This window comes from Enterobacter sp. AC1, from assembly GCF_050434705.1.
In the GTDB taxonomy this organism is placed as follows: domain Bacteria; phylum Pseudomonadota; class Gammaproteobacteria; order Enterobacterales; family Enterobacteriaceae; genus Enterobacter; species Enterobacter cloacae_L.
This window is the reverse complement of sequence record NZ_JBNDIZ010000002.1, coordinates 865,074-922,744: the sequence shown is the minus strand read 5'-3', so window position 1 is coordinate 922,744 and position 57,671 is coordinate 865,074. Positions and strand designations below refer to the sequence as shown.

54 protein-coding genes (2 of these 54 cut by a window edge) are annotated in these 57,671 nt (G+C 55.5%); 18 read left to right on the top strand and 36 right to left on the bottom strand.

What is annotated here, in order from left to right; translation table 11 throughout:
* From mnmA to M2433_RS09235, 6 genes are all read left to right on the top strand, one after another.
* Nucleotides 1-851, top strand: the 3' portion of a protein-coding gene (gene mnmA, locus M2433_RS09260) for a tRNA 2-thiouridine(34) synthase MnmA (RefSeq protein ID WP_429057020.1). Its footprint begins 262 nt before the window's first position; only the last 851 of its 1,113 coding nucleotides appear in the window; its start codon lies beyond the left edge, outside the window; the stop codon is at nt 849-851.
* Nucleotides 852-878: 27 nt separating this feature from the next.
* Nucleotides 879-1,508, top strand: a complete 630-nt coding sequence (gene hflD / locus M2433_RS09255) for a high frequency lysogenization protein HflD (RefSeq protein ID WP_013097081.1) — start codon at nt 879-881, stop codon at nt 1,506-1,508.
* 19 nt (nt 1,509-1,527) lie between these two features.
* Entirely contained in the window at nt 1,528-2,898 is a 1,371-nt protein-coding gene (gene purB / locus M2433_RS09250; RefSeq protein WP_429057018.1) for an adenylosuccinate lyase, read from the top strand.
* Between the two features lie 123 nt (nt 2,899-3,021).
* On the top strand, nt 3,022-3,693 hold the full coding sequence (gene phoP, locus M2433_RS09245) for a two-component system response regulator PhoP (RefSeq protein ID WP_025911763.1): 672 nt from the start codon (nt 3,022-3,024) through the stop codon (nt 3,691-3,693).
* On the top strand, nt 3,694-5,157 hold the full coding sequence (gene phoQ, locus M2433_RS09240; RefSeq protein WP_063430339.1) for a two-component system sensor histidine kinase PhoQ: 1,464 nt from the start codon (nt 3,694-3,696) through the stop codon (nt 5,155-5,157).
* A gap of 91 nt (nt 5,158-5,248) precedes the next feature.
* On the top strand, nt 5,249-6,370 hold the full coding sequence (locus M2433_RS09235) for a JmjC domain-containing protein (protein ID WP_429057015.1): 1,122 nt from the start codon (nt 5,249-5,251) through the stop codon (nt 6,368-6,370).
* Between the two features lie 91 nt (nt 6,371-6,461).
* On the opposite strand, the gene pepT is transcribed toward M2433_RS09235, so the two are convergent.
* Nucleotides 6,462-7,685 (bottom strand): peptidase T, encoded by a 1,224-nt coding sequence (pepT, locus tag M2433_RS09230; protein WP_429057012.1) that lies wholly within the window; start codon nt 7,683-7,685, stop codon nt 6,462-6,464.
* 237 nt (nt 7,686-7,922) lie between these two features.
* On the opposite strand from pepT, the gene potA reads away from it, so the two are divergent.
* Genes potA through potD form a run of 4 tightly spaced genes read left to right on the top strand, consistent with a single transcriptional unit; the run spans nt 7,923 to nt 11,731 of the window.
* A complete protein-coding gene (gene potA / locus M2433_RS09225; protein ID WP_429057172.1) occupies nt 7,923-9,071 on the top strand; it encodes a spermidine/putrescine ABC transporter ATP-binding protein PotA in 1,149 nt (382 codons plus the stop codon).
* Nucleotides 9,055-9,912 (top strand): spermidine/putrescine ABC transporter permease PotB, encoded by an 858-nt coding sequence (gene potB, locus M2433_RS09220; protein ID WP_429057009.1) that lies wholly within the window; start codon nt 9,055-9,057, stop codon nt 9,910-9,912. Before potA ends, potB begins: the two co-directional genes overlap by 17 nt.
* Nucleotides 9,909-10,700: a spermidine/putrescine ABC transporter permease PotC gene (gene potC / locus M2433_RS09215; RefSeq protein WP_429057007.1), complete on the top strand. Its 792-nt coding sequence runs from the start codon at nt 9,909-9,911 to the stop codon at nt 10,698-10,700. Before potB ends, potC begins: the two co-directional genes overlap by 4 nt.
* Entirely contained in the window at nt 10,697-11,731 is a 1,035-nt protein-coding gene (gene potD, locus M2433_RS09210) for a spermidine/putrescine ABC transporter substrate-binding protein PotD (protein WP_429057004.1), read from the top strand. Before potC ends, potD begins: the two co-directional genes overlap by 4 nt.
* A gap of 47 nt (nt 11,732-11,778) precedes the next feature.
* Here potD and M2433_RS09205 read toward each other — a convergent pair whose 3' ends face one another.
* Entirely contained in the window at nt 11,779-13,008 is a 1,230-nt protein-coding gene (locus M2433_RS09205; RefSeq protein WP_429057001.1) for an EAL and HDOD domain-containing protein, read from the bottom strand.
* 237 nt (nt 13,009-13,245) lie between these two features.
* Between M2433_RS09205 and M2433_RS09200 the strand changes: the two genes are divergently transcribed.
* Nucleotides 13,246-15,177, top strand: coding sequence for a methyl-accepting chemotaxis protein (locus tag M2433_RS09200; RefSeq protein WP_429056998.1), 1,932 nt, complete (start codon nt 13,246-13,248; stop codon nt 15,175-15,177).
* A 45-nt stretch (nt 15,178-15,222) separates the two neighbouring features.
* On the opposite strand, the gene cobB is transcribed toward M2433_RS09200, so the two are convergent.
* The 5 genes from cobB to lolC are packed head-to-tail and all read right to left on the bottom strand — an operon-like array spanning nt 15,223 to nt 20,161.
* Entirely contained in the window at nt 15,223-16,044 is an 822-nt protein-coding gene (cobB, locus tag M2433_RS09195; protein ID WP_047348973.1) for a Sir2 family NAD+-dependent deacetylase, read from the bottom strand.
* 14 nt (nt 16,045-16,058) lie between these two features.
* The gene (gene nagK / locus M2433_RS09190; RefSeq protein ID WP_429056995.1) at nt 16,059-16,970 is read right to left on the bottom strand and encodes an N-acetylglucosamine kinase; all 912 of its coding nucleotides are present in this window, start codon (nt 16,968-16,970) and stop codon (nt 16,059-16,061) included.
* 53 nt (nt 16,971-17,023) lie between these two features.
* Complete coding sequence (gene lolE, locus M2433_RS09185) at nt 17,024-18,268, bottom strand: lipoprotein-releasing ABC transporter permease subunit LolE (RefSeq protein WP_429056993.1); 1,245 nt, start codon at nt 18,266-18,268, stop codon at nt 17,024-17,026.
* A complete protein-coding gene (gene lolD, locus M2433_RS09180) occupies nt 18,268-18,969 on the bottom strand; it encodes a lipoprotein-releasing ABC transporter ATP-binding protein LolD (RefSeq protein ID WP_047061583.1) in 702 nt (233 codons plus the stop codon). Before lolD ends, lolE begins: the two co-directional genes overlap by 1 nt.
* Nucleotides 18,962-20,161 (bottom strand): lipoprotein-releasing ABC transporter permease subunit LolC, encoded by a 1,200-nt coding sequence (lolC, locus tag M2433_RS09175; protein ID WP_047348976.1) that lies wholly within the window; start codon nt 20,159-20,161, stop codon nt 18,962-18,964. Before lolC ends, lolD begins: the two co-directional genes overlap by 8 nt.
* 256 nt (nt 20,162-20,417) lie before the next feature.
* Here lolC and M2433_RS09170 point away from each other — a divergent pair, with 256 nt between their 5' ends.
* The 3 genes from M2433_RS09170 to ldtC all read left to right on the top strand — a co-directional run bounded on the left by M2433_RS09170 (nt 20,418) and on the right by ldtC (nt 26,201).
* Complete coding sequence (locus M2433_RS09170) at nt 20,418-21,491, top strand: acyltransferase family protein (RefSeq protein ID WP_429056989.1); 1,074 nt, start codon at nt 20,418-20,420, stop codon at nt 21,489-21,491.
* Between the two features lie 149 nt (nt 21,492-21,640).
* Nucleotides 21,641-25,087: a transcription-repair coupling factor gene (gene mfd, locus M2433_RS09165; protein ID WP_429056987.1), complete on the top strand. Its 3,447-nt coding sequence runs from the start codon at nt 21,641-21,643 to the stop codon at nt 25,085-25,087.
* 148 nt (nt 25,088-25,235) lie between these two features.
* Nucleotides 25,236-26,201, top strand: a complete 966-nt coding sequence (ldtC, locus tag M2433_RS09160; RefSeq protein ID WP_429056985.1) for a L,D-transpeptidase LdtC — start codon at nt 25,236-25,238, stop codon at nt 26,199-26,201.
* A gap of 73 nt (nt 26,202-26,274) precedes the next feature.
* Here the strand turns inward: ldtC and bhsA are convergent, their stop codons facing one another.
* Nucleotides 26,275-26,532 (bottom strand): multiple stress resistance protein BhsA, encoded by a 258-nt coding sequence (gene bhsA, locus M2433_RS09155; RefSeq protein ID WP_025758152.1) that lies wholly within the window; start codon nt 26,530-26,532, stop codon nt 26,275-26,277.
* 244 nt (nt 26,533-26,776) lie between these two features.
* Here bhsA and comR point away from each other — a divergent pair, with 244 nt between their 5' ends.
* Nucleotides 26,777-27,412, top strand: a complete 636-nt coding sequence (comR, locus tag M2433_RS09150) for a TetR family copper-responsive transcriptional repressor ComR (RefSeq protein WP_134349848.1) — start codon at nt 26,777-26,779, stop codon at nt 27,410-27,412.
* 59 nt (nt 27,413-27,471) lie between these two features.
* On the opposite strand, the gene M2433_RS09145 is transcribed toward comR, so the two are convergent.
* The 22 genes from M2433_RS09145 to yceD form a co-directional block, all read right to left on the bottom strand.
* On the bottom strand, nt 27,472-28,011 hold the full coding sequence (locus tag M2433_RS09145; RefSeq protein ID WP_008500779.1) for a glycine zipper 2TM domain-containing protein: 540 nt from the start codon (nt 28,009-28,011) through the stop codon (nt 27,472-27,474).
* Nucleotides 28,012-28,204: 193 nt separating this feature from the next.
* Nucleotides 28,205-29,509 carry an NAD(P)/FAD-dependent oxidoreductase gene (locus M2433_RS09140; RefSeq protein ID WP_047348982.1) on the bottom strand — a complete coding sequence of 435 codons (1,305 nt, stop codon included), beginning with the start codon at nt 29,507-29,509 and terminating at the stop codon, nt 28,205-28,207.
* Nucleotides 29,510-29,746: 237 nt separating this feature from the next.
* Nucleotides 29,747-30,289, bottom strand: coding sequence for an alpha/beta hydrolase YcfP (gene ycfP / locus M2433_RS09135; RefSeq protein ID WP_008500781.1), 543 nt, complete (start codon nt 30,287-30,289; stop codon nt 29,747-29,749).
* A 34-nt stretch (nt 30,290-30,323) separates the two neighbouring features.
* Nucleotides 30,324-31,349, bottom strand: coding sequence for a beta-N-acetylhexosaminidase (nagZ, locus tag M2433_RS09130; protein WP_429057169.1), 1,026 nt, complete (start codon nt 31,347-31,349; stop codon nt 30,324-30,326).
* 11 nt (nt 31,350-31,360) lie between these two features.
* Nucleotides 31,361-32,185, bottom strand: a complete 825-nt coding sequence (thiK, locus tag M2433_RS09125) for a thiamine kinase (RefSeq protein WP_429056980.1) — start codon at nt 32,183-32,185, stop codon at nt 31,361-31,363.
* Complete coding sequence (lpoB, locus tag M2433_RS09120) at nt 32,166-32,813, bottom strand: penicillin-binding protein activator LpoB (RefSeq protein ID WP_047348984.1); 648 nt, start codon at nt 32,811-32,813, stop codon at nt 32,166-32,168. Before lpoB ends, thiK begins: the two co-directional genes overlap by 20 nt.
* A 10-nt stretch (nt 32,814-32,823) precedes the next feature.
* The gene (locus tag M2433_RS09115; protein ID WP_047348985.1) at nt 32,824-33,198 is read right to left on the bottom strand and encodes a YcfL family protein; all 375 of its coding nucleotides are present in this window, start codon (nt 33,196-33,198) and stop codon (nt 32,824-32,826) included.
* A 1-nt stretch (nt 33,199) separates the two neighbouring features.
* Nucleotides 33,200-33,559 carry a purine nucleoside phosphoramidase gene (gene hinT / locus M2433_RS09110; protein ID WP_006809243.1) on the bottom strand — a complete coding sequence of 120 codons (360 nt, stop codon included), beginning with the start codon at nt 33,557-33,559 and terminating at the stop codon, nt 33,200-33,202.
* A gap of 257 nt (nt 33,560-33,816) precedes the next feature.
* Entirely contained in the window at nt 33,817-35,250 is a 1,434-nt protein-coding gene (gene ptsG / locus M2433_RS09105) for a PTS glucose transporter subunit IIBC (RefSeq protein ID WP_429056975.1), read from the bottom strand.
* A 297-nt stretch (nt 35,251-35,547) separates the two neighbouring features.
* Nucleotides 35,548-36,342, bottom strand: a complete 795-nt coding sequence (locus M2433_RS09100) for a metal-dependent hydrolase (RefSeq protein WP_429056973.1) — start codon at nt 36,340-36,342, stop codon at nt 35,548-35,550.
* Nucleotides 36,343-36,352: 10 nt separating this feature from the next.
* Nucleotides 36,353-37,357 carry a DNA polymerase III subunit delta' gene (gene holB, locus M2433_RS09095; protein ID WP_429056970.1) on the bottom strand — a complete coding sequence of 335 codons (1,005 nt, stop codon included), beginning with the start codon at nt 37,355-37,357 and terminating at the stop codon, nt 36,353-36,355.
* Nucleotides 37,354-37,995, bottom strand: a complete 642-nt coding sequence (tmk, locus tag M2433_RS09090; protein WP_429056968.1) for a dTMP kinase — start codon at nt 37,993-37,995, stop codon at nt 37,354-37,356. The genes holB and tmk overlap by 4 nt, the downstream gene beginning before the upstream one ends.
* Nucleotides 37,985-39,007: a cell division protein YceG gene (gene yceG, locus M2433_RS09085; RefSeq protein ID WP_429056965.1), complete on the bottom strand. Its 1,023-nt coding sequence runs from the start codon at nt 39,005-39,007 to the stop codon at nt 37,985-37,987. Before yceG ends, tmk begins: the two co-directional genes overlap by 11 nt.
* A gap of 2 nt (nt 39,008-39,009) precedes the next feature.
* The gene (pabC, locus tag M2433_RS09080; protein WP_429056962.1) at nt 39,010-39,819 is read right to left on the bottom strand and encodes an aminodeoxychorismate lyase; all 810 of its coding nucleotides are present in this window, start codon (nt 39,817-39,819) and stop codon (nt 39,010-39,012) included.
* A 120-nt stretch (nt 39,820-39,939) separates the two neighbouring features.
* Nucleotides 39,940-41,181, bottom strand: coding sequence for a beta-ketoacyl-ACP synthase II (gene fabF / locus M2433_RS09075; RefSeq protein ID WP_429056959.1), 1,242 nt, complete (start codon nt 41,179-41,181; stop codon nt 39,940-39,942).
* Nucleotides 41,182-41,272: 91 nt separating this feature from the next.
* Nucleotides 41,273-41,509 (bottom strand): acyl carrier protein, encoded by a 237-nt coding sequence (gene acpP / locus M2433_RS09070; protein ID WP_003857954.1) that lies wholly within the window; start codon nt 41,507-41,509, stop codon nt 41,273-41,275.
* A 154-nt stretch (nt 41,510-41,663) separates the two neighbouring features.
* Entirely contained in the window at nt 41,664-42,398 is a 735-nt protein-coding gene (fabG, locus tag M2433_RS09065) for a 3-oxoacyl-ACP reductase FabG (RefSeq protein WP_010429699.1), read from the bottom strand.
* Nucleotides 42,399-42,410: 12 nt separating this feature from the next.
* A complete protein-coding gene (gene fabD, locus M2433_RS09060) occupies nt 42,411-43,340 on the bottom strand; it encodes an ACP S-malonyltransferase (RefSeq protein WP_429056956.1) in 930 nt (309 codons plus the stop codon).
* Between the two features lie 15 nt (nt 43,341-43,355).
* Nucleotides 43,356-44,309 (bottom strand): beta-ketoacyl-ACP synthase III, encoded by a 954-nt coding sequence (locus tag M2433_RS09055; protein WP_047348994.1) that lies wholly within the window; start codon nt 44,307-44,309, stop codon nt 43,356-43,358.
* A 6-nt stretch (nt 44,310-44,315) separates the two neighbouring features.
* A complete protein-coding gene (plsX, locus tag M2433_RS09050; protein WP_063955808.1) occupies nt 44,316-45,350 on the bottom strand; it encodes a phosphate acyltransferase PlsX in 1,035 nt (344 codons plus the stop codon).
* A gap of 80 nt (nt 45,351-45,430) precedes the next feature.
* Nucleotides 45,431-45,604, bottom strand: coding sequence for a 50S ribosomal protein L32 (rpmF, locus tag M2433_RS09045; protein ID WP_003857964.1), 174 nt, complete (start codon nt 45,602-45,604; stop codon nt 45,431-45,433).
* A gap of 16 nt (nt 45,605-45,620) precedes the next feature.
* Nucleotides 45,621-46,142, bottom strand: coding sequence for a 23S rRNA accumulation protein YceD (gene yceD, locus M2433_RS09040; protein ID WP_014883375.1), 522 nt, complete (start codon nt 46,140-46,142; stop codon nt 45,621-45,623).
* 140 nt (nt 46,143-46,282) lie between these two features.
* Here yceD and M2433_RS09035 point away from each other — a divergent pair, with 140 nt between their 5' ends.
* On the top strand, nt 46,283-46,867 hold the full coding sequence (locus tag M2433_RS09035; RefSeq protein ID WP_429056951.1) for a Maf family protein: 585 nt from the start codon (nt 46,283-46,285) through the stop codon (nt 46,865-46,867).
* Nucleotides 46,868-46,954: 87 nt separating this feature from the next.
* On the opposite strand, the gene rluC is transcribed toward M2433_RS09035, so the two are convergent.
* Entirely contained in the window at nt 46,955-47,902 is a 948-nt protein-coding gene (rluC, locus tag M2433_RS09030) for a 23S rRNA pseudouridine(955/2504/2580) synthase RluC (RefSeq protein ID WP_059311031.1), read from the bottom strand.
* 572 nt (nt 47,903-48,474) lie between these two features.
* On the opposite strand from rluC, the gene rne reads away from it, so the two are divergent.
* Nucleotides 48,475-51,627, top strand: a complete 3,153-nt coding sequence (gene rne, locus M2433_RS09025; RefSeq protein WP_429056948.1) for a ribonuclease E — start codon at nt 48,475-48,477, stop codon at nt 51,625-51,627.
* 41 nt (nt 51,628-51,668) lie between these two features.
* Here rne and M2433_RS09020 read toward each other — a convergent pair whose 3' ends face one another.
* Entirely contained in the window at nt 51,669-52,571 is a 903-nt protein-coding gene (locus tag M2433_RS09020) for a LysR family transcriptional regulator (protein ID WP_429056946.1), read from the bottom strand.
* Between the two features lie 145 nt (nt 52,572-52,716).
* Here M2433_RS09020 and M2433_RS09015 point away from each other — a divergent pair, with 145 nt between their 5' ends.
* The gene (locus M2433_RS09015; RefSeq protein WP_429056943.1) at nt 52,717-53,931 is read left to right on the top strand and encodes an MFS transporter; all 1,215 of its coding nucleotides are present in this window, start codon (nt 52,717-52,719) and stop codon (nt 53,929-53,931) included.
* 74 nt (nt 53,932-54,005) lie between these two features.
* On the opposite strand, the gene flgL is transcribed toward M2433_RS09015, so the two are convergent.
* From flgL to M2433_RS08995, 4 genes are all read right to left on the bottom strand, one after another.
* Nucleotides 54,006-54,959 (bottom strand): flagellar hook-associated protein FlgL, encoded by a 954-nt coding sequence (flgL, locus tag M2433_RS09010; RefSeq protein WP_429056941.1) that lies wholly within the window; start codon nt 54,957-54,959, stop codon nt 54,006-54,008.
* 14 nt (nt 54,960-54,973) lie between these two features.
* Complete coding sequence (gene flgK / locus M2433_RS09005) at nt 54,974-56,611, bottom strand: flagellar hook-associated protein FlgK (RefSeq protein WP_429056938.1); 1,638 nt, start codon at nt 56,609-56,611, stop codon at nt 54,974-54,976.
* 75 nt (nt 56,612-56,686) lie between these two features.
* On the bottom strand, nt 56,687-57,640 hold the full coding sequence (flgJ, locus tag M2433_RS09000; protein WP_047349003.1) for a flagellar assembly peptidoglycan hydrolase FlgJ: 954 nt from the start codon (nt 57,638-57,640) through the stop codon (nt 56,687-56,689).
* Nucleotides 57,640-57,671, bottom strand: the 3' end of a protein-coding gene (locus M2433_RS08995; protein WP_029740346.1) for a flagellar basal body P-ring protein FlgI. It continues 1,066 nt past the right edge of the window; the window shows 32 of its 1,098 coding nt (coding positions 1,067-1,098); its start codon lies off the right edge, out of view — the gene reads right to left on this strand; the stop codon is at nt 57,640-57,642. Before M2433_RS08995 ends, flgJ begins: the two co-directional genes overlap by 1 nt.

Below are 57,671 nucleotides of genomic sequence, written 5' to 3'. Positions count from 1 at the left end.
TTGAAGAGTACAAAGCCGGCCGCACGCCAAACCCGGATATTCTGTGCAACAAAGAGATCAAATTTAAAGCCTTCCTGGAATTCGCCGCGGAAGATCTGGGCGCAGACTTTATTGCGACCGGCCACTACGTGCGTCGTGCAGATGTGAATGGCAAAAGCCAGCTGCTGCGCGGCCTGGACGGCAACAAAGATCAAAGCTACTTCCTCTATACGCTGAGCCACGAGCAAATCGCCCAGAGCCTGTTCCCGGTCGGCGAGCTGGAAAAACCAGAAGTGCGTAAAATTGCTGAAGAGCTTGATCTCATCACCGCAAAGAAAAAAGATTCCACCGGCATCTGTTTTATTGGCGAGCGCAAATTCCGCGATTTCCTGGGTCGTTACCTGCCTGCACAGCCGGGTAAAATTGTTACCGTCGACGGCGAAGAGATTGGCCAGCATCAGGGGCTGATGTACCACACCCTGGGTCAGCGTAAAGGTCTGGGTATCGGCGGGACCAAAGAAGGTAGCGAAGATCCGTGGTACGTTGTCGACAAAGATGTCGAAAACAATGTTCTGATTGTTGCTCAGGGTCACGACCATCCGCGTCTGATGTCCGTTGGCCTTATCGCGCAACAGCTGCACTGGGTCGATCGTGAGCCGCTAAAAGGCACGCTGCGCTGCACGGTGAAAACGCGCTACCGTCAGACCGACATTCCTTGCACCGTTACCGCGCTCGATGACGATCGCATTGACGTGCGTTTCGACGAGCCGGTCGCCGCCGTCACCCCGGGTCAGTCTGCTGTCTTCTACAGCGGTGAAATCTGCCTGGGCGGCGGGATCATTGAACAGCGCCTGCCGCTGCCCGCTGTTTAACACGATTGCACACATAAAGGAGACCGTGTGGCGAAGAACTACTATGACATCACCCTGGCACTGGCAGGAATTTGCCAGTCAGCCCGTCTGGTGCAACAGCTGGCACATCAGGGTCACTGCGACGCTGATGCCCTGCACGTTTCACTCAACAGCGTTATCGACCTCAACCCCGGCTCAACCCTGGGTGTGTTCGGCGGCAGTGAAACCAATCTTCGTCTCGGTCTTGAAACCCTGCTTGGCGTGCTCAACGCCAGCAGCCGTCAGGGGTTAAACGCAGAGCTGACCCGCTACACGCTAAGCCTGATGGTGCTGGAACGTAAGCTGAGCGCGGCGAAAGGCGCGCTCAACACCCTGGGCGATCGCATAGCCGGGCTGCAGCGTCAGCTCGACCATTTTGACCTGCAGTCCGAAACGCTGCTGAGCGCCATGGCCGGCATTTATGTTGACGTCATCAGCCCGCTGGGCCCGCGTATTCAGGTTACCGGCTCCCCTGCTGTGCTGCAAAGCCCACAGGTACAGGCAAAGGTACGCGCTTCTCTGCTGGCAGGGATCCGCGCCGCCGTGCTGTGGCATCAGGTTGGCGGTGGCCGCCTGCAGTTAATGTTTTCTCGTAATCGCCTGACTACTCAGGCAAAACAAATTCTTGCTCATTGTTAACCTCCCGGAGTTGCGAATTATGGAATTATCCTCACTGACCGCCGTATCCCCTGTCGATGGACGCTACGGCGATAAAGTCAGCGCGCTGCGCGGGATCTTCAGCGAATATGGTTTGCTGAAGTTCCGTGTTCAGGTTGAAGTACGCTGGCTGCAAAAGCTGGCCGCCCAGGCAGCAATCAAGGAAGTTCCTGCTTTTGACGCCCAGGCAAACGATTACCTCGATAAAATCGTTGCCGACTTCAACGAAGAAGATGCTGCGCGCATTAAAACCATTGAGCGCACCACCAACCATGACGTAAAAGCGGTTGAGTATTTCCTGAAAGAGAAAGTGGAAAGCGTTCCTGCGCTGCACGCCGTGTCTGAATTCATTCACTTTGCCTGTACCTCTGAAGACATCAATAACCTGTCTCACGCGCTGATGCTCTCCACCGCGCGCAAAGAAGTCGTGCTGCCATACTGGCGTAAAATCATCGACGCGGTGAAAGCGCTGTCCGTGGAATACCGCGATATCCCGCTGCTTTCCCGTACCCACGGTCAGCCAGCCACCCCATCCACGATGGGTAAAGAGATGGCGAACGTGGCGTACCGTATGGAGCGTCAGTACCGTCAGCTGGAGCAGGTTGAGATCCTCGGCAAAATCAACGGTGCGGTCGGTAACTATAACGCCCACATCGCCGCGTACCCGGAAGTGGACTGGCACCAGTTCAGCGAAGAGTTCGTGACCTCGCTGGGCATTCAGTGGAACCCGTACACCACCCAGATTGAGCCGCATGACTATATTGCGGAGCTGTTTGACTGCATCGCGCGCTTCAACACTATTCTGATCGACTTCGATCGTGACGTGTGGGGCTACGTCGCGCTGAACCACTTCAAACAGAAAACCATCGCCGGTGAGATCGGCTCGTCAACCATGCCGCACAAAGTGAACCCAATCGACTTCGAAAACTCCGAAGGCAACCTGGGTCTGGCAAATGCCGTGCTGCAGCATATGGCAAGCAAACTGCCGGTATCCCGCTGGCAGCGCGACCTGACCGACTCCACCGTGCTGCGTAACCTGGGCGTGGGCATTGGCTACTCGCTGATCGCTTACCAGTCCACCCTGAAAGGCGTGAGCAAACTGGAAGTGAACCGCGATCGTCTGCTGGACGAACTGGATCACAACTGGGAAGTTCTGGCAGAGCCGATTCAGACCGTGATGCGTCGTTACGGTATCGAAAAACCGTATGAAAAACTGAAAGAGCTGACCCGCGGCAAGCGCGTTGACGCCGAAGGGATGAAGCAGTTTATTGACGGTCTGGCCCTGCCAGAAGAAGAGAAAACGCGCCTGAAAGCGATGACCCCGGCGAACTACATTGGCCGCGCCATTACCATGGTCGACGAGCTGAAGTAACGTCCCCTCCCCCCTTTCCGCCCGGAAAGGGGGTTGCTTTTCCCCGGTTTACTCAATGTTTATCCCCACAGCAACATAATCAGCGTTAAACTATTCATACTATTAATTCTGGGAGAAAAGATGATGCGCGTACTGGTTGTTGAGGATAACGCATTGCTACGCCATCACCTGAAGGTTCAGCTTCAGGAGATGGGACATCAGGTGGACGATGCTGAAGATGCAAAAGAAGCCGATTATTATCTCAATGAACACCTGCCGGATATCGCCATCGTCGATTTAGGGTTGCCTGATGAAGACGGCCTGTCGTTAATTCGTCGCTGGCGCAGCCATGATGTTTCCCTGCCGGTTCTGGTTCTGACCGCCCGTGAAGGCTGGCAGGATAAGGTCGAAGTGCTCAGTGCGGGTGCAGACGATTACGTCACCAAGCCGTTTCATATTGAAGAGGTGGCGGCGCGCATGCAGGCGCTGTTACGCCGCAACAGCGGGCTGGCTTCACAGGTTATTTCCATCCCGCCTTTCCAGGTCGATCTCTCCCGCCGGGAATTATCAATCAACGACGAAGTGATCAAGCTAACCGCCTTCGAATACACCATCATGGAAACGCTGATCCGTAACAGCGGCAAGGTGGTGAGCAAAGATTCGTTAATGCTCCAGCTTTATCCTGACGCCGAACTGCGCGAGAGTCATACCATCGATGTGCTGATGGGACGACTGCGTAAGAAAATTCAGGCGCAGTACCCACAGGATGTGATTACCACCGTCCGTGGCCAGGGCTACCTGTTCGAATTACGCTAAATGAGACGGATTTTGCGCCATATCTTGCCCCTCTCGCTGCGGGTACGTTTTTTACTGGCAACGGCCGCCGTTGTGCTGGTACTGTCGCTTTCGTACGGCATGGTCGCCCTGGTGGGCTACAGCGTCAGCTTTGATAAAACGACCTTTCGCCTGTTGCGTGGTGAAAGCAATTTGTTTTATACCCTGGCGAAGTGGGAAAACAACAAAATCACCGTCGAAATGCCGGAAAACCTCAACCAGCAGAGTCCTACCCTGGCCCTGATTTATGACGAAAAGGGCAAGTTGCTCTGGGCACAGCGGGATATTCCCTGGCTGGTCAAAAGCATTCGTCCGGAGTGGCTTAAAACTAACGGATTTCACGAAATTGAAGCCGATCTCAACACCACCAGCTCGCTGATCCGTGAAGATCGCTCCCTGCAGCAAAAGCTGAACGAGATCCGCGCGGATGATGCCGAAACGGAAATGACGCACTCCGTTGCGATTAACCTCTATCCGGCGACGCTGAACATGCCGCAGCTGACCATCGTGGTGATCGATACCATTCCGGTCGAGCTGAAGCATTCTTATATGGTCTGGAGCTGGTTCATTTACGTTCTGGCTGCGAATCTGCTGCTGGTGATCCCGCTGCTGTGGGTCGCGGCGTGGTGGAGCCTGCGGCCCATTGAATCGCTGGCGAAAGAGGTTCGCGAGCTGGAGGAACATCATCGCGAGAAGCTTAATCCGGAAACCACCCGCGAGCTCACCAGCCTGGTGCGTAACCTCAACCGTCTGCTGAAAAGCGAACGTGAGCGCTATGATAAATACCGTACCACCCTTACCGACCTTACCCACAGCCTGAAAACGCCGCTGGCCGTCATGCAGAGTACCCTGCGGTCAATGCGCAGCTCAAAGCTGAGCGTCGATGATGCCGAGCCGGTGATGCTGGAACAGATCAGCCGTATTTCACAACAAATTGGCTATTATCTGCACCGCGCCAGTATGCGTTCAGGCAGCGCGCTGCTGAGCCGCGAGCTGCACCCGGTGGCACCGCTTCTGGATAACCTCACCTCCGCCCTCAACAAGGTGTATCAGCGTAAAGGGGTAAACATCAGCCTCGATATCTCGCCTGAGATAAGCTTCGTCGGTGAGAAAAATGATTTCATGGAAGTGATGGGTAACCTGCTGGATAACGCCTGCAAATACTGCCTTGAGTTCGTGGAAGTGTCGGCTCGTCAGACGGATAACGAACTGCATATCATCGTGGAGGATGATGGCCCGGGGATCCCGCGCAATAAACGTGATGTGGTGTTCGACCGCGGTCAACGCGCCGATACGTTGCGTCCCGGCCAGGGCGTTGGGCTTGCCGTCGCCCGTGAAATTGTCGACCAGTACGACGGAAAAATCGAAACCAGCGAAAGTTTGCTGGGCGGGGCCAGAATGGAGGTCATTTTTGCTCGCCAGCAGCCCACATCGAACGATAGTTAACCCGTTATGTGAAAAATGCGAGGATCTCGCAGCCGGGGGGCCGAGCTTCCGTTATAATCCGAGTCAGTAAGAGCCTGCGGAATAAAAAAATATGGATTATCACTTAACACTTAACTGGCCCGAGTTTATTGAACGTTACTGGCAAAAGCGCCCGGTGGTTCTTAAACGCGGGTTCAGCAATTTTGTCGACCCCATCTCGCCTGACGAACTGGCCGGTCTGGCCATGGAAAACGAAGTCGACAGCCGTCTGGTCAGCCACCAGGACGGGAAATGGCAGGTTAGCCACGGTCCTTTCGAAAGCTACGATCACCTCGGTGAAAACAACTGGTCGCTGCTGGTGCAGGCGGTCAACCACTGGCATGAGCCCACCGCCGCATTAATGCGCCCGTTCCGTGCCCTGCCCGACTGGCGAATGGACGATCTGATGATCTCCTTCTCCGTGCCGGGCGGCGGCGTAGGTCCACATCTGGACCAGTACGACGTGTTTATCATCCAGGGGACGGGCCGCCGCCGCTGGCGCGTGGGCGAAAAAGTGCCCATGAAACAACACTGCCCGCATCCGGACCTGCTTCAGGTTGATCCTTTCGAAGGGATCATCGACGAAGAGCTGGAGCCGGGCGATATTCTCTACATTCCGCCGGGATTCCCTCACGAAGGTTACTCGCTGGAAAACTCGCTCAACTACTCCGTCGGCTTCCGTGCGCCAAGCGGCCGCGAGATGATCAGCGGGTTTGCCGATTACGTTCTGCAACGTGAGCTGGGCAGCTACCGTTACAGCGATCCGGATGTGCCTGCGCGCGAGCATCCGGCAGATATCCTGCCCGACGAGCTGGATAAGCTGCGCGGCATGATGCTGGATCTGATCAACGAGCCGGAACATTTCAGACAGTGGTTTGGGGAGTTTATCAGCCAGTCTCGTCATGAGCTTGACGTTGCGCCGCCAGAGCCGCCGTATCAGGCCGACGAGATTTATGATGCCCTTCAGCAGGGCGATAAGCTGGTGCGTCTTGGCGGGTTGCGCGTGCTGCGCATTGGTGAAGAGGTCTTCGTTAACGGCGAGAAGCTGGATTCCCCGCACCGTCCGGCGCTGGAAGCGATTGCCAGCCATCTGGTGTTGACTGCCGAGACCTTTGGCGATGCGCTGGAAGACCCGTCCTTCCTCGCGATGCTGGCCGCACTGGTCAACAGCGGGTACTGGTTCTTTGAGGACTGAGTCACCTTAACGCCCGGTGGCGCTTCGCTTACCGGGCCTACAATTTGAACGTAGGCCGGGTCAGGCGCAGCCGCAACCCGGCTTAAAACGGCTACCGCTTCGCAGTTAACTCCGCTATTCGCACAATCACCTTCACCGCCTTTTCCATGCCTTCGAGGGTGACGAATTCATGCTTACCATGGTAGTTATATCCCCCGGTAAACAGGTTCGGGCACGGTAATCCCATGAATGAAAGCTGCGAACCGTCGGTTCCGCCGCGAATCGGTTTTAATAACGGTTCAATGTCGCAGTCGCGCATGGCCTGCTGGGCGATATCAAGAATATGCGGATGGGCCATCACCTTCTCACGCATATTGTAATAGCTGTCTTCAATGATCAGCTCGATATAGCAGTCAGGGTGTAACCCTTTGCCCACCTTCTTCGCAATTTCCATCATCTTGCGCTTGCGCGCCTCAAAGGCTTTGCGATCGAAATCGCGAATGATGTAGTGCATCTGCGCACTGTCCACGGTGCCTTTGATGCTGGTCAGGTGATAGAAACCTTCATACCCTTCCGTCTGTTCAGGGCTCTCTTCCGCCGGGACCTCCGCATGAATTCGCGACGCCAGCGACAAAGCGTTCACCATCACGCCTTTCGCCGAACCGGGGTGAACGTTGTTGCCGACAATTTTGATCGTGACGGACGCGGCATTGAAGTTTTCATACTCCAGCTCACCGACACCGCCGCCGTCAACGGTATACGCCCACTGCGCGTTGAAAGCTTCCACGTCGAAATGTTTCGCGCCTTTACCGACCTCTTCGTCCGGCGTAAAGGCCACGCGTATATCCCCGTGCGGGATATTTTTCTCTTTCAGCACGGCCAGCGCCGTCATGATTTCGGCTATACCGGCTTTGTCATCGGCACCCAGCAGCGTTTTTCCGTCGGTGGTGATCAGCGTCTGGCCCAGCAGCTGGTGCAGCACCGGGAACATCACGGGAGAGAGCACTTCGTCACCAATGCCCAGCGCAATGTCGCCGCCGCGGTAGTTTTCAACAATCTGCGGGTTCACATGCTTACCGCTAAAATCCGGAGAGGTGTCGACATGGGAGATAAAGCCAATCGCGGGAATGTCGCCCGGGACATTCGCCGGCAGCGTTGCCATCACAGTGCCTTTCTCGCTTAAGGTGACGTTGACCAACCCCATGGCGTCAAGCTGCTCTTTAAGCAGGTTTAATAGCTTCCACTGGCCTTCGGTGCTCGGCACCTGGCGAACACCCGGTTTAGATTGGGTATCCAGCGAAACGTACTGTAAAAAACGCTCAAGTAATTTATCCATGCAGTCACCCTCACTTTTTGTGACAACATTATCAATAAGCATCAAAACGCAAATATTGCGTCAGGTCACTTTTATCCCGCAAACGAGAATATTTTCCGTTTATATCGTTATACGTAAATAAATGTAGCTTATGAATCAGTGACAAGGATTGGCGATCGCGGGGGATTGCCGTAGAATGTCCGCCCTCATTACGAGTCACCAAGGTGGTTACACACAAACCCCGCTTCAGTCTGCTGCCTGAGGCGTCTATATGGGACAGCGCAAAAATTGAATACACAATCCCGTTCACGTTCGCCGCTGGTGAAACTGGAACGAATTCGTAAAAGTTTTGATGGTAAAGACGTCATTTCCGACCTCAATCTCACCATCAATGACGGTGAGTTTCTTACGCTGCTTGGCCCCTCTGGCTGCGGCAAAACAACCGTACTGCGCCTTATCGCCGGGCTGGAAAGCGTCGATAACGGCCATATCTATCTTGAAAACCAGGACATCACGCGGGTTCCCGCAGAAGATCGCCACGTCAATACCGTCTTTCAGAGCTATGCCCTGTTCCCGCACATGACCGTGTTTGAGAACGTGGCGTTTGGCCTGCGGATGCAAAAAACTCCGGCGAATGAGATCGAACCACGCGTCACCGAAGCCCTGCGTATGGTGCAGCTTGAAACGTTTGCACAGCGTAAACCCCATCAGCTTTCCGGCGGTCAGCAGCAGCGTGTGGCCATCGCCCGCGCCGTGGTCAACAAGCCTCGCCTGCTCTTGCTGGATGAATCCCTCTCCGCGCTGGATTACAAGCTGCGCAAGCAGATGCAGAACGAACTCAAGGCCCTGCAGCGCAAGCTCGGCATTACCTTTGTCTTCGTCACCCACGACCAGGAAGAGGCCCTGACCATGTCCGACCGCATCGTGGTGATGCGTGACGGCAAAATCGAGCAGGACGGCACGCCGCGTGAAATCTACGAAGAGCCGAAAAACCTGTTTGTGGCCAGCTTCATTGGTGAAATCAACCTCTTCAACGCTACGGTGATTGAACGCCTGGACGACCAGCGCGTGCGGGCCAACGTTGAAGGTCGCGAGTGCAATATCACGGTGAATTTCCCGGTCGAAAAGGGACAAAAGCTTAACGTCCTGCTGCGTCCGGAAGATCTGCGCGTCGAGGAAATTCATGGCAATACCGAGGCCGAAGGGTTAATCGGCTATATCCGCGAGCGCAACTACAAAGGGATGACGCTGGAGTCCGTTGTTGAGCTGGAAAACGGCAAGATGGTGATGGTCAGCGAGTTCTTTAACGAGGATGACCCTGACTTCGACCACTCTCTCGACCAGAAAATGGTTATCAACTGGGTAGAAAGCTGGGAGGTTGTGCTGGCTGATGAAGAACACAAGTAAATTCCAGAATGTGGTGATCGCCACGATCGTCGGTTGGCTTGTGCTGTTTGTCTTTTTACCCAACCTGATGATCGTCGCCACCAGCTTCCTGACCCGCGACGATACAAACTTCGTTAAGCTGGTCTTTACGCTGGACAACTACGCGCGCCTGCTCGATCCGCTCTATTTTGACGTGCTGCTGCACTCGCTCAATATGGCGCTGATTGCCACCGTTGCCTGCCTGGTACTGGGCTATCCTTTCGCGTGGTTTCTGGCGAAACTACCGCAGAAGGTTCGCCCGCTGCTGCTGTTTTTACTGATTGTGCCGTTCTGGACCAACTCGCTAATTCGCATCTACGGGCTGAAAATTTTCCTTAGCACCAAAGGCTATCTCAACGCCTTTCTGCTGTGGCTGGGGGTGATTGATACCCCAATACGCATCATGTTTACCCCGAGCGCGGTGATTGTGGGTCTGGTCTATATCCTGCTGCCGTTTATGGTGATGCCGCTCTACTCCAGTATTGAGAAACTGGATAGACCGCTGCTGGAAGCGGCAAAAGATCTGGGTGCCAGCAAGCTTCAGACGTTTATCCGCATTATCATCCCGCTGACCATGCCCGGCATTATCGCGGGGTGTCTGCTGGTGATGCTCCCGGCGATGGGCCTGTTCTACGTGTCTGACCTGATGGGCGGCGCGAAAAACCTGCTGATTGGGAATGTGATTAAAAGTCAGTTCCTCAACATTCGCGACTGGCCGTTCGGATCCGCAACCAGCATTACGCTGACGGTGGTGATGGGTTTGATGCTGCTGGTCTACTGGCGCGCGTCACGGCTGCTGAACAAGAAGGTGGAACTCGAATGATCGGTCGACTGCTTCGCGGCGGTTTTATGACCGCCATTTACGCTTACCTTTATATCCCGATTATCATTTTGATCGTGAACTCGTTTAACAGCTCGCGCTTCGGCATCAGCTGGCAGGGCTTTACCACCAGCTGGTACAGCCTGCTGATGAACAATGACAGCCTCCTTCAGGCGGCGCAGCACTCGCTGACGATGGCGATTTTCTCCGCCACCTTCGCCACGCTGATTGGCTCACTGACCGCCGTGGCGCTGTATCGCTACCGCTTTCGCGGTAAACCGTTCGTCAGCGGCATGCTGTTTGTGGTGATGATGTCACCGGACATCGTGATGGCCATTTCGCTGCTGGTGCTGTTTATGCTGCTGGGCGTGCAGCTTGGCTTCTGGTCGCTGCTGTTCTCGCATATCACCTTCTGCCTGCCGTTTGTAGTGGTAACGGTCTTTGCGCGCCTGAAAGGATTCGACGTGCGCATGCTGGAGGCGGCGAAAGATTTGGGTGCCAGCGAGATGACCATCCTGCGCAAAATCATCCTGCCGCTGGCAATGCCCGCCGTCGCGGCGGGATGGCTACTCAGCTTCACGCTGTCGATGGATGACGTGGTGGTCTCCTCCTTCGTGACGGGCCCGAGCTACGAAATTCTGCCACTGAAAATTTACTCGATGGTAAAAGTCGGCGTCTCGCCTGAGGTGAACGCGCTGGCGACCATTCTGCTGGTGTTCTCGCTGGTGCTGGTCATTGCCAGCCAGCTTATTGCTCGTGATAAAACAAAATCTCAGGGGACAATGAAATGAAAAAAATGCTCGCCGCTGCGGCACTGGTACTTGGCATGGGTGTCGCACACGCCGATGACGGCAAAACGCTCTACTTCTACAACTGGACCGAGTATGTGCCGCCGGGCCTGCTGGAACAGTTCACGAAGGAGACGGGTATCAAGGTTATCTACTCGACCTACGAGTCGAATGAAACCATGTACGCCAAGCTGAAAACGTACAAAGACGGCGCGTACGATCTGGTCGTTCCTTCCACCTATTTTGTCGACAAAATGCGCAAAGAGGGGATGATTCAGAAGATCGATAAAACGAAGCTAAACAATTTTTCAAATCTCGATCCAGAGATGCTTAATAAACCGTTCGATCCCAATAACGACTACTCCATCCCGTATATCTGGGGCGCGACCGCGATTGGCGTCAACGGCGATGCCCTCGATCCGAAAACGGTCACCAGTTGGGCCGACCTGTGGAAACCGGAATACAAAGGGAGCCTGCTGTTAACCGACGATGCGCGTGAAGTGTTCCAGGTCGCGCTGCGCAAACTGGGCTACTCGGGCAACACGACGGATCCAAAAGAGATTGAAGCGGCGTATAACGAGCTGAAAAAGCTGATGCCTAACGTGGCGGCGTTCAACTCAGATAACCCGGCAAACCCGTATATGGAAGGCGAAGTGAATCTGGGGATGGTGTGGAACGGCTCCGCGTACGTGGCCCGCCAGGCCGGCACGCCGCTTGAGGTGGTCTGGCCGAAGGAAGGTGGGATCTTCTGGATGGATAGCCTCGCCATTCCTGCCAATGCGAAAAACGTAGATGGTGCGATGAAGCTGATTAACTTCCTGCTGCGCCCGGACGTGGCGAAACAGGTTGCCGAGACGATTGGCTACCCGACGCCAAACCTGGCCGCGCGCAAGCTGCTGAAGCCGGAAGTGGCGAACGATAAATCACTTTATCCGGATGCCCAGACCATCAGTAAAGGTGAATGGCAGAATGACGTCGGCGACGCCAGCCGCCTCTACGAAGAGTATTACCAGAAGTTAAAAGCAGGCCGATAAACGGTATCGCGCTCTTCCTCACGCCGCCTGTACGGCGTGAGGAAGGATTAACTGGCCGCATTCTCCCCAGCCCAGATCGTTGCCCTTCTCATAGCCTCCACCACATCCTCATCGGACAGACCCAGCGCCTGACGGATTCGGGTCGCCTCGTCCCACTGCTGCTGTTCATAGTAACGGCAAAGGCTAATCATATCGGCTAACCGTCCCTCCTGATGGCAAAGCGCGTTGCTCACGCTCTGCGGCACCGCAATTTGCTTCATCAGCTCTGCCATCGGCAGCTCAAGCAGGGTATCGAGCAGTGAAAACAGGCCGCACATGAATGCATTTTCAGCCAGCGTCGGTTCGTTGATGGTCTCTGCAATCAGCTCGCAGAACTTACCGCGCATCATGCTCAACGGGTAAAGCTCGCTGACGGTATCATTGCCCGCGCTTGCCAGGACCACGACGGCAACAAACCGCCTCAGCTGGTTTTCTCCGAGGTATCTGAGCACCTCACTCAGGGTTAACTTGCTGAAATTACAGGCACCGATATGCTTAAATGCGGTGTGCTTCATGTAGCGCATGATTTTCCAGGACAGCGTCAGATCGGTTTTTATCAACGACTCGATAATCCGAAAATCAGGTTTATTGCGCCCAACTTCCATTTGCAGGCGGAAAATCGCCAGCTGGTTTTGCGATAGCCGTTTATATTTAATAACCTCCGGACGGCAGAAAAAATAGCCCTGAAAAAGAGAAAAGCCTTCTTTTCTGTATTGTTCGAATTCCTCTTTAGTCTCAATTTTTTCAGCGAGATATTTAATATGCCCGGTCAGATTATTACGTTCTTTCAGATACGTTTTAATTTGCGCTAAGGAATAATTTCTGACATCGAATTTCAGTATCGAAATATAGGGTAAAAAAGCATCCCATTCCGGCGCAAGGGTGAAATCATCAAGGGCAAACTGATAGCCGTGCGCATTCATCTCCTTGACGGCCTGCAGCAGCTCAGCCCCCGGCACCGCATCTTCAAGGATCTCAATGACCACGCTGTCCTTATCGAGCGCTTCACCGCTGCGGTCGATGACCATTCTTGACGGGAAATTAATAAACGACGTATGTGCCCCGGCGATGCGCTGGGACGGCACGCATAAAAACTGGTCCGATATCATTCTGGATGTGGCATATTCCGCCGATACATCTGGAAAACGGTTTGTCATCCCATCTCTGAAAAGCAGCTCATAGGCCACCGTCTTCATCTCAGGGTTAAAAATGGGTTGTCGCGCGATAAATCCGTACATATCCCATCCTCCTCTACAACTTTATATTTATTAGCATCCTCTTTCTACACTACGATAACGAGCATTATCGAGCGCTATTTTGATTGAATGCACAAAATAAAAGCATCCACACTAATTAACGGGATTTAATATTATGGAATTTAAATTAAATATATCCGGCACTCTACAGAAAGAGGACGAAATATCCGATAAGTACTGAGTGCCTGCCCGACATGCACGCCATTACGGGAGATGAGAATGAAAGACGCCATGGTCCGAAAGCAAAAAATAAGAGTCAAGACGTTGATGCTATTGTCCATTTTCCTCACCGTGACGGTGGGCTTTACGGCAACCATCGGGTTTATGATGTGGCAGTGGATGGCGCAGCAGGAGGTTCTGGCCAAAAAGCATATTCGCCAAATTGCCGAGGTGCAATCGTTGCAGGTCAGCAAACAGCTGGATTCTGCCCTGGCTGCCGCCCGGGATATGGGCAACAGCGCCCTGTCGCTGCGGGAGGCGGGCGTGACCGATCGTCAGAGCCTCAATCAGTTACTCATCCACTATCTCTCGGCTCACCCACAGTTTCTCTCCATGTCGATGGCCTTTGAGCCCAACGCGTTCGACGATAAAGATGCCACCCTGGCCGGTCAAAGCGGTGAAGATCCTGCCGGGCGTTACGCCCGCTACGTTGACCGCGACGCCTCCGGCAAACCGGCATTACACCTGCTGACGGACATCGAAACGCCCGGCAGTGGAGATTACTATCTGCTGCCGAAACAACGGCATAAAGACGTGATCATCGAGCCCTATATTTACCCCTACAACGGCGTAGACGTGATGCTCACCTCGATTGCTGCCCCCATCATGCGTGACGGCCAGTTCCTGGGGTCGGTCACCTCTGACTTCTCTCTGGCTACGCTGCAATCCACGATCGGGGCGATTAAACCGTGGAACGGCACAGGCTACGCTCTGCTCCTTTCAGCCGGTAACAACGTGGTGTCCAGCCCGGACAAACGAGCAGCAGGCAAGCCTTACGCAGATAAAATTGCGGGTCATGAGGTCATCCGGGCACACGATCCGTTGCTGAAGGAAGAGGTGTTTATCACCTGGCAGGAGATCGCCGTCGGTAATAGCCAGACGCCGTGGAAACTCGCCATTGTCACGCCGGTCAGCGAAGTGATGGCCGAAGCGCGCGCATTTTTACTGAAAGCGATTGTCCTGATGGTGTTAAGCATCGTTGCGGTGAGCCTGGTGATGGCCCAGATCTTTACCCGCAAAGTTGACCGTCCGGTTGGAGGGGAACCTTCGGAGGCCGCCGGGATCGCCCTGGCCGTTGCCCGGGGCGATCTGAACAACACCATCCCGGTTCGCTCCGGGGACACCCACAGCATTTTTTATGCCCTGCACACCATGCAGACGCAGCTCAAGCGCATCGTCGACAACATCAGCGAAGCCAGCCATTCCGTGCACGGCGGTACCAGTGAAATTTCGGCGGGCAACCTAGACCTCGCCTCACGTACCGAAGAACAGGCGGCGGCGATTGTTGAAACGGCAGCCAGCATGGAGGAGATTTCGGTCACGGTGAAGAATAACGCCGACAACGCGCACAAGGCCACCACGCTGACCGATCGCGCCGCGAGCCTCGCCGGGCATGGCGAAACGCTGGTGAACGACGTAGTCGTTGTGATCGGAGAGATTGATGAGAGCGCGCGTAAGATCGGTGAGATTAACAGCATCGTCGACGGTATCGCCTTCCAGACCAATATTCTGGCGCTGAATGCTGCCGTTGAAGCGGCGCGCGCGGGCGAACAGGGGCGCGGTTTTGCGGTGGTGGCAGGCGAAGTCCGCAATCTTGCCCAGCGAAGCGCCAACGCGGCAAAAGAGATCTCTCAGCTGATTGCTGAGTCCTCAGGCCGCGTCAGCAAAGGCGTTGAGCTGGTCAATGAAACCGGCGTGATGATGAAGCAGGTGATTGAGGCGGTGTCGCATGTGCATCTGGTCATCAACGATATCGTTCAGGCGCTGGACGAGCAGAATCGGGGGATTAGCCAGGTCAGCACCGCCGTGAATCAGATGGACAGCACCACCCAGCAGAACGCCTCGCTGGTTCAGCAGATCTCTGCGGCAGCGCTCTCACTGGATGAGCAGGCTAAATCGCTGGAGAAAACGCTGGCGTTCTTTCATTCATAAATAATAAGGCACCCGCAGGACGGGTGCCTTTTTACGTGATTGCCGTTACAGCCCTTTCAGCAGCTTGTCGACAAACTCCGGAACGACCGCGCTTGCCAGGCCATAGTGCTTCTCTTCAAACTCGCTGCCCACCTGGCTGGGCTCCAGATTAAGTTCTACCGTATGCGCCCCGTGCAGGCGCGCTTCGTGAACAAACCCCGCAGCCGGGTATACGTGGCCAGATGTGCCAATGGCGATGAATACGTCGGCCATGGCCAGCGCGCTGTAGATCTCATCCATGCCCAGCGGCATTTCGCCAAACCAGACCACGTGCGGTCGCAGGCGCGACGGGAACTGGCAGCAGTGGCATTTATCCTCTGGCAGCACGTCCTCTTTCCAGTCCAGCACCTGACCGCTCCAGGCGCAGCGAACTTTGAGCAGCTCGCCGTGCATATGGATGATGTTTTTGTTGCCGGCACGCTCGTGCAGGTTGTCGATATTCTGCGTCACCAGCAGAAAACGATCGCCCAGCGCCTCTTCCAGCTTCGCCAGCGCCAGATGCGCGGCATTCGGGGCAATCTCTGGCTGGAGAAGCTGGCGACGGCGGGCATTGTAGAATGCCTGCACGAGATCCGGATCGCGGGCAAAGCCTTCCGGCGTGGCGACATCCTCCACGCGGTGCTCTTCCCACAACCCGTCCGCCGCGCGGAAGGTTCGAATTCCTGACTCGGCGGAGATCCCCGCCCCGGTCAGCACCACCACTCTGGGTTTATCCATCGCTTCTGGCATCATTCTGTCTCTGAAAAAGATCCGCTGGCGCAAGCGCTCACGTAAGCGGCGTTTATTTTTGCGAAAACGGCTGAGTCGACCCTGGCGACGCGACAGCATAGAAACCTCGTAAACTAATCGGTGAGATGAAGGAATGCGGCTCCGCGCATGCCTCCTGCGTCCCCGTGTCGCGCGCGTTCAATACGCGGCACGCGGGCAACCGGCAATAAATGTCGGGGCAACCGCCCGGACAACCGTTCCGTAATCGCGGTAAAGTTTGAAAGCCCTCCCCCTATCACGAGCAGATCCGGGTCGACGATGGTGAGAATATTTCCCAGACATACCGCCAGCAGATCCAGATAGCGCTCGACGTGCTCACGCGCCTGCGCATCACCTTGCTCCCACAGGGTAATGATTTGAGGGGCCTCAAGTTTCTGATGATAGAAGTGTTCGTAAAGCCATGCAAACCCGCGGCCTGAAAGATAGTTTTCAATACAGCCGTGCTGGCCGCAGCCGCAGCGGGTCAACGGAAAATCACGCCCGACGACGTCCAGCGCGTCCACCGGCAGGCGGATATGGCCAAACTCCCCGGTGATGTAGCTGCGCCCGGTGATGGGCTTCCCCTTGATCACAATCCCCCCGCCGACGCCGGTGCCGAGGATCAGCCCCATCACCAGCGGATAACGACGGAATTCATCATCCCAGGCTTCAGAAAGCGTAAAGCAGTTGGCATCGTTGTCTAAACGCACGTCGCGTTCAAGGAGGGCAGAGAGATCGGCGCGCAGCGGTTTGCCGCTGGCAGCAGGCACGTTGGCGGCATACAGCGTGCCGTCGTCGGTTTCGGGCATCCCCGGAATGCCAATGCCGACGCTGCCTTTAACGCCAAAGCGTTCATCAGCCTGCGCCACCAGCGCGGCAATGGCGGTTAAAAACGCGTCGTAGCTTTCGCGCGGCGTGGGAACGCGGGTTTCCCACTGCAGTTTGAGGTCTTTATCAAACACGCCGAGCGCAATCTTGGTGCCGCCAATATCAAATCCGTAATACATAACGCATTCCTCTTTTAACCTGGCGGCCCGAAAGCCGCTAGATCATGACGTAATTACTGGCCACTTAATACCCTCGCCGGATCAATTCGGCTTGCGCGACGCGCCGGATACCAGCTTGCCAGCAGACTCAGTAAAAGTGCTGTCACCAGCACATAAAAAACGTCCAGCCAGTGCAGTTCAGACGGCAGGAAGTCAATAAAATAGATATCACCCGACAGGAACTGGTGGCCGATAAGCTTTTCAATCCCGTTGATGATTGGGGTCAGCTGCAGGGAAACCACCACGCCAATCACCACGCCGCACAGGCTGCCGAACAGGCCCGCCAGCAAACCGTACCAGACGAAAATGGCGCGAATAAGGCCGTCTTTTGCCCCAAGAGTACGCAGCACGGCGATGTCACCGCTCTTGTCTTTGACCGCCATCACCAGCGTCGAGACGATATTAAAGCACGCGACGCCGATCACCAGCACCATCGCAAGATACATAATGGCGCGGATCATCTGGATATCACGGTACATATAGCCGTAAGTGCCGATCCAGCTCTTGATGTAGACGTAGTTATTGGTCACGCTGCCCGCGTCACGTACCAGTTTGTTGGCGTTAAAGACGTCGTTCACCTTGATGGCAATGCCCGTCACGCTGTCGGCCATGTCGAGATACTGGCGCGCATCCTCCATCGGCACCATCGCAAAGCTATGGTCAAGCTGACCGCTCAGCTGAAGAATACCGGTGACGTGCAGGCGCACGCGTTTAGGCTGCTGCAGTTTGTGATCGGCGCTGGCGTTCGGGATCATGATTGACACCCAGTCGCCCTGCTTCACCTTCAGCGCATCCGCGACGCCTTTACCCATGATGATTTGCTGCTCGCCAGCCTTAAAGTTCGCCCACGCGCCGTTCTGCACATATTTCGGCAGCGCGCTCAGGCGTTCTTCCTGGACGGGATTCACCCCTTTCACCTGAATGGCACGCAGGTTTACCCCGCTCTCCACCAGCCCGGTAAAATTAATGTAGGGCGCAGCAGCGGCGATGCCCGGGACCTTTTCCACTTTGGTCAGGGCGTCGCTCCAGTTGCTCCAGGGCTGGTTAACCGGCTCGATTTCACCGTGCGGCACCACCGCCAGAATGCGGTTATTCAGCTCGCGCTCGAAGCCGTTCATGGCGCTCAGGCCCACAATCAGCACTGCCACACCCAGCGCGATACCGATGGTCGAAATGACGGAGATCAGCGACACCATGCCGCCGCGACGGCGACCGCGGCTAAAGCGTAGCCCGATGAGTAACGATAACGGTGAAGCCATTACTCCGCTCCCATCAGAGTCAGTTCTGCATTCAGATGGCCGTCGCGCATCTCAAGCTGGCGCCCCATGCGTTTTGCCAGCTGCAGATCGTGGGTTACGACCAGAAACGCGGTGCCCTGGGAGGCGTTCAGCTCGCCCAGAAGCTGGAAAATACTGTCCGCATTGCGCGCATCCAGGTTACCGGTAGGCTCATCCGCCAGCACCAGACGCGGGTTGTTCACCAGCGCACGGGCAATCGCCACGCGCTGACGCTCGCCGCCGGAAAGCTCCGACGGACGGTGGTTACCGCGATGGCCCAGCCCTACCGCTTTCAGCATGTCGCTGGCGCGGGCGTTAATTTCTGCCGGCTTCTTTTTGCCAATCAGCAGCGGCATCGCCACGTTTTCCAGCGCCGTGAAATCCGGCAGCAGGTGATGGAACTGGTAGATAAAGCCCAGCTCGCGGTTACGCAGCTCGGCCTTCGCCGCGGAGGACATTTTGCTCATCGGCTGGCCGGAGAAAATCACGTCGCCGTTGGTTGGGGTATCCAGCCCGCCCAGCAGGTGTAATAAGGTACTTTTGCCGGAGCCGGAGCTACCGACAATCGCCATCATCTCGCCTTCGCCCACGCTGAAGCTCACATTGTGCAGCACGTCGGTCTGCACAGAGCCTTCCTGATAGCGTTTGGACAGGTTGTCGCATTGCAACAGGATCTTATTCATAACGTAAAGCCTCAGCGGGTTGAGTGGCGGCAGCGCGCCAGGAAGGATAAAGCGTAGAAAGCAGCGCAATGGCCATCGCGGCCAGCGCAATACCGACCACCTGCAGCGGCTCGATAGCCACCGGCAGCGCCGCGCCATCGAGCAGCGCGCCAATGATCGGCATTAAGTTATTAAGCTGGCTGGCAAGCAGCGCGCCCAGCGCCGCCCCGAGCAACGCCCCGATAATCCCGGCGCTCGCGCCCTGCACCATAAAGACCGCCATGATCTGGCGCGGCGTGAGCCCCTGGGTTTGCAGAATGGCGACTTCGCCCTGTTTTTCCATGACCATCAGGCCCAGCGAGGTGATGATGTTAAAGGCAGCTACGGCCACGATCAGGCTCAGCAGCAGCCCCATCATGTTTTTTTCCATACGTACGGCCTGGAACAATTCGCCTTTACGCTCGCGCCAGTCCTGCCATTTCGTGCCGTCCGGCAGCTTTTGCTGGCTGAGCGTATCGACCTTCAGCGGCGCGTCGAGCCACAGGCGCCAGCCGGTGATATTCCCCGCCGGATAACGCATCAGGCGTGATGCGTCCTGGATGTTAACCAGCATCTGGTAACCATCGACTTCGCTGTTGGCAGCAAAGGTACCAATTACGGTGAACAGACGCTGGCTTGGCAGGCGCCCCATCGGCGTAAACTGGCTGGCTGAAGGCACCATCACGCGCAGCTGATCGCCACGGTTGACGCCAAGCTGGCCGGCAAGCTGTTCACCCAGAATAACGTTGTATTTTCCGGCTTCGAGATCGGTCTGCTTCACGTTAACCAGGTATGGCGTCAGCGGATCGTTTTGCGCCGGGTCGATACCCAGCATCACGCCGACCGCCACGCTGCGGGCACTTTGCAGCACCACGTCGCCGGTCGTCAACGGCGCAACGCGCGTGACGCCCTGTAACTTCGCCGCGCTTTCCGGCAGCTGCTGCGGGTTAACCGAACCGTTGGTAGATGAGAGTACGGCCTGCGGCATCAGCCCCAGGATGTTGTTTTGCAGCTCGCGCTCAAAGCCATTCATGACGGAAAGCACCGTCACCAGTGCCATCACGCCAAGCGTGATGCCAATAGTCGAAAGCCAGGAGACAAAGCGACCGAAGCGGTCCGCGGCGCGCCCACGCATGTAGCGTAAGCCTATAAAGAGTGCGACAGGTTGATACATGAAATCCGTCTGTTTGCTGATAGCAGACCCACGAGTATATAAGCGAATCCGTTAAGCGTAAATGACTGAAACCGTAAGCTTTGGTAATCATTTTTCCGAAAAATTCAGATAAATCAGGGTGCTAATAGCTGAAAGTGCACCTCGCAACCTCCACCTTTTCCGAAAAACCTCCTGATACAGACTGTTACCCATTACATCCTGGTTTCGTTTTAGAACAATTGCTCGTTCGTTTATGGCAATAAGGTAGTTGCGAACAATGAAGCAAAAAGCATTATGGATTAACCAGATAAAAGGGCTGTGCATCTGCCTGGTGGTTATCTATCATTCGGTCATCACGTTTTATCCGCATCTGATCGGGCTACAACATCCGCTCTCCGGCCTTCTCGCCAAATGCTGGGTCTACTTTAACCTCTACCTCGCACCGTTCCGTATGCCGGTCTTCTTCTTTATTTCTGGCTACTTGATCCGTCGCTATATTGACGAGGTGGGCTGGCGCACCAGTCTCGACAAACGCGTCTGGAGCATTGTCTGGGTCCTGGCGCTGTGGGGCGTCCTGCAGTGGCAGGCGCTGAGCCATCTGAACGCCTGGCTGGCACCGGAGCGTGAGCTTGCTACCTCGTCGAACGCGGCCTATGCCGACTCGTTCTCAGGATTTGTGCGCGGGATGCTCACCGCCAGCACCAGCCTGTGGTATCTGTATGCCCTGGTGGTCTACTTCACGCTGTGTAAACTGCTGAGCCGCTGGAAGCTGCCGGTACTGGGACTGCTGGCGCTGGCAAGCATCGCGATCAACTTCCTGCCGCTGCCGTGGTGGGGAATGAACAGCGTGGTACGCAACATGATCTACTACAGCCTTGGGGCGTGGTATGGCGCAGAGCTGATGGCATGGATGAAAAGCGTCAACCTGCGCCGCATCTGGCTGGCGACAGCCGCTTTCGCTGCCGTCTCGGTGGTGCTGTGGTTTGCTAACGTTCCGCTGCTGCTCTCCTTGTTGTCGATTGTGCTGATCATGAAGCTGTTCTACAGCCTCGAGCAGCGCTATGCCGTTCATCCGCACAACCTGCTTAACGTGATTGGCTCAAACACCATTGCGATCTATACCACCCACCGCATCTTAATCGAGGCCTTTAGCCTGTTCCTGATTGGCGAGGTGAATGCCGCCTACTGGCCGGTCTGGGCTGAGCTGTCTTTAATTCTGGTCTACCCGTTTGCCAGCCTGCTTATCTGTACCCTTGCCGGGCTTGGGGTGCGTAAACTCTCCACCGCGCTGTTTGGGGACATTTTCTTCTCTCCTCCCTCAACGCTAAGTCTGTCACCGACCACCCGTTAATGCCCTCTCCGCCCCCGCTTCGGGGGCGGATTGCCCCGCCGTGCGGTTCCGATTTGCTTATGCAAAACGATCGAGGATAATAAAGACATTGCGTATCAGTGATATGCCCCAATACTGTTGGTATATCCATAAGAGACTCTGACATAGCCATGCCTGAACACTATCGTTATTCCTTGCCTGCCAAAGCGGGCGACCAGCGCCAGCTGGGTGAACTCACGGGCGCGGCATGCGCCACGCTGGTGGCGGAAATCGCCGAACGCCATCCTGGCCCGGTGATACTGGTTGCCCCGGATATGCAAAACGCTCTGCGCCTGCACGACGAAATTCGCCAGTTCACCGATAGCCTGGTGTTCAGCCTGGCCGACTGGGAAACGCTGCCGTATGACAGCTTCTCTCCACATCAGGAGATCATCTCCTCGCGCCTGTCGACGCTCTATCAGCTGCCGACCATGCAGCGCGGCGTGCTGATTGTACCGGTGAACACCCTGATGCAGCGCGTCTGTCCGCACAGCTACCTGCATGGCCACGCGCTGGTGATGAAAAAAGGCCAGCGCCTGTCCCGTGATGCCCTGCGCGCGCAGCTTGACGGTGCCGGCTATCGCCACGTCGATCAGGTGATGGAGCACGGGGAATACGCGACCCGCGGCGCGTTGCTTGACCTTTACCCAATGGGCAGCGACCAGCCGTATCGTCTGGACTTTTTCGATGATGAAATCGATAGCCTGCGCGTATTCGACGCCGATACGCAGCGCACGCTGGAAGAAGTGGAGTCCATCAATTTACTGCCCGCGCACGAGTTCCCGACGGACAAAACCGCTATCGAACTGTTCCGCAGCCAGTGGCGCGACAGGTTCGAGGTGAAGCGCGACGCCGAGCATATTTACCAGCAGGTCAGCAAAGGCACGCTTCCTGCCGGGATCGAATACTGGCAGCCGCTGTTCTTCAACGAGCCGCTGCCGGCTCTTTTCAGCTACTTCCCGGCGAATACGCTGATTGTTAACACCGGCGATATCGACGCCAGCGCCAGCCGCTTTGAAGGCGAAACCCGCGCCCGCTTTGAAAACCGGGGCGTTGACCCGATGCGTCCGTTGCTGCCGCCGGAAGCGCTGTGGCTGCGTACCGACGAGCTCAACGCCGAGCTGAAGCGCTGGCCGCGTATGCAGCTTAAAACCGATTCGCTTGCCGATAAGGCCGCCAACACCAACCTCGCCTTCCGGACGCTGCCGGACCTCGCCGTTCAGGCACAGCAGAAATCACCGCTGGATAATTTGCGCAAGTTCCTGGAATCCTTTACCGGCCCGGTAGTGTTCTCCGTTGAGAGTGAAGGCCGTCGTGAAGCGCTCGGTGAACTGCTGGGGCGTATTAAGGTTGCGCCGAAACGCATCCTGCGTCTCAGCGAGGCGACCGGAAACGGTTGTTACCTGATGATTGGCGCCGCCGAGCACGGGTTTATTGATACGCTCAACAACCTGGCGCTGATTTGCGAAAGCGACCTGCTGGGCGAGCGCGTCGCGCGTCGCCGTCAGGACAGCCGTCGAACCATCAATCCGGACACGCTGATCCGTAACCTGGCCGAGCTGCACCCGGGCCAGCCGATTGTTCACCTGGAGCACGGCGTTGGCCGCTATCAGGGGATGACCACGCTGGAGGCGGGCGGCATCAAAGGTGAATACCTGATGCTGACCTACGCCAACGATGCCAAACTGTACGTTCCGGTCTCCTCCCTGCATCTCATCAGCCGCTATGCGGGCGGTGCCGAAGACAATGCGCCGCTGCACAAGCTGGGCGGCGACGCCTGGGCGCGCGCGCGCCAGAAAGCCGCGGAAAAAGTGCGCGACGTGGCGGCCGAGCTGCTGGATATCTACGCCCAGCGCGCGGCTAAAGAGGGCTTTGCCTTTAAGCATGATAAAGAACAGTACCAGCTGTTCTGCGACAGTTTCCCGTTTGAAACCACGCCGGATCAGGCCCAGGCCATTAACGCCGTGCTGAGCGATATGTGCCAGCCGCTGGCAATGGACCGCTTAGTCTGCGGCGACGTCGGCTTCGGTAAAACCGAAGTGGCGATGCGCGCCGCCTTCCTTGCGGTTGAAAACAACAAGCAGGTGGCGGTGCTGGTGCCGACCACCCTGCTCGCTCAGCAGCACTTTGACAACTTCCGCGACCGCTTTGCCAACTGGCCGGTACGCATCGAGATGCTGTCGCGTTTTCGCAGTACCAAAGAGCAGACCCAAATTCTGGAGCAGGCAAGCGAGGGTAAAATCGACATTCTGATCGGCACCCATAAGCTGCTGCAAAGCGACGTGAAGTGGAAAGATCTGGGGCTGCTGATCGTCGATGAAGAGCACCGCTTCGGGGTGCGTCACAAAGAGCGCATCAAAGCGATGCGCGCCGACGTCGACATTCTGACCCTGACCGCAACGCCTATCCCGCGTACGCTGAACATGGCGATGAGCGGCATGCGCGATCTGTCGATTATCGCCACGCCACCGGCGCGCCGCCTGGCGGTAAAAACCTTTGTCCGCGAATACGATAATCTGGTGGTCCGTGAGGCCATCTTGCGTGAGGTACTTCGTGGGGGTCAGGTCTATTACCTGTACAACGATGTGGAAAATATCCAGAAAGCGGCAGACCGTCTGGCAGAGCTGGTACCGGAAGCGCGCATTGCTATCGGTCACGGGCAGATGCGCGAGCGCGAGCTGGAACGGGTGATGAACGACTTCCACCACCAGCGCTTCAACGTGCTGGTGTGCACCACCATCATTGAAACCGGTATTGATATCCCGACGGCGAATACCATTATCATCGAACGTGCGGATCACTTCGGTCTGGCGCAGCTCCATCAGCTGCGCGGCCGCGTCGGGCGTTCGCATCATCAAGCCTACGCCTGGCTGCTGACGCCGCATCCGAAAGCGATGACTACCGACGCGCAAAAGCGTCTGGAAGCCATCGCCTCGCTGGAAGACCTCGGCGCAGGCTTTGCGCTGGCGACACACGATCTCGAGATCCGCGGTGCCGGCGAACTGCTGGGTGAGGACCAGAGCGGCTCGATGGAGACCATCGGCTTCTCGCTCTATATGGAGCTGCTGGAAAATGCGGTCGATGCCCTGAAGGCCGGACGCGAGCCGTCGCTGGAAGATCTCACCAGCCAGCAGACCGAGGTCGAGCTGCGTATGCCTTCCCTGCTGCCGGATGATTTCATTCCGGACGTGAATACCCGACTGTCGTTCTACAAGCGCATCGCCAGTGCGAAGAGGGAAAACGAGCTGGAAGAGATTAAGGTGGAGCTGATCGACCGCTTTGGCCTGCTGCCCGATGCGGCGAGAAATCTGCTGGATATCGCGCGCCTGCGCCAGCAGGCACAGAAGCTGGGCATTCGTAAGCTTGAAGGCAACGAAAAAGGCGGCGTGATCGAATTCGCCGAGAAGAACCACGTTAACCCGATGTGGCTGATTGGTCTGCTGCAAAAACAGCCGCAGCATTTCCGTCTCGATGGGCCGACGCGTCTGAAATTTACCCAGGAGCTGACGGAGCGCAAAACCCGCATGGACTGGGTGCGTAACTTTATGCGCCAGCTCGAAGAAAATTCGATCGCGTAGCCCGCCCTTCCCCCGTTAGCGCCGCGCTACCGGGGGACAATTTACAAACTCTTTGCACTTCACCCGATCTTCCCGACACACCTATTCGCCATAATTATAATTAACTGCTTATAAAACAATAACCTTATCATTTGCATGGATTGTGGTAATGATGACCTCTTCGCGTTTTACCCGCTGGATGACCTTGTTTGCGCTGGCAGCCACCTTCGCGGTTGCGCTTCCGGCCCGGGCAAATACCTGGCCCCTTCCCCCTCCTGGCAGCAGGGTGGTGGGGGAAAATCGTTTTCATGTGGTTGAAAACAACGGCGGTTCCCTGGAAGCGATTGCCAAAAAATATAACGTCGGTTTTCTGGCTCTGCTGCAGGCCAACCCTGGCGTCGACCCCTACGTCCCGCGCGCGGGAACCGTATTGACCATCCCGTTACAGACTATTCTGCCGGACGCCCCGCGCGAGGGGATCGTCATTAATCTTGCGGAGTTACGTCTCTATTATTACCCGCCGGGCAAAAATGAAGTCACCGTGTACCCCATCGGGATTGGCCAGCTGGGCGGCGACACCCTGACGCCGACGATGGTCACCACCGTCTCGGATAAACGTGCGAATCCAACCTGGACCCCGACGGCTAATATTCGTGCCCGTTATAAAGCGCAGGGCATTGACCTTCCCGCCGTAGTGCCGGCAGGCCCGGATAACCCGATGGGACATCACGCGATCCGCCTGGCGGCTTACGGCGGGGTCTATCTGCTGCATGGAACGAATGCAGATTTTGGCATCGGCATGCGCGTCAGCTCCGGCTGTATTCGTCTGCGCGATGACGATATCAAAACGCTGTTTAACGTGGTTACGCCGGGTACTAAAGTAAATATTATCAATACGCCGATTAAAGTTTCTGAGGAGCCAGGCGGCGTGCGGATGGTTGAAATTCACCAGCCGCTATCGAAAAACATCGGTGACGATCCGCAAACATTGCCCATCAACCTGAATGCGGCAATGGTGAGCTTCAAAACGAATGTGAATACCGATGGCGCAGTCATGGAGCGCGCAATGGAGGCTCGGTCGGGAATGCCGACAGATGTCACCCGGCACCGTGATGTCGCCCAGCAGTCGCTGTAATACGGAAAGAAAAACGCCCTGCTTAGCAGGGCGTTTTTTATTGCAGTGGCATAAATGAGGGTTTATACGCGACTTATTTGTAGATTACAGCTGTGCCGTGCAGCGTGTTAGGGCCGGTCACAGAGGTAATGCGGAAAGATTTCGCACCCATTTCTTCCGCTTTTTGCGCCAGCTGATCTTCCAGAGAGCCCAGGTTAGTCCCTGCAGAAGCGGAGATAGTCCCGACTTTATGCTGGTCAGCAGGTGTGGATTGCACTTCAACAGCAGCAAAGCTTGCGAAAGAGAGTGAGCTCAGAACGGCGGCAGCGATGAGAGTTTTTACGTTTTTCATGATCTTTACCTTTAGCAGATGAATTTGGAGGTCGTTATCTATTTAGTTAACGATCGATAGGTAAATCATAAATGTGATCCAGGTCACGCGTCAACATAATTTTATAACGAACGTTAACTTAATTTTAAAGTCGTTATTTTTCATACTCATATGATTAATTTATTTTTAAGCATTCAGCGCTGGTGGTGACTTGCGTTTATTTTTATAATGGTTATTCAACAAACCAACAGAGGACCAACGGCAAATGACAACCGATGTCACGAGTTGTGCGAAGAAAAGCCGTGGCCGACCAAAAGTGTTTGACAGGGATGCAGCGCTTGATAAGGCCATGACTCTCTTCTGGCAACATGGGTATGAAGCAACCTCGCTTTCCGATCTGGTAGAAGCCACCGGAGCCAAAGCGCCGACGCTGTATGCTGAATTTACCAATAAAGAGGGGCTGTTCAGGGCGGTGCTGGACAGGTACATTTCGCGCTTTGCGGCGAAACACGAAGCCCAGCTATTTTGTGAAGAAAAAAGCGTTGAGCAGGCACTGCGAGATTATTTCACCGCCGTCGCCACCTGCTTTACCAGTAAAGACACGCCTGCGGGCTGCTTTATGATTAACACCTCTGCCACCCTTGCGGCGTCGTCTAAAGAGATCGCCAATACGGTGAAATCGCGTCACGCCATGCAGGAGGAGACGCTGAGCGCGTTTCTGGCTCAACGCCAGCAGCGCGGTGAAATCCCCGCGCACTGTAACCCTCAGGTGCTGGCGCAATACCTGAGCTGTATTTTGCAGGGGATGTCGATCAGCGCCCGTGAAGGGGCAACGCTTGAAAAACTGCAGAATATAAGCGACACCACGCTGCGGCTGTGGCCCGAGCTACTCAAAATCTGACGCAAAAAAAAGCTCCTCAGCCTGAGCGCATGAGGAGCTAAGTTCAGAGAACATCTTTTTTACACTTTGTTATTCAGAACCAGCTGGCCATTACCGTCCAGAGGAATTTGCGTGCCTGGATCTTTATCCATGCGGATTTTGCCCTGCTGATCGCCAATTTTGTACGTCACGTCATAGCCCAGCATTTTCTCCGACTTGTCATAGACGGTTTTACAGCGCTGCTGCGTTGTGGTGTAGGTATCATTATCCTGCATTGCGCCCTGCACCTGGTTACCGGCATAGCCACCGCCCAGCGCGCCGACCACGGTCGCCACATCTTTACCACGGCCACCGCCAAACTGGTGGCCAATGACCCCACCGGCTACCGCACCCAGAACAGATCCAGCAATACGGTTTTCATCCTGAACCGGACGGCGGTGAGTCACGGAGACGTTGCGGCACTCCTGACGAGGGGTCTTGACGGTTTCTTTAATCGGAGTAGCAGAAACCACCTGTGCATACTGCGGGCCGCGATCTAATACGTTCAGACTGGCAACGGCAGCCACACCTAACGCAGCCGCGACGCCAATCCCTATACCCGCCAACATTGATTTATTCACGGGACTTCCTCCTTTGTTGCTATTGGTAACAATTTTGCAATGGAGGCACGGGTTCGCCAATCAGATAAAGGATCAAAAAAGAGACGTTGAGGGGAGATATATTCTATTTAGGAGAACTCTTAAGCATACGTTCTGTGATCTGCAGCACGATATGCTAAAAACTCCCTCCGGAAGGCCCGGAGGGAGTGAAAGATTAGTGCAGCTTCAGACGCGGACGGATCACACGGTTGATTCTGCCCACCAGCATCATCAGCCCGGTTTTGAAGTAGCCGTGCAGCGCAATCTGGTGCATGCGGTACAGGGAGATATACACGAAGCGTGCAATGCGCCCTTCTACCATCATCGAGCCACGCATCAGGTTGCCCATCAGGCTGCCGACGGTTGAGAAGTTAGACAGCGATACCAGAGAACCGTGGTCTTTGTAGACATAGGCTTTCATTGGCTTACCTTTGGTCTGCGCCAGAATGTTGTGCAGTACCAGGCTCGCCATCTGATGCGCCGCCTGGGCGCGCGGCGGTACGAAGCCGCCTTCAGGACGCGCGCAGGAAGCGCAGTCGCCGATAGCAAAGATGTCAGGGTCGCGGGTAGTTTGCAGCGTCGGCTCCGTCACCAGCTGGTTGATGCGGTTGGTTTCCAGGCCGCCGATCTCTTTCATAAAATCAGGCGCTTTGATACCTGCCGCCCAGACCATCAGATCCGCTTTGATGTACTCGCCGTCTTTCGTGTGCAGGCCACCTTCGTCGGCGCTGGTCACCATGGTCTGCGTCAGCACCCGCACGCCCAGTTTGGTGAGTTCATTGTGCGCCGCACCGGAAATCCGCGGCGGCAGCGCAGGCAGAATACGTTCACCGGCTTCGACCAGCGTCACGTTCAGCGCTTCGTTGGTTAACCCTTTGTAGCCGTAGCTGTGCAGCTGCTTCACCGCATTGTGCAGCTCAGCGGAGAGCTCAACGCCCGTCGCACCGCCACCAACAATGGCGATATTCACCTTACCGTTCGCACCCATATTGCTGGTGTACTTCAGGAACAGGTTCAGCATTTCCTGATGGAAACGACGCGCCTGATGCGGGTTATCGAGGAAGATACAGTGCTCTTTCACGCCAGGCGTGTTGAAGTCATTGGAGGTACTGCCCAGCGCCATGACCAGCGTGTCATACGCCAGTTTGCGTTCAGGGACCAGAAGCTCCCCTTTTTCATCACGCAGCTCTGCCAGGGTAATGGTTTTGCTTTCACGATTGATGTCCACCACCGAGCCCAGCTGGAACTGGAAATGGTGGTTGCGCGCGTGCGCCAGATAGCTGAGCGCGTCCACGCCCTCGTCCAGAGAACCGGTCGCCACTTCGTGCAGCAGCGGTTTCCACAGGTGACTGTGGTTACGATCCACCAGCGTAATTTTGGCTTTTTTACCGCGGCCCAGCTTCTTGCCCAACTGTGTCGCCAGCTCCAGCCCGCCTGCTCCACCGCCTACAATCACTATCTTTTTCAATGGCGTAGTCAACGTGACCCCCTCAAATTATTAACCAATTGTTAATTAAAAGTTATAAAAATAACCCTTAATTAACAACAGGTTACAGCACTGAAACCATTCAGGTGCATTGAGAATAACACGTCAGGCGCATTGGTCATACCAAAATTGATATGCATCAAGTTTTGATGGCTTAAAAGTAGACAATTCTGGTCAAAAAGAAAGCCCGGCACGCTTTCGCGTCCGGGCTTCTGGACCTGCTTCAGGGGCTTAACCCAGCGTTTTAAAGGCCTTGATACGCTGCAGATGCGGAGAGATGTTCTTGAACTTGTGGGTCTGTTCTTCGTCCCAGACGATCTCATAGTAATGATGCAGCAGTTCTGCAGCCCGATGGCTGTTGAGCGCCTCATCGTTACGCGACAGGATCACCAGGCAGCGGTCGCGGTTTTTCTCCCGAAAATTGCTGACGCACTTGGTCGCAATATCGACATACTCTTCCGGGCGGTCAATTTTGCCTTCCATGTTCTCGTTCGGGAACAGGTTAGGATTGAACACGACCTGACGGATGTCGCACAGGAAGCCAATCCGTTCCGCCCAGTAGCCGCCCAGCCCCACGCCGCAAATCAACGGACGATCGTCGACGTTCAGCTGCAGCATCTTGTCCACTTCTTTGAGCAGATGCTGCATATCATGCTTCGGATGGCGCGTGCTGTAGCTGATCAACCGCACATCCGGATCGATAAACTGCAGCTGCAGCACCTTCTCATGATTACCAGGACTGTTAGAGTCAAAACCGTGTAAATAGATGATCATCGTCTTCTCACCACGCTACGCCTTCCGGGAGGGTTTACAGGCTGGCTTTGTGTGTCTGCCAGCGCTCATTCAGGTCTTCAAGCCGGGCGTTGATCGTCTTCCAGCGCGCCGAATCCATCAGCTCCTGACGGCTAAATGAACCTTTATGATACAATTGTGTAACACGCTCTGCATTGATCGGCGACAGGTTATCCAGCACGCTAACGGCACCTTTACGATTATTGCAGACCAGGATCATATCGCAACCAGCGTCCAGCGACGCCTGACCGCGTTCTGCGTAGCTGCCCATAATCGCCGCCCCTTCCATCGATAAATCGTCGGAGAAAATCACGCCATTGAAGCCCAGCTCCTGGCGCAGAACGGTTTTTAGCCAGTGCGGAGAGCCGCTGGCAGGACGCGGGTCAACGTCGCTGTAAATCACGTGCGCAGGCATAATGGCATCCAGCTTGTTATCGGTGATAAGCGACTGGAAAACCGACATATCTTTGGCGCGAATTTCCGCTTCCGGGCGCGGATCGCGCGGCGTCTCTTTGTGGGAATCCGCCGTCACCGCCCCGTGGCCCGGGAAGTGTTTGCCGGTGGTCTTCATCCCGGCATCGTGCATGCCGTCAATAAACCGGGTCGCCATTGCCAGCGCAATACGCGGATCTTCATGGTATGAACGCTCGCCAATGGCGGCGCTGATATGCCCCACGTCCAGAACCGGGGCAAAACTGATGTCGATATCCATGGCGATCATTTCGCTGGCCATCAGCCAGCCGGCGTCCTGCGCCAGTTTTCCACCCTCTTCCGTGCCCAACAGCGCGGCAAAAGACTGGGCTGCCGGCAGGCGGGTAAACCCTTCGCGAAAACGCTGCACGCGTCCGCCTTCCTGATCGACGGCCACCACCAGATGATTGCGCGACGCGGCGCGGATCTGACGCACCAGCTCACGCAGCTGCGCCGGATCGTGATAGTTGCGGGTAAACAGGATCAGGCCACCCACCAGCGGATGCGCCAGAATTTCACGCTCCTCCGCATCCAGCTCAAACCCTTCTACATCCAACATGACTGGACCCACATCCACCTCTCTTATCCTTTAGTTTGTAACTGACGCCAGGCATCGTCTGCCAGCGCAATAAATTGTTTGTCTCTGGACTGCTGGTAGCGCATTTCAAACCAGCCGGCCATTAACATGATGACCCAGGGACGCCAGCGCCTGACCTGCCGCGTCAGCGCGTCGACGTCAATTTTTGCCGCGTGGGCATAGTCGCTGATGAGCGCCCGCCGCGCGGCGTCACTCTCCGTCCAGACCGCCGCCAGCTCCAGCGCCACATCGCCGTCTCCGGCATATTCCCAGTCGATAAGCCGGATACCCGCTGACGTATGCACAATATTTCCGGCATGAACATCCATGTGCAACGGCGAGAGCCGGATCGGCTGTGGCTCACCCGCTTTACGCAACCGTTTGAGATGTGCCAGCCACGTTGGGGTGCGTCTGTCAGGCAGGGCTTGCTGCCAGTAGTGTTCAAGCAACGGGAATAGCGTGATTCGCCATCCCAGACGTGGCTGCCGGTGCAAATGATACAGCATCGCCGCAAGCGCTGAAGTGTCCGGCAGCGCGCTTTTAACTTCCCCTTCCAGATACTCGACGGCCATCCAGCCCTGTCTGAAAAATCGGGGTTCAGGCACGAGATCTGACGCAAGACGTCTCAGGGCTCGAAACTGACGACGGAAATGGAAAGCAGGCGCGAAGGGATCGTGATTCTGCCGCAAGACCAGACGATGCTCGCCCTGCGCTATAATGCAACTCGCGCCGCCAAGCCCGGAGTGGGCCTGCGGCGCGATAAGGCGATATTGAGGAAAATAGCGTGTCAGAATCTCTTCACGCGTGCTGTCATTGTTGCGTAACCGCACCTTTACCTGACCAGATAATTTCGCCTGTCTGAACCAGCATCAGCTGCATCTGCAGGGCTGGCGTATTCACGTTACCGGTGGCGTTTGAGTACAGCACATACTGTGCGCCAACGTTTCGGGCAATACCGATCGCCTTGCTGCGTGAGCCGAGGCTATCCTGCGGCGACAGGCCCAGCTGCTGTTTCGCGACCGCGAGCTGTTGAGCCGAAACCAGCGTAAACTTACCGTTGTTTGCCAGGGCATTGCGCAGGGTTTCCGTCGCTTCGCCCGCGTTCAGCGAACCGTTGGTACGGTTGTTCACGCTATCGACCAGCAATACGCTGCCTGCCGTCACGCCCTGTGCCTGCAGCATTTTACCGACCATCGGCTGCATTGCGCCGTTCCAGTCGTAATGGCGCACGCGCGGCGTGGGCTGCGACGTTTGGTCCGGATGCTCAATTGGACCCGGCTGTTCCGGAATAGACGGCACAGATGGCACGGTTGGCTGCGGCTGCGCGGGCTGCGTCGGCTGTTCAGTACCCGGTTTAGCCTCTTCCACAGGCGCTGGCTGTTCAGTACGCGTCACACACCCTGCCAGAAACAGAGCGAAAGCTGTCACGAGCGCATAGCGGCTCAAATTTTTAATCAAGATTCACCCCTTAGAGATAAAGATAAAGTCTCACCTTATGCGCACCCAGATAGTTGGCGCTGCCATAGAGCGTTACCGACGATCTTGCCGGAATGGTGACGCTTCGCGGCGCTTCCAGCGGATGCATTTCAAGACCTCTTACGTCATACCAGAAAAAGCGGTAGTGGACCGTCACTGGTTCATGTCTTTCATTGAAGAGCGTAGAGGAGGCAGACGAATTGATTTCACTGATGGTCAACGCGGGTTGCTGCGCCGTGATGCCTGCGGCAAGTACGGAGGATTCCATCACCAGCGTCTGTTCATCATTCACGGGGATCGCCGGGCGCGAACTGCACCCTGCGATCATCATCGTCACTACCAGCGCTGCAATACGCCCTTTAAGCATGTTAAAGACCTTTGTGTGCCAGCATCGGCCCCAGAGGACGCCCGCCCAGCAGATGCATGTGAATGTGATAAACTTCCTGCCCGCCATGACGGTTGCAGTTCATGATCAGACGGTAGCCGTCTTCCGCAATGCCTTCCTGCTCAGCAATTTTCGCGGCCACCGTCAGCATACGACCTAACGCCACTTCGTGCTCGGTTTTTACGTCGTTTACGGTAGGAATCAGAATATTAGGAATGATCAGGATGTGCGTCGGGGCCTGAGGGGAAATGTCCCGGAAAGCCGTCACCAGTTCATCCTGATAGACGATATCCGAAGGGATTTCGCGACGGATAATTTTACTGAAAATCGTTTCTTCAGCCATGACCTTTTCCTTTTTTGTTTAGACTGGTGCGATGCGTCCGCTGTTGACACACTCTCTGGATGAGTGCGTGACACAATTCAAGAGTATGAGCGAGTTTCTCCTGTCCTTTCAACCTCCTCCCCCGATTTCTTTCCTGAATGTTTATCAGCTGGATGAAGAGTGACCGCTCCTGCGTTCTGGTGATGCTTTTTAAGACATAAAACCGCACCAATAAAAAAGGCAGCCATTCGGCTGCCTTAGTCTCCCCAGGTCACAACTTAGTTGCTGCGGATGTACTCATCCATTTCGGTTTTCAGGTTATCGGATTTAGTACCGAAGATTGCCTGTACACCCGAACCTGCAACAACAACACCGGCTGCGCCCAGTTTTTTCAGACCCGGCTGGTCTACTTTCGCTACATCGGCAACGCTCACACGCAGACGAGTGATGCACGCGTCCAGGTTAGTGATGTTCTCTTTACCACCGAACGCTGCGACCAGTGCCGGCGCCATTTCGCTGGTTGCGCCTGCTTTGCTGTCTTCTGTCGCATCTTCACGACCTGGGGTTTTCAGGTCCAGTGCTTTAATCAGCACGCGGAAGATGGTGTAGTACACAACCGCATAGCACGCACCAACGATTGGGAACAGCCACAGCTTGCTGCTGTTACCGGACAGAACGATGAAGTCGATCAGACCGTGAGAGAAGGACGTACCGTCACGCATACCCAGCAGGATACAGATAGGGAACGCCAGGCCCGCCAGAACCGCGTGAATAATGTACAGGATCGGCGCAACGAACATGAAGGAGAACTCGATCGGCTCGGTGATACCGGTCAGGAACGAGGTCAACGCTGCGGAGATCATGATACCGCCCACTTTTGCACGGTTCTCTGGCTTAGCAGAGTGCCAGATAGCAATCGCCGCGGCTGGCAGACCGTACATTTTGAACAGGAAGCCACCAGACAGTTTACCTGCAGTTGGGTCGCCTGCCATGTAACGTGGGATATCACCGTGGAACACCTGACCTGCTGCGTTGGTGAATTCACCAATCTGCATCTGGAATGGAACGTTCCAGATGTGGTGCAGACCAAATGGTACCAGGCAACGCTCAATGAAGCCGTAGATACCAAACGCCACAACCGGGTTCTGGTAAGCAGCCCACTGGGAGAAAGTCTGGATAGCGGAACCGATCGGTGGCCAGATGAAGGACAGGATCACGCCAGTGAAAATCGCTGCCAGACCAGAGATGATCGGAACGAAACGCTTGCCCGCAAAGAAGCCCAGATACTCAGGCAGCTTGATGCGATAGAAGCGGTTAAACATGTACGCTGCAATCGCACCGGAGATGATACCGCCCAGCACGCCGGTGTCCGCCAGGTGTTTCGCAGCGATCTCTTCTGCAGGTAAATGCAGAACCAGCGGCGCAACCACAGCCATGGTTTTCACCATGATGCCGTAAGCAACCACTGCAGCCAGCGCAGAAACGCCGTCGTTGTTAGTGAAGCCCAGAGCCACACCGATCGCGAAGATCAGTGGCATGTTAGCAAAGACTGAACCGCCTGCTTCGGCCATCACGTGTGAAACTACGGCTGGCAGCCAGCTGAAGTTAGCAGAACCGACACCCAGCAGGATACCTGCGATAGGCAGTACGGATACTGGCAGCATCAGCGATTTACCGACCTTTTGCAGGTTAGCAAATGCATTCTTAAACATAATTGAGAGTGCTCCTGAGTATTTGTGCTTTTTTTACGCTTTCACGCATTGGCCCGGGGGGAGTACCGTGCCGTGGACAGGACATCTAAGCGCCCTTTATTTATTACACAGAGTAAAATAATTCCCTCTGAGTTTGTTTGACGGCTATCACGTTTCAGCTTAAGGCGGTCGAAAAACTTTCAGTTATTTTCAAAAAGCATGTCTGGATGTGTCTAAAAACACCCTCACCGCCCCAAATGAGGCGGTGAACTTTACTCGTTTTACTTATTAATTACGAGCCTAAAAAAAACAGGTGTATCAAACAGATTGCAGGCGGGCGGGGTCGATATGGAACAGCGTAGAGAAGTTTTCCGTCGTGACGCGGGCCAGTTCTTCGATACTGACACCTTTAAGCACGGCCATGTACTCCGCAACGTCTCTCGTCATGGCCGGCTGGTTCTCTTTACCGCGATGGGGTACCGGTGCCAGATAAGGAGAGTCTGTTTCCACCAGGATGCGATCGAGCGGAACATAGCGCGCAGCGTCGCGAAGCTGCTCTGCGTTACGGAACGTCACGATCCCAGAAAACGAAATATAAAACCCTAAATCAAGCAGTTTACCCGCCGTTTCTCTGTCTTCTGTGAAACAGTGTAGTACGCCACCGCAATCCGTCACATTTTCTTCCCGCAGGATTGCCAGCGTATCGGCACGTGCATCGCGGGTATGAACAATGACCGGCTTGTTAAGTTCGCGGCCAATGCGGATATGATGGCGGAAGGAGGCCTGCTGGCGCGGTTTGGTTTCCGGCGTGTAAAAATAGTCAAGCCCAGTCTCCCCCATCGCCACCACGCCCTCTTCCGCTGCCAGTCGGCGCAGCTCCTCGACATCGTACGCCTCGTCCTGATTCAACGGGTGCACGCCGCAGGAGAACACCACGTTATCGCGAACGCCCACCAGCTCGCGCATGGTGCGATAGCCCGGCAGCGTCGTCGCCACCGCAAGGCAGAATTTCACATCGCGGGCAGCGGCTTTCGCCAGCACGTCATCCACGTTTTTATGCAGAGATTGATAATCCAGGCCATCAAGATGGCAGTGTGAGTCGACTAAAAACATAATGTCTCTCTCAGAGATGGGAAACAGGCGGCGTAACGCCTGGTTGCAGGTAGTGTTCAATACGCAGTAACTGGTCGGTCAGTAAAAGCTCGCGATTAAGACCCGTCACGGTTAAAAGCTGTTCACGACTCTGGCAAACGTCATGAAGCATCGCGTGAAGAATCACGCCTGAGAGGCGGTTCGCCAGCGTATTTACCAGTGGCCATACGTCCGGGTTAGTCAGCAGCGTTGCTCCTTGCTGGAGTTTGAGCGCATCCAACAGTAAGGAGGCCAGCCAGTGCAGACGCTCATCGGCCCGATCGCCGTTCAGTGCAGGCAGTAAACTTAGCCAGTCCTGGCTATTGAGTGAAGATTCGACGGCCCGGCAGAGCGTTTCTCGCTGTGACCAGACGTCAGGTTGCAGTAATGCCAGTGCCGCCGCGGGTGCACCGCTGCTCAGACGCAATGCGGACAACGCACTTTCAGGTGACGTCGTCACTTCTCGTTCAAGCCAGCTCAGCGCCCACGATTCCTGAGGCACCGCAAGGTGATGAAGACGACAGCGGCTACGCAACGTTGCCAGTAATCGTCCCGGATCGCGGCAGGAGAGGAAAAACCACGTTCTTTCCGGCGGCTCTTCCAGAGTCTTAAGCAGAGCGTTAGCCGCCGCCTCGGTAAGCAGCGTGGCGTCTTTGAGCCAGACCACTTTAGCGCCGCCCAGGCGCGCGTGTTCGTACAATTTTTCACTGACTTCACGAACGGCATCAATACCGAGCGCGCTTTTACCCTTCTCAGGCTCAAGCGTGTAGTAGTCAGGATGTGTGCCCGCCTGCATCAGCTGGCAGCCGCGGCATTTGCCGCAGCTTTTGTGCCCTTCGGGCTGCTGACACATCAGAAAACGGGTGATGGCATAAATCAACGCATCCTCACCCATCCCTGGCAATGCCTGAATCAGTAACGCATGATGCACCCGCCCCGCCTGATAGCTGCCGATCAGCTGTTCAAAGTGCGGACGCAGCCATGGATACCATTTCATGCCTGTTGCTCCTGTACCCACTGCGTAACGGTCTGCTGAATGTCGCGCGTGACGTCGTCCAGAGATTTCGTCGCATCGATGGTGCGAATAGAGCTGTCCTGTGCGGCCAGTTCAAGATAGCGCGCACGGGTGCGGTTAAAGAAATCAAAGGACTCTTGTTCAATGCGGTCCAGTTCGCCGCGCGCGCGGGCACGTCTGAGCCCCACTTCCGGGGTAACATCCAGATAGAGGGTCAAATCGGGGCGAAAATCACCTAATACGGCATTGCGCAGCGTTGCCAGCATCGTCTGGTCAATGCCGCGTCCCCCGCCCTGATACGCCTGAGTAGACAGATCGTGACGGTCGCCGATAACCCATTTGCCGTCGGCCAGAGCGGGCTTGATCACCGTCTCTACAAGCTGTACGCGCGCCGCATAGAACATCAGCACTTCGGCTTTGTCAGTGATAACTTCGTCGCCAACGGATTTAATATCCAGCACCAGGCTACGCAGCTTTTCGGCCAGCTGTGTGCCGCCCGGCTCGCGGGTAAATACCATATCCGCCACGCCAAGCGCGTTGAGCGTATCCACCACCACGTTGCGGGCGGTGGTTTTACCCGCCCCTTCGAGTCCCTCAATGACAATGTATTTACTGCGCATTTTTTTCCTTAAGTGCCTTCAGATAGTCCTGAACAGAGCGATTATGGCTGGCAAGGTTGGTGTTAAAGGTGTGTCCCCCTTTTCCATCAGCCACAAAATAGAGATACGGTGTTTTAGCCGGATGCGCGGCGGCTTTGAGCGAAGCCTCGCTCGGCGTGGCAATTGGGCCAGGCGGTAAACCGCTAATCACGTAGGTATTATACGCCGTTGGCGTCTCCAGATCTTTCCTTGAGATCTTACCGACATAGCTCTCGCCCATACCGTAGATGACGGTAGGGTCGGTTTGCAGGCGCATGCCGATGCGCAGTCGGTTGATAAATACCGACGCCACGCGATCGCGCTCAGCAGCGACGGCCGTCTCTTTCTCAATGATTGAGGCCATCGTCACAAACTGGTTCCGATCGCTGTAAGGCAGTCCTTCCATTCGCCCTTCCCAGGCGGAATCCACTGCGGCGACCATTTTTTTGTGCGCCCGCTTCAGAATCGCCACATCGGTTGTCCCTGCCGTGTACATCCAGGTATCTGGCCAGAACCAGCCTTCTACCCAGTCCGGATGTTCAAGCTTCAGCACCTCGGCCACCGTCTGATAGCGATCGTCTTTTAACGTGTGTTTGATATACGGCGCGTCACGCAGCTGTTTGAGGTAATCGCTCAGGCGCATCCCTTCCACAAACCGCAGAGGGAACTGCGCTTCTTTGCCGCTTTCCAGCAACTGCAGCATCTCTCTGACGGTCATTCCCGGCGTAAAGCGATAGGTCCCGGCTTTGAAATGGGACAGTTCAGGTTCCACGCGCAATAGCCACTGGAATACCCGGGGACGATTGATAATCTTATCGCCATAGAGCTGTTCCCCAAGCGCCTGGCGGCCGGTTCCCGCTTTCAGGGTAAAAATCGTCTCGTCTTTAATCAGGATCTTACTGTTCGCCAGCTGGCGAACTTTCCATACGCCAGCTCCGCCAGCGACACCCAGCGCAACGATGAGGATAAGGACAAAGCGCAACATTTTTTTCATGACTATCTGGTTTGCTCACATATCGGGGCTAAAAACTGAAACAGCTCGCGCGAAGACCAGTGTTGTTGGCCATACGCACGCACGGGTACAACAGGCATCAGCGCGTTACAGATGACGACTTCATCTGCGGTCTGTAACGCCGCTTCGCCTGCGCTTACTTCGACAACGCGAAAGCCAGAGCGTGCCAGCTGCTCCAGACAAAACTGACGCATTATCCCGTTAACGCCAGCCTTTTCCAGCGACGGAGTGAACACCTCTCTCCCCTGCCGCCAGAGTAAATTAGCCGCACAGCATTCCGTAATGAACCCTTCGCTGTCAAGAACCAGCGCCTCATCGGCGTCCGTCTGTTCAAGATGAGTACGAATGAGCACCTGCTCCAGGCGATTGAGATGCTTAATGCCGGCCAGCATGGGGTTTCGTCCCAGACGCATCGGGCTCAGCGTCAGCGTGATACCCTCTTCTCGCCAGCGAGAGTAGTGCGCAGGATAGGCAGACACGGAGAGAATACGCGTTGGGCTAAGACACGATGCGGCGCTGTAACCCCGCCCGCCGCTGCCGCGGCTGATGATGACTTTGAGTACGCCGCTCTGCTTCCCGGATGCCAGCCTGCACATTTCCTGACGCAATGTATCCCAGTGCGTAAATGGGATCATTAGCGTTTCACAGCCATGCTGCAGGCGTCGAATATGCGCCTCCAGCAGGCAGACGTTGCCGTCCAGAATGCGCGCGGTCGTAAAGCACCCATCGCCGAACTGTATCGCCCTGTCGCTGGCAGGCAGCGCGTCCTGCTCAAGGCCATTGATTAAAAACATGGTGGCTCCTATGCGTAGGCGTTTGGTCTGGCAGGATGTCCTGCAGCCAACAAGAAGAGTAGACGTAATAAAAAAGGTCCGGCAAGCGGACCTTTCTTAAGTGCTATCGGGACTTCAGGATCAGATCTTTTTGAAGATCAGAGAACCATTCGTGCCGCCGAAGCCAAAGGAGTTACACAGGGTGTACTCCATACCGCTAACCTGGCGCGCTTCGTGAGGAACGAAGTCCAGATCGCAACCTTCATCCGGGTTATCCAGGTTGATGGTTGGCGGAACAGCCTGATCGCGCAGCGCAAGGATAGAGTAGATAGACTCTACTGCACCCGCCGCACCCAGCAGGTGACCGGTCATGGATTTCGTGGAGCTTACCATTACGCGGCTGGCAGACTCGCCGAAGATAGACTTAACCGCCTGAGCTTCTGCTTTATCGCCAGCTGGTGTAGAAGTACCGTGCGCGTTAACGTAGCCAATCTGAGCTGGGGTAATACCCGCATCACGGATTGCGTTTGCCATCGCCAGTGCAGCACCCGCGCCGTTCTCCGGAGGAGACGTCATGTGGTAAGCATCGCTGCTCATACCAAAGCCAACGACTTCAGCATAAATTTTCGCACCACGTTTTTTCGCGTGTTCGTACTCTTCCAGCACAATCATACCCGCACCGTCGCCCAGCACGAAGCCATCACGGTCTTTATCCCACGGACGGCTTGCCGCCTGAGGATTATCGTTGCGGGTAGAAAGCGCACGCGCCGCGCCGAAACCACCGACACCCAGAGGGGTACTGGCTTTTTCTGCACCGCCCGCCACCATAGCATCTGCATCGCCGTACGCAATAATGCGCGCGGCCTGGCCGATGTTATGCACGCCAGACGTACAAGCGGTCGCGATAGAAATGCTTGGCCCACGCAGGCCGAACATGATGGTCAGGTGACCTGCCACCATATTAACAATCGTGGACGGAACGAAGAACGGGCTGATCTTACGCGGGCCGCCATTCATCAGTGATGTATGGTTTTCCTCGATCAGGCCAAGACCGCCAATCCCGGAGCCGATAGCGGCGCCGATACGGGTTGCGTTCTCTTCCGTAATCTCAAGGCCAGAATCCTGCATGGCCTGAACGCCAGCGACAATTCCATATTGAATGAAGGCATCCATCTTGCGCTGCTCTTTGCGCGAGATGATCTCTTCACAGTTAAAATCCTTTACTAAGCCAGCAAATTTCGTTGCATAGGCGCTAGTATCGAAATGGTCGATTAGGCTGATGCCGCTCTGACCGGCAAGGAGAGCTTTCCAGGTGGACTCTACGGTATTGCCGACAGGAGACAACATGCCAAGTCCGGTCACAACTACACGACGCTTAGACACGTTTGTCCTCCAGGGAGGGATAAAAAAAGAGATTCGTGGGACTAAAAAAGATAAAACTCAGGCGGTCGAATGACCGCCTGGAGATGTTCACTTACGCCTGGTGACCGTTGATGTAATCAATGGCAGCCTGAACGGTGGTGATCTTCTCAGCTTCTTCGTCCGGAATCTCAGTATCAAACTCTTCTTCCAGAGCCATTACCAGCTCAACGGTGTCAAGAGAATCTGCGCCCAGGTCTTCAACGAAGGAAGCGGAGTTCACAACTTCTTCCTGCTTAACGCCCAGCTGTTCGCCGATAATTTTCTTAACGCGTTCTTCGATAGTGCTCATACTCTTAAATTTCCTATCAAAACTCGCTTTCGCGATGGTTTTCGTAGTGTATAAAATGTTGAAAAATTTGCAACTAAATCCCGGCAGTTCGTACCACGATTTTACGTTATTTTGAGGCCATTCGCCCTAATAACGCAAATATTTTTCATCGTGGTTAAACCATATACATCCCGCCGTTGACGTGGAGGGTCTCACCAGTGATGTAACCCGCTTCGTCAGAGGCTAAAAATGCAACCGCACTGGCAATTTCTTTCGGGTCGCCTAAGCGGCCCGCAGGAACAGCTGCCAGCGTACCCGCACGCTGATCATCAGTCAGCGCACGCGTCATGTCCGTTTCAATAAAGCCCGGAGCAACAACGTTTACAGTAATACCGCGGGACGCGACTTCACGCGCCAGCGACTTACTGAAACCAATCAGACCTGCTTTCGCCGCAGCGTAGTTAGCCTGACCAGCATTTCCCATGGTACCAACCACAGAACCGACAGTGATAATACGACCATGACGCTTTTTCATCATAGCGCGCATTACCGCTTTTGACAGACGGAATACAGATGACAGGTTGGTTTCGATGATATCGTTCCACTCGTCGTCTTTCATTCGCATTAACAGGTTATCGCGAGTGATCCCGGCATTGTTTACCAGAATATCCACTTCACCAAACTCTGCGCGAATATTTTCCAGAACAGATTCGATAGATGCAGGTTCGGTCACATTCAGTACCAGACCTTTACCGTTTGCACCCAGATATTCGCTGATGGCCTGAGCGCCATTCTCGCTGGTTGCTGTACCAATCACCTTCGCGCCGCGCGCAACCAGTGTTTCAGCAATTGCACGCCCGATACCGCGGCTTGCGCCAGTCACCAGGGCAATTTTTCCTTCAAAACTCATGGTATTCCTCTTTTATTGCGAGAGTGCCGCTGACATCGCTTCCGGCTCGTTAATCGCCGAGGCTGTCAGGGTGTCAACAATACGTTTTGTCAGACCGGTGAGGACTTTCCCTGGGCCGACTTCATACAGATGCTCAACGCCCTGCGCTGCCATAAACTCAACGGTTTTGGTCCACTGTACCGGGCTGTAGAGTTGGCGGACCAGCGCCTCGCGGATAGCTTCCGGCGTGGTTTCGCATTTCACATCGACATTGTTCACAACGGAAATCGTCGGTGCGTTAAACGTAATTTTTTCCAGCTCAACCGCCAGTTTCTCGGCAGCAGGCTTCATCAGCGCACAGTGAGACGGCACGCTAACAGGCAGTGGCAACGCACGTTTAGCACCCGCCGCTTTACAGGCAGCACCGGCACGTTCAACCGCTTCTTTATGCCCGGCGATAACCACCTGGCCCGGCGAGTTAAAGTTCACCGGAGAAACAACCTGACCTTCAGCGGATTCTTCACACGCTTTTGCAATCGCGGCATCATCCAGACCGATGATCGCAGACATGCCGCCCGTTCCTTCCGGCACCGCTTCCTGCATGAATTTGCCGCGCAGTTCGACCAGACGTACCGCGTCAGCAAACGCGATGACACCGGCACAGACCAGCGCAGAATATTCACCCAGGCTATGGCCCGCGAGCAGCGCTGGGGCTTTACCACCCTGCTGCTGCCAGACACGCCAGAGCGCAACAGATGCGGTCAGCAGCGCTGGCTGGGTTTGCCAGGTTTTGTTCAGTTCTTCGGCCGGCCCCTGCTGGGTCAACGCCCACAGATCATAACCCAGTGCATCAGAAGCTTCACGGAAAGTCTCTTCAATGACCGGATAGTGGGCTGCCATTTCAGACAACATCCCAACGGTTTGAGAGCCCTGCCCCGGGAACACAAAAGCAAATTGCGTCATTTTTTATTCCTTATCCTAGAAACGAACCAGCGCGGAACCCCAGGTGAACCCGCCACCGAAGGCTTCAAGCAAGACCAGCTGGCCCCGTTTGATTCGCCCGTCGCGTACCGCTTCATCAAATGCGCACGGTACTGACGCCGCAGAGGTGTTGCCGTGGCGATCCAACGTCACCACAACGTTATCCATCGACATGCCCAGCTTTTTAGCGGTCGCGCTGATGATACGCAGGTTCGCCTGATGCGGCACCAGCCAGTCGAGTGCGGTGCGTTCAAGGTTATTGGCTTCCAGCGTCTCATCGACAATGTGCGCAAGCTCAGTCACCGCCACCTTGAACACCTCATTACCTGCCATGGTCAGGTAAATGGAATTATCAGGGTTAACGCGATCGGCGTTAGGCAGCGTCAGCAGCTCACCGTAGCTTCCATCGGCATGCAGATGCGTAGAGATGATACCCGGCTCTTCAGACTGCCCCAGCAGCACTGCACCCGCACCATCACCAAAAATAATGATCGTTCCGCGATCGGTCGGATCGCAGGTACGCGCCAGCACGTCAGCACCGATCACCAGCGCATATTTGACGGCACCGGACTTAACATACTGATCGGCAACGCTCAGTGCATAGGTGAAACCTGCACACGCGGCAGCGACGTCAAACGCCGGACAGCCCTTAATGCCGAGCATGTTTTGCACCTGGCACGCCGCGCTGGGGAAAGCGTGCGTGGCAGAGGTCGTGGCGACCACGATCAAACCAATCTGTTCTTTATCAATGCCCGCCATGTCGATAGCACGGAGTGCGGCTTCGTAACCCATGGTCGACACGGTTTCGTCTGGCGCGGCAATACGACGTTCACGGATACCTGTGCGCGTGACAATCCACTCGTCAGACGTATCTACCATTTTTTCCAGATCGGCGTTGGTACGCACTTGTTTTGGCAGGTAGCTGCCGGTACCTATAATCTTCGTATACATGTACGCTCAGTCACTTTTAGCTAATACAGATTCCAGGCGAGCGGCAATCCGCTGAGGGACTTGTCGCTGCACCGCCTGCACTGCCTGTTCAATCGCGACAGCAAATGCTCGCTGATTGGCAGCACCATGACTCTTAATCACGATGCCGCGCAATCCTAACAGACAGGCGCCATTATACTGGTCGGGGTTGAGGTGACTGAATCGCCGCGTCAGGCTTTTTTGTAACCAACGCTTTAATAAAATCAGCCACCAGGCGCTTTTTTTGCCTTCTCCCTGCGATTTCAGCAGAGAAAGAAACATGCGCACCACCCCTTCCATGGTCTTCAACGTTACGTTTCCGGTGAAGCCATCGCACACCAGAACATCCGTTTTACCCGTCAACAACTCATTGGCTTCGAGATAACCAATATAGTTGATGGAGGGAACCTGTTTGAGCAATTCAGCGGCTTCGCGAATGCTGTCCAGGCCTTTGGTCTCTTCTTCACCAATGTTGAGTAACGCAACACGGGGATTGTTGATCCCGACCACTTCTTCCGCCAGCACCGATCCCATCACGGCAAACTGAGCCAGCATTGTACTATCACAGTCGACGTTAGCGCCCAAATCGAGCACCACCGTCTTACCCTTTTGTTGGTGCGGTAACACCGTCACCAGCGCCGGGCGCTCAATACCGTCAATCGGCTTGAGCAACAATTTCGACAGCCCCATCAGCGCGCCGGTATTTCCCGCACTGACGCAGGCCTGAGCACGCCCTTCTTTCACCAACTCCAGCGCTATTCGCATAGAACTGCCGCGGCTATTACGAATAGCCTGCGAGGGTCGGGCATCACTGGCAATAACTGACTGCGCAGGAATAATCTGCAGACGTGAACGTTGTTCAAAGTCAGCTTTTGCAAGTAATGGCGTGATTGTGTCGGGATTGCCGACTAATAGAAGAGTGAGTTGCGAATTAGAATTCAGTGCCTGCAATGCTGCAGGCACTGTCACGGAAGGGCCAAAATCTCCCCCCATGACATCTAACGCCAGGGTTAGACGTGTCAAGGTATCGTCGCAGCCTGGTTCGGTAAATTCCCCGTTTGCACGGGGAAATCCTCACTAAGCCTAATCACGCTGACGCGTGATTACTTAGTGATAACCTTGCGGCCGCGGTAGAAACCGTCAGCGGTGATGTGGTGACGCAGGTGTTTCTCACCAGAAGTCTTGTCTACAGACAGGCTGGTAACTGCAGTCAGCGCGTCATGGGAACGACGCATGCCACGTTTGGAACGGGTTGGTTTATTCTGTTGTACGGCCATGGACCTTACTCCTCAATTACTTACGCTTTAAGCTGGCTAATACGGCAAATGGGTTTGGTTTTTGCGCTTCATCAGGCAGTTCCCCAAAGACCATGTCCGCCTCGGACACTTCACAGTGTTCAGAATCATGCACCGGAACGACTGGCAAGGTGAGGATGATTTCATCTTCAACCAGAGCCAGAAGATCGATTTCACCGAATTCGTTAACCTCAATCGGCTCATACGCTTCCGGGAGTGCTTCAGCCTGTTCGTCAGAACGAACCGGACTAAAACAATACGTTGTGTGAACATGCTGTACAAACGGTTTCCCGCAACGCTGACACTCGAGCGTTACCGTCACCTTTGCATCACCGGTTAAAACGGCGAGACGCTGGTTGTCGATAGCGAACGACATGGAGCATTCTACATCACTGTCCACACTGACTACGGATTCGGCAATACGCTCAGCCTGATCGGAAGTATAGATACCTTCGTAATCGAGGCGTTTTTGAGCCGTACGAACCGGATCAAGAGTCAGGGGTAATTTTACCTTTTGCATAGGGCGCGCATATTAACTTTGTAACGTCATAGAGTCAAAGAAAAAGGCAACCTGAGCTGCCTTTTGCCAATTATTCGCACACATTGCGGCCTGTAGTTTAAAATGGCTGGCATCGATACGCTATATCTGGTGATAAAAATATGCCAAATCTCGTTCTCGCCTCCACGTCACCCTACCGCCGAATGCTGCTGGAAAAGCTCGGGATCCCGTTTGAATGTGCCGCGCCAGAGGTTGATGAGACGCCACAACCGGGCGAGTCACCGCGTCATCTGGTGACGCGTCTTGCTAAAGAGAAAGCTCAATCGCTGGCCGCACGCTACCCTTCGCATTTGATTATAGGCTCCGATCAGGTTTGTGTACTGGATGGAGAAATCACCGGCAAACCCCATACGGAAGAGAATGCCTGCCAGCAGCTTTTGCGTGCCCGAGGCAGTATCGTCACCTTTTATACGGGTCTGGCGCTCTATAACTCCGCTTCTGGCCACCTGCAAACGGAATGCGAGCCCTTCGACGTCCACTTCCGCCATCTTAATGAGCAAGAGATTGTGGATTACGTGCGCCGTGAGCGTCCGCTGAACTGCGCGGGGAGCTTTAAAAGTGAAGGATTGGGGATCGCGCTGTTTGACAAGCTGGACGGGCGAGACCCGAACACGCTGGTGGGACTGCCGCTGATTGCGCTGTGCCAGATGTTAAGGCGAGAAGCGTGTAATCCGTTGACGATGTGACTTGACCGTTGCGGCCTGATGCCCTCACCCACCGGGAGAGGGTGCAAACATTAAAAACGGCAACTTCGTTGCCGTTTTACTTTTCCCTTAGCCGCGCAGAACTTTAAGACACCGTTTCAACTGCTCGTCGAGCGGCGCTTCAATACGGATGATTTCACCCGTATTAGGATGGGTGAACTTCAGCGCTGCCGCATGCAGGAAGAGACGCGACAGCCCGGTGCCCGCCAGCTGCTTATCGAATTCCCTGTCGCCATATCGGTCATCAAACGCGATAGGATGCCCTGCAAACTGCGTATGCACGCGGATCTGGTGGGTACGGCCGGTGACAGGACTACAGCGCACCAGCGTGGCAAATTCATACCGCTCTTCAACTTTGAAGCGCGTTTCGGACGGTTTCCCTTCCTGATTGACGCGCACAATGCGCTCGCCGCTCTGCAGAATATTTTTCAACAGCGGCGCCTGCACCACCTTGACGTGAGACTGCCACTGGCCGCGAACCAGCGCCAGATAATCCTTCTGCATCCCTTTTTCGCGAAGCTGCTCGTGCAAAGAACGCAGTGCAGAACGCTTTTTCGCCACCAGCAGCACGCCAGAGGTGTCACGGTCCAGACGGTGCACCAGCTCCAGGAAGCGGGCTTCCGGGCGCAGCGCGCGCAGCCCTTCAATCACGCCAAAGCTCAGACCGCTGCCGCCGTGTACGGCTGTACCTGACGGCTTATTCAGAACAAGGATATAGTCATCCTCATAAAGGATGACGTCACTCAGCGCGGCCACTTTTTGCAGCTTAGGGGAAACCACTTCTTCTTCACGTTCAGCCACCCGCACCGGCGGAATACGTACTTCGTCACCGGCTTCGAGTTTGTACTCAGGCTTGACGCGTTTTTTGTTCACCCGCACCTCGCCCTTACGCAAGATCCGGTAAATCATGCTCTTTGGCACACCCTTCAGTTGGGTGCGCAAGAAGTTATCGATGCGTTGCCCCGCGTAGTCATCCGCGATAGCAACCATTTTTACGGCTGGAGTCTCTGTTTTCATGGTTGGCGATTCTAAATATCGTCAGCCATTAGCGCCACTCATTTTTCTATGCTTATATTTACTTTTATCCGGCCTGTCCCCCGTTTCGCGCAATCGATTTGGTGGTTATTAAACCAATCACCACCTTGAAGTGAAGAAACTGTGAGTAACCGGGTGATAATTGGTAAAAGTCATCTTGCTATAACCCGGCGAGCAGTGGAATAATGAGGCTGTTTTCCGTGTTAAATCCAGGTTAAGTAAGGATGTCGACGGAATGACCAATTTTGTCTGACCGATCATCCACGCAGCAATGGCGTAAGACGTATTGATCTTTCAGGCAGTTAGCGGGCTGCGGGTTGCAGTACTTCCCGGTATAAGGATTGTTTTCTGGAGAGTTCTACCCAGGCAATTCCCCTGATAATTGCGCTGTGTTTCCGTATGAAATACAGGCAACCGACACTCTGCGCCTCTTAAGCGAGCGACAACCGTGAGGTTGGCGACGTGAACAGACACGAGGCCATCGGTTCATACCCCGGAAAGCGTCACCTTGCCCGCAGCTTTGTCGTCAATGTAAGAATAACGAGTAAGTTACGATGAAAAGAATGTTAATCAACGCAACTCAGCAAGAAGAGTTGCGTGTCGCCCTTGTGGATGGGCAGCGCCTGTACGATCTGGATATCGAAAGTCCTGGACACGAACAGAAAAAAGCGAACATTTACAAAGGTAAAATCACCCGCATTGAACCAAGCCTTGAAGCTGCATTTGTCGATTACGGTGCTGAGCGTCATGGTTTCCTCCCTCTGAAAGAAATCGCCCGCGAATATTTCCCTGCAAACTACAACGCCCATGGCCGCCCAAACATCAAAGATGTTCTGCGTGAAGGTCAGGAAGTTATCGTTCAGATTGATAAAGAAGAGCGTGGCAATAAAGGCGCCGCACTGACCACCTTTATCAGTCTGGCGGGGAGCTATCTGGTTCTGATGCCTAACAACCCGCGCGCGGGTGGTATCTCTCGCCGTATCGAAGGCGATGACCGTACCGAGCTGAAAGAAGCGCTGGCGAGCCTCGAACTGCCTGATGGCATGGGGCTTATCGTGCGTACCGCAGGCGTGGGCAAATCAGCCGAAGCGCTGCAGTGGGACCTGAGCTTCCGTCTGAAGCACTGGGAAGCTATCCAGAAAGCGGCGGAAAGCCGCCCTGCTCCGTTCCTGATCCACCAGGAAAGCAACGTTATCGTACGTGCCTTCCGTGATTATCTGCGTCAGGACATCGGTGAGATTCTGATCGATAACCCGAAAGTGCTTGAGCTGGCGCGCCAGCACATCGCCGCGCTGGGCCGTCCGGACTTCACCAGCAAAATTAAGCTGTACACCGGTGAAATCCCGCTGTTCAGCCACTATCAGATCGAATCCCAGATTGAGTCCGCCTTCCAGCGTGAAGTGCGTCTGCCGTCCGGCGGTTCTATCGTAATTGATACCACCGAAGCGCTGACCGCTATCGACATCAACTCCGCGCGTGCAACGCGCGGTGGCGATATCGAAGAGACCGCCTACAACACTAACCTCGAAGCCGCTGATGAAATCGCCCGCCAGCTCCGCCTGCGCGACCTGGGTGGTCTGATTGTTATCGACTTCATCGATATGACCCCTGTACGCCACCAGCGTGCGGTTGAAAACCGTCTGCGCGAAGCGGTGCGTCAGGACAGGGCGCGTATCCAGATTAGCCATATCTCACGCTTCGGCCTCCTGGAGATGTCCCGTCAGCGTCTGAGCCCGTCGCTCGGTGAGTCCAGCCATCACGTTTGTCCGCGTTGCTCCGGCACCGGTACCGTGCGTGATAACGAATCTCTGTCCCTCTCTATCCTGCGTCTGATTGAAGAAGAAGCGCTGAAAGAGAACACCAAAGAGGTTCACGCCATTGTGCCGGTGCCCGTTGCCTCTTACCTGCTTAACGAAAAACGTGCGGCGGTCAGTGCGATTGAAGCGCGTCAGGGTGGCGTTCGCTGCATCATCGTGCCAAACGACCAGATGCAGACCCCGCACTATCACGTGCTGCGCGTGCGTAAGGGCGAAGAGACGACCACCCTCAGCTACCTGCTGCCGAAGCTGCATGAAGAAGAGATGGCTCTGCCATCCGATGAAGAGCCTGCCGAGCGCAAACTGCCAGAGCAGCCTGCATTAGCGACCTTCATCATGCCAGAAGCACCGCCGGAAGCAGCTCTGGAAAAACCTGCTGCAAAACCTATGGCACAGAAACCAGAAGCCAGGGTGGCGAAAGCCGAGCCAGAGCAACCGGGTCTGCTGAGCCGCTTCTTTGGCGCGCTGAAGAAAATGTTTGCCGGCGAGGAAGTTCAGCCAGAGCAACCGAAAGAAGAGCCAAAAGCGGCCAAACCTGAGCGTCAACAGGACCGCCGTAAGCGTCAGAACAACCGTCGCGATCGTAATGACCGCAGCGACCGTAATGACCGTAATGACCGCAGCGAGCGTCGCGACAACCGTGACAACCGTGACAACCGCTCTGAGAATAACGAAGGCCGTGAGCAACGCGAAGACAACCGTCGCAACCGTCGCGAGAAACAACAGCAGAACGTTAATGTTGAAGATCGTGAAATTCGCCAGCAGGCGGGCGATGAGTCTGAGAAGAGCAAACAGCGTGACGACCAGCAGCCGCGCCGCGAACGTAGCCGTCGTCGTAACGACGAGAAGCGTCAGGCGCAGCAGGAAGTCAAAAACCTGAACCGCGAAGAGCCTGCTGAACAGCAGGACGGCGAGCAGGAAGAACGTACTCAGGTTATGCCGCGTCGTAAGCAGCGTCAGCTTGCTCAGAAAGTACGCTTCGCCTCCGAAGCAACCGAAGAGTCAACCCTTGTCGCCGCTGAAACAAACGAGAGCGCAACCGGTACACAGCTGGCAAAAGTCGACCTGCCAGCGGTCGTTGAAAACAGCGCTGAACAGGATGAAAACGGTGAGAACCGTGATAACGCCGGCATGCCGCGCCGTTCACGTCGTTCTCCACGTCATCTGCGCGTCAGCGGCCAGCGCCGTCGTCGCTATCGTGACGAGCGTTACCCGGCTCAGTCGCCAATGCCGCTGACCATTGCCTGTGCTTCGCCAGAAATGGCCTCCGGCAAAGTCTGGATCCGCTACCCGGTTGCTCGCCCGGAGCAGGTAGTTGAAGAACAGCCGGTGGCCGAAGAGGTGATTACACCTGCTGCTGTCGCTGAAGAGGTCGTGACTGAAGCGGCTACCGTGGTTGAACCGCAGGCCGTTGAGGTTGAAGAAACCCCACACGCGGTAGAAGTGGAAACTACGCACCCTGAAGTGATTGCCGCGCCGGTTGATGCCGCACCGCAGCTTATTGCTGAAGAAGATACCGTAGTGGCTGAGGAAGTTGCTGAAGAGGCAGAACCTGTAGCTGCAGTGGAAGACACAGCTGAAGTCATCGTTGAAACGACGACTGAAGAAGTTGTTCAGGACGTTGAGATTGCCGTCGAACCTGTTCGTGAAGCCGAAGAAGCGAAAGCGCCTGAAGTGAAGCCAGCACCGGTTGTTTCTGCACCAGCCGCAGCCCACGTGGCGACCGCACCTATGACGCGCGCTCCGGCGCCGGAGTACGTGCCAGAAGCCCCGCGTCACAGCGACTGGGTACGCCCGGAGTTCAACTTCGAAGGTAAAGGCGCTGCAGGCGGCCACAGTGCAACGCATCAGGCGACTGCACCGGCGACGCGTCCGCAGTCTGTCGAATAACGACACAGAAAGTAAAAAGCCGACCTCCGGGTCGGCTTTTTTTATGGCTGCTGCACAGGCTTTCTCATCCCGGTGACCTCCGGCATTATCTGCCGCATCAGCTCCAGAAAACGCCGCAAGCGCGCCGGATAATAACGGGACCAGGGGTAAACCAGATGCACCGGTAACGCCGCTGGCTGCCACTCTGGCAGTAAATGCACCAGCCGCCCTTGCTGAAGATCATCCTGTACCGTCCAGCTGGATACAACCGCCACGCCAAGCCCGGTGAGCGCCGTATTGCGTGCAACGTACAGGCTGTCGGTGCTAAGGCGTGGGGTAATAGCCACTCGCGCGGGAGCAGGTGCTGCATCGTGAAAAAGCTCCACATGGCGCTGGTAGAACGAGCTGATGGCTATCCAGGGGAGCTGTTGCAAATCCTCCGGGGCGTTAACCGTCGGGAAACGGGCCAGCAAATCAGGAGAAGCCACCACCGAGCGCGGCACTTCCGCCAGCAGCACGGATACGGTCGCCGGATCGACTTCCACGCCCACCCGAATCGCACAGTCAAGGTTGTCGCCCAGGAAATCCGCCGAGCGATCGTTAAGCATCCACTCAATCGAAAGCTGCGGGTAGCGCTGCAAAAATTCGGTTAACGGTTTCAGAAGCTGGTCCTGACCAAACGCGTGCGGCGCCCGCACCCGCAATACGCCCACAGGCTCATCTTCCGTCTGCCCCACCTCGTCTTCCAGCGCCAGCCAGCTGTCGATCACCCGACGGGCGTGCTGATAGCAACGCTCGCCGTCATCCGTTAGCCGCGTCGTGTGGGTGGTGCGCAACATCAGACGCACACCCAGCATTGTTTCAAGCGACTGTAACCGTCGGCTCACCGTGGCCTGGGTTGTTGCCAGCTGCCGTGCCGCCGCGGAGAGTGAACCCGCCTCAACAATCCGGACAAACGTCCGCATGAGCTCTACCCTGTCTATACGCTCAGCTCTTTTCATCGCATTTTCACTTATACGTCCAACGTATAAGCGTTTTACCACCGGGCCCGCTACCGTCGCAAGGCATACTGATAAAAAATAACCTCACACGACGAATGAGGAATAACGTATGAACACAACAACCACTCCCCACGCTGCAAGCCGCTGGGTGATTTTTATGCTGGCCCTGGGGGCTGGTTTCAGCGTGGCATCAATCTACTACGCGCAGCCCCTTCTGCCGCTGATGGGTGCCGATCTTCATCTGAGCATTGAAGGCATGGGGCTGGTGCCCACCTTGACTCAGGCAGGCTACGCGCTCGGCATCCTGTTCCTGCTACCGCTCGGCGATCGCCACGACCGCAGGACGTTAATCCTGATTAAAAGTGCTGCGCTGGCGCTGTTTCTTCTCGGCTGTAGCCTGACCGGGCAGCTCCATTCTCTGCTGCTGGCAAGCCTGCTCATCGGCATGGCCGCCACCATGGCACAGGATATCGTCCCCGCCGCGGCAATCCTTGCCCCGGAAGGCAAGCAGGGGAAAACCGTGGGCACGGTAATGACCGGGCTGCTGCTGGGTATTTTATTATCAAGAACCGTGAGCGGCGTGGTGGGCGAGGCGTTTGGCTGGCGCGTCATGTACCAGCTGGCAGCGGCGAGCATTGCGTTCATCGGGGTGATGATGTGGTTTGTGCTTCCCCGTTTTGCCATTCACTCCACGCTGAGCTATCCCGCGCTGATGCGCTCAATGGAACACCTGTGGCGTCGTTACCCGGCCCTGCGCCGCGCGGCGCTGGCTCAGGGTTTTCTGTCGATTGCCTTCAGCGCCTTCTGGTCAACGCTTGCGGTCATGCTGCTGGAACGCTATCACCTTGGTAGTGCCGTCGCGGGGGGGTTTGGTATTGCAGGTGCCGCCGGTGCGCTAGCTGCTCCGCTGGCGGGGGGGCTGGCGGACAAACTGGGTGCGGGAAAAGTCACGCAGCTTGGTGCAGTCCTGGTAACCGCCTCCTTCGCCCTGATGTTCCTGATGCCCGCGCTGGGGGTCCAAGGACAGCTGATTCTGATCGCCCTCTCCGCCGTCGGGTTCGATCTGGGCCTGCAGTCCAGCCTGGTCGCCCATCAGAATCTGGTATACAGCCTTGAGCCGCAGGCGCGGGGTCGCCTGAATGCCCTTCTCTTTACGGTGGTGTTTATCGGGATGGCGCTGGGTTCAGCGTTAGGCAGCAATATCTACTCGCTGGCTGGCTGGACGGGCGTGGTCGCGCTGGCGACGTCCTGTGGCGTCATTGCACTGGCAATTCGTCTGATTGAAAGCGCACGCGTTGCCTCCGCACCGGCAGAAGCCGCATAAAAAAATGCCCAATCCTGATGGATTGGGCAGTAAAACATGCCCAGTTTCAAGACATGTTCCAAGAGGTTAAGATGTTATTTGTTCAGCTGGAACAGGGACATACCCTGCATATCGCTAAACGCTTTATAGGAGGCCTGCAGGGCCGCCTGCTGCATGATGTAAGACGAAATCGCGCTGTTCCAGTCAACATCGATCAGGTCGCTCATCTGCTGGGTCTGCCCCAACGCGCGGTCGTCACCCAGGTTATCGAGTTTTTCCAGTTCATTCATCTTGGTACCCACATCCGCCACAACGGTAAGGACGTTATTCTGGGTATTGGTAATGCCGACCTGCGCATCAGAAATAGCTTTATTCTGTACTTCAGCCGCGGCGGGGTCGTTATCAACTGGAACCTTGAGGGCGGAAATTGCCGTGTCGAGGATCTTGAACATATTCGTCTCACCATAACCGCCGCCAGGAAGTTCTTTAGCATTACTGGTAATACTTTCAAAGATCTGCTGACCGGTATGGCTAATGACCATATTACGGGCGGTATCAACCTGCTGAGAAATGGCCTGCGTACCCCCATTATAATCACCGGTAGCGGCATCAAAGGGCGGTGCTTCGGTCTTATAGCCAGCAAAAATATAACGGCCATTACCATCCGCCGAGTTTGCCAGGTTCATGAGCTGGTCGCGAATACCCTGCAAGTCACTCGCCAGAGACAGACGGTCGTCATCGCTTAGCGTTCCATTTCCCGCATTGACGAGCTTCTCTTTCGCACTGGTTATCGCAGCGTTAACCTGACTCAGCACGTTATCTTCCAGTGAAACTTTTTGCGAGGCGAACGTTCTCGCCAACGCAAACTGGCTATTCTGGGATTGCGATTGTGACAGAACTACAGCCTGCGATGCCGCGATAGGATCGTCAGACGGGCGATTGACGCGCTTTCCGGTAGACATTTGTTCACCGTAGCTCAGCCACTTGCCCTGAGAATCGGTGATACCCCGCATGTTCTGATCGTACATCATCTGGGTGCTAATACGCATTCTTCACCTCAGCCTTAGCGGATATTGATAATTGCATCGAAGAGTGCACTGGCCGTTTGTAATACCTGCGCATTGGCAAGGTAATACTGCTGATAGCGCTGCAAATTGCCATACTCTTCGTCGAGGTTGACCCCGGAAATGGACTGCTGCTGTTTGGTTAACTGCGTCGCCACATTCGCTTTTGTTTCGCTACTGGTTTTCAGTGCTGCCGTTGAGCTCCCGACCGTGCTGACAAGAGAAGCATACGCATCGTTGAACGTTTTATTTCCGCCAACCACCTTGCTGTTTTGCAGATCCAACAGCTTTTGACCGTTGCGGTTATCGCTTTCGCCGCCGTTGCTTGCCGAAGCCATTGCCAGCTTGGATTCATCCTTGAACTTAAGTTCCATATTGACGATGACGTCAGAAACAGGCTTCAGGATGAAACTGTCTTTTGTGTTCGCAGTACCGCTCACGTTGACATTCAGGCCATCAAAGGACAGATTGCCGCTTGCGTCCGGAGCCATGGTGAAGCTGGTTTTGTCCGAACGCGTAATGGTCCAGTCCGTTCCGTTAAACTGCAGTTTGTAATCGGTCGCCTGCACCTTCGTGCTGTCTGCTACGGAGGCCGTCATTGCTGCCGTACCGGTATTGCGGCTGTTGGTCACAACGGATGGCGAGCCAAAGTCGAACAGCTTACCGCCGGCATCGCCATTGGCATCAAATCCGGCTTCGTGCTGCTTATTCATCGCATCCGCAAAGGCCAGCGCCAGCTGATTCAGGTTGTTACGCGCTTTATCCAGATCTTCGGAGCGGAACGTTAATAACCCTCCCAGAGAGCCGGTGGTGACCATTTTCTCGGGAATTTCGATATTGCCGGACACCTCATCGCTGAAGGCAATCGTCGTCCGGCTCGGATCGGCACTCGATTTCACCGCCGCCAGCTGGTTCGCTTTGCTGCCCTGCACCAGGCTGTAACCGTTGCCAAAGGAGACGTTATAGGTGCCGCCATCCTGGACTGCAACTTCAACCCCCACGATTTTGTTCAGTTCACTAACCAGCTGATCGCGCTGATCGAGCAGGTCGTTTGGTGATGAACCCGCCCCCACGCCGGTCAAACGGGAGATCTGATCGTTCAGATTCGCAATCTGTTTTGCGTAGTTGTTAATTTGCTCAACGCTTGACGCTATTGCGGTATTGACCTGAGAATCCTGGTCGCGAAGATACTGGTCGTTCGTTTTGAACTGATTGACCAGACCATCCGCTTTACCGAGCACCGTCTGACGCGCAGCCGGATCTTCAGCGTTGCTGACCAGCGTTTGCATACTTTTGAAGAAATCCTGCAGCGTGGTCGACAGTGAATTGGTGGAGTCAGAGAGCACATCGTCGATTTTTGACATCTGCTGATAGCGCGTCGTCAGGCCGCTGCTCTGCGTCTGCGCGGCGCGCAGCTGGTTGGTAATGAAAGCGTCATACTCACGCTGTACACCGGAGACATACACCCCGTTACCCACCCAGCCGCCGCCGGTCAGCGTGCTGTTAGAGGCACCCAGCACGGTGGTCTGGCGGGTGTAACCTGCCACGTTGTAGCTTGAAATATTATTACTGACGGTATTGAGTGCCGACTGCGCAGCACTGAGGCCACTCATGGCGCTGTTAATCAAACTGGACATGGGGGTTCCTTTTATACGTTCAGACACGAGTCCTGATGAAGGTTATCGGCAACCTCCACCGGGACTTGAGAACTTTCAGAACAGATTTTCAATATCTGTGCTATAGGCTTTGCTGACCTTCTCGCCCATGGATTTCAGCTGCTGGATCATGCTGGTGAGCTTGCGCGCATAGTTCGGGTCGGTCGCGTAGCCCGCATTTTGCAGAGCCTGCGCCCCCTGCTCCGCCGTCGCCGCCTGCGTAACGGCGGTATAGCGCGGATTGCGGCTCAGCAGGCCCACATAATCGGACAACGCTTCCAGATAAGAGCTGTAGACGCGGAATTTTGCTTTGACCTTCACCGCCGCACCGTTCTCGTACTCGGTGGTGGTGATCTCCGTCGTCGGCCCTTTCCAGCTGGAAGTGGCTTTCACGCCGAAGATGTTGAAGCTCGGCTCACCGTTTTCCTTGCGGATCTGGCGCTGACCCCAGCCCGACTCCAGCGCGGCCTGCGCCAGAATCAGGTGATGCGGCACGCCGCTCTGCTGGCTGGCAAGGCGCGCAGGCAGAGAAAGCTGCGCCAGGAAGTCTTTGCTGTCACCCGAGAGCGGCTCATCGCCACTGTCCGTCGCTTTAGGTATGGCTTTACGCACCATTTGCGTCAGGGCCTGGTTCTGATAACTGGTCACCGTTTCCAGGTCGAACTTCATCGGCACCTGCTCCGGCCGATCCTGAGGCTGAATACCCTGCGCGGCTTCGGTCTGTTTCACAATCATGTCAGCCAGACCGAGGCCTTTTCCGGCGGTCATCTGCTGCGCAATCTGCTGGTCATACATGCTGGTGTAGAGACGCGTTGAATCACTGCTGAACATCCCGTCTTTCGGCAGGGTTTCACGCATGCTCTTCAGCATCATCTGTACAAACATCCCCTCCACCTGGCGGGCGACCGGGCGGATATTCGCCGCCGGGTCTTTGCCTGCTTTGGTTTTCAGTTCGTTGAGCGACTGGGCATCCCATGCGGCACTGGTCAACAGTTTGCTATCGGTCAGCATTAGATGATTTCCAGTTTGGCGCGCAGGCAGC

Excerpts from the sequence above, each read along its gene's own strand:
- ptsG (WP_429056975.1), bottom strand. The coding sequence starts at position 35,250 with ATGTTTAAGAATGCATTTGCTAACCTGCAAAAGGTCGGTAAATCGCTG.
- ycfP (WP_008500781.1), bottom strand. The coding sequence starts at position 30,289 with ATGATCATCTATTTACACGGTTTTGACTCTAACAGTCCTGGTAATCAT.
- purB (WP_429057018.1), top strand. The coding sequence starts at position 1,528 with ATGGAATTATCCTCACTGACCGCCGTATCCCCTGTCGATGGACGCTAC.
- yceG (WP_429056965.1), bottom strand. The coding sequence starts at position 39,007 with ATGAAAAAAATGTTGCGCTTTGTCCTTATCCTCATCGTTGCGCTGGGT.
- lolD (WP_047061583.1), bottom strand. The coding sequence starts at position 18,969 with ATGAATAAGATCCTGTTGCAATGCGACAACCTGTCCAAACGCTATCAG.
- phoQ (WP_063430339.1), top strand. The coding sequence starts at position 3,694 with ATGAGACGGATTTTGCGCCATATCTTGCCCCTCTCGCTGCGGGTACGT.
- nagK (WP_429056995.1), bottom strand. The coding sequence starts at position 16,970 with ATGTATTACGGATTTGATATTGGCGGCACCAAGATTGCGCTCGGCGTG.
- bhsA (WP_025758152.1), bottom strand. The coding sequence starts at position 26,532 with ATGAAAAACGTAAAAACTCTCATCGCTGCCGCCGTTCTGAGCTCACTC.
- flgJ (WP_047349003.1), bottom strand. The coding sequence starts at position 57,640 with ATGCTGACCGATAGCAAACTGTTGACCAGTGCCGCATGGGATGCCCAG.
- rpmF (WP_003857964.1), bottom strand. The coding sequence starts at position 45,604 with ATGGCCGTACAACAGAATAAACCAACCCGTTCCAAACGTGGCATGCGT.
- phoP (WP_025911763.1), top strand. The coding sequence starts at position 3,022 with ATGCGCGTACTGGTTGTTGAGGATAACGCATTGCTACGCCATCACCTG.
- rne (WP_429056948.1), top strand. The coding sequence starts at position 48,475 with ATGAAAAGAATGTTAATCAACGCAACTCAGCAAGAAGAGTTGCGTGTC.
- cobB (WP_047348973.1), bottom strand. The coding sequence starts at position 16,044 with ATGCTGTCGCGTCGCCAGGGTCGACTCAGCCGTTTTCGCAAAAATAAA.
- M2433_RS09235 (WP_429057015.1), top strand. The coding sequence starts at position 5,249 with ATGGATTATCACTTAACACTTAACTGGCCCGAGTTTATTGAACGTTAC.
- potD (WP_429057004.1), top strand. The coding sequence starts at position 10,697 with ATGAAAAAAATGCTCGCCGCTGCGGCACTGGTACTTGGCATGGGTGTC.
- M2433_RS09100 (WP_429056973.1), bottom strand. The coding sequence starts at position 36,342 with ATGTTTTTAGTCGACTCACACTGCCATCTTGATGGCCTGGATTATCAA.
- M2433_RS09055 (WP_047348994.1), bottom strand. The coding sequence starts at position 44,309 with ATGTATACGAAGATTATAGGTACCGGCAGCTACCTGCCAAAACAAGTG.
- M2433_RS09020 (WP_429056946.1), bottom strand. The coding sequence starts at position 52,571 with ATGCGGACGTTTGTCCGGATTGTTGAGGCGGGTTCACTCTCCGCGGCG.
- ldtC (WP_429056985.1), top strand. The coding sequence starts at position 25,236 with ATGATGACCTCTTCGCGTTTTACCCGCTGGATGACCTTGTTTGCGCTG.
- fabG (WP_010429699.1), bottom strand. The coding sequence starts at position 42,398 with ATGAGTTTTGAAGGAAAAATTGCCCTGGTGACTGGCGCAAGCCGCGGT.
- tmk (WP_429056968.1), bottom strand. The coding sequence starts at position 37,995 with ATGCGCAGTAAATACATTGTCATTGAGGGACTCGAAGGGGCGGGTAAA.
- hinT (WP_006809243.1), bottom strand. The coding sequence starts at position 33,559 with ATGGCTGAAGAAACGATTTTCAGTAAAATTATCCGTCGCGAAATCCCT.
- lolC (WP_047348976.1), bottom strand. The coding sequence starts at position 20,161 with ATGTATCAACCTGTCGCACTCTTTATAGGCTTACGCTACATGCGTGGG.
- holB (WP_429056970.1), bottom strand. The coding sequence starts at position 37,357 with ATGAAATGGTATCCATGGCTGCGTCCGCACTTTGAACAGCTGATCGGC.
- potC (WP_429057007.1), top strand. The coding sequence starts at position 9,909 with ATGATCGGTCGACTGCTTCGCGGCGGTTTTATGACCGCCATTTACGCT.
- lolE (WP_429056993.1), bottom strand. The coding sequence starts at position 18,268 with ATGGCTTCACCGTTATCGTTACTCATCGGGCTACGCTTTAGCCGCGGT.
- mfd (WP_429056987.1), top strand. The coding sequence starts at position 21,641 with ATGCCTGAACACTATCGTTATTCCTTGCCTGCCAAAGCGGGCGACCAG.
- M2433_RS09035 (WP_429056951.1), top strand. The coding sequence starts at position 46,283 with ATGCCAAATCTCGTTCTCGCCTCCACGTCACCCTACCGCCGAATGCTG.
- fabD (WP_429056956.1), bottom strand. The coding sequence starts at position 43,340 with ATGACGCAATTTGCTTTTGTGTTCCCGGGGCAGGGCTCTCAAACCGTT.
- rluC (WP_059311031.1), bottom strand. The coding sequence starts at position 47,902 with ATGAAAACAGAGACTCCAGCCGTAAAAATGGTTGCTATCGCGGATGAC.
- potB (WP_429057009.1), top strand. The coding sequence starts at position 9,055 with ATGAAGAACACAAGTAAATTCCAGAATGTGGTGATCGCCACGATCGTC.
- M2433_RS09205 (WP_429057001.1), bottom strand. The coding sequence starts at position 13,008 with ATGTACGGATTTATCGCGCGACAACCCATTTTTAACCCTGAGATGAAG.
- acpP (WP_003857954.1), bottom strand. The coding sequence starts at position 41,509 with ATGAGCACTATCGAAGAACGCGTTAAGAAAATTATCGGCGAACAGCTG.
- pepT (WP_429057012.1), bottom strand. The coding sequence starts at position 7,685 with ATGGATAAATTACTTGAGCGTTTTTTACAGTACGTTTCGCTGGATACC.
- flgK (WP_429056938.1), bottom strand. The coding sequence starts at position 56,611 with ATGTCCAGTTTGATTAACAGCGCCATGAGTGGCCTCAGTGCTGCGCAG.
- pabC (WP_429056962.1), bottom strand. The coding sequence starts at position 39,819 with ATGTTTTTAATCAATGGCCTTGAGCAGGACGCGCTGCCTGCCAGCGAC.
- comR (WP_134349848.1), top strand. The coding sequence starts at position 26,777 with ATGACAACCGATGTCACGAGTTGTGCGAAGAAAAGCCGTGGCCGACCA.
- flgL (WP_429056941.1), bottom strand. The coding sequence starts at position 54,959 with ATGCGTATTAGCACCCAGATGATGTACGATCAGAACATGCGGGGTATC.
- yceD (WP_014883375.1), bottom strand. The coding sequence starts at position 46,142 with ATGCAAAAGGTAAAATTACCCCTGACTCTTGATCCGGTTCGTACGGCT.
- M2433_RS09170 (WP_429056989.1), top strand. The coding sequence starts at position 20,418 with ATGAAGCAAAAAGCATTATGGATTAACCAGATAAAAGGGCTGTGCATC.
- M2433_RS09115 (WP_047348985.1), bottom strand. The coding sequence starts at position 33,198 with ATGCTTAAAGGGCGTATTGCAGCGCTGGTAGTGACGATGATGATCGCA.
- M2433_RS09015 (WP_429056943.1), top strand. The coding sequence starts at position 52,717 with ATGAACACAACAACCACTCCCCACGCTGCAAGCCGCTGGGTGATTTTT.
- M2433_RS09200 (WP_429056998.1), top strand. The coding sequence starts at position 13,246 with ATGAAAGACGCCATGGTCCGAAAGCAAAAAATAAGAGTCAAGACGTTG.